47 protein-coding genes, 1 tRNA gene and 1 pseudogene (2 of these 49 cut by a window edge) are annotated in these 57,671 nt (G+C 72.2%); 31 read left to right on the top strand and 18 right to left on the bottom strand.

From position 1 onward, the window contains the following. From ACIRF8_RS04150 to ACIRF8_RS04135, 4 genes are all read left to right on the top strand, one after another. A protein-coding gene (locus tag ACIRF8_RS04150) for a beta-N-acetylglucosaminidase domain-containing protein (protein WP_404210625.1) crosses the window boundary here: on the top strand, positions 1 to 2,220 show its 3' portion. The gene continues 759 nt to the left of window position 1, outside the view; the window shows 2,220 of its 2,979 coding nt (coding positions 760-2,979); the start codon falls outside the window, past its left edge; it ends in the stop codon at positions 2,218 to 2,220. 85 nt (positions 2,221 to 2,305) lie between these two features. Then, on the top strand, positions 2,306 to 2,848 hold the full coding sequence (locus ACIRF8_RS04145) for a PadR family transcriptional regulator (RefSeq protein WP_404210623.1): 543 nt from the start codon (positions 2,306 to 2,308) through the stop codon (positions 2,846 to 2,848). Next, positions 2,845 to 3,555, top strand: a complete 711-nt coding sequence (locus ACIRF8_RS04140; protein ID WP_404210621.1) for an ABC transporter ATP-binding protein — start codon at positions 2,845 to 2,847, stop codon at positions 3,553 to 3,555. Before ACIRF8_RS04145 ends, ACIRF8_RS04140 begins: the two co-directional genes overlap by 4 nt. Next, on the top strand, positions 3,552 to 4,904 hold the full coding sequence (locus tag ACIRF8_RS04135; RefSeq protein WP_404210619.1) for an FtsX-like permease family protein: 1,353 nt from the start codon (positions 3,552 to 3,554) through the stop codon (positions 4,902 to 4,904). Before ACIRF8_RS04140 ends, ACIRF8_RS04135 begins: the two co-directional genes overlap by 4 nt. A gap of 33 nt (positions 4,905 to 4,937) precedes the next feature. Here ACIRF8_RS04135 and ACIRF8_RS04130 read toward each other — a convergent pair whose 3' ends face one another. Then, complete coding sequence (locus tag ACIRF8_RS04130) at positions 4,938 to 6,014, bottom strand: mechanosensitive ion channel family protein (RefSeq protein ID WP_404210617.1); 1,077 nt, start codon at positions 6,012 to 6,014, stop codon at positions 4,938 to 4,940. Between the two features lie 275 nt (positions 6,015 to 6,289). Here ACIRF8_RS04130 and ACIRF8_RS04125 point away from each other — a divergent pair, with 275 nt between their 5' ends. Further along, positions 6,290 to 6,826 (top strand): HNH endonuclease, encoded by a 537-nt coding sequence (locus tag ACIRF8_RS04125; protein ID WP_324769927.1) that lies wholly within the window; start codon positions 6,290 to 6,292, stop codon positions 6,824 to 6,826. Between the two features lie 60 nt (positions 6,827 to 6,886). Here the strand turns inward: ACIRF8_RS04125 and ACIRF8_RS04120 are convergent, their stop codons facing one another. Beyond that, the gene (locus tag ACIRF8_RS04120; protein WP_404210615.1) at positions 6,887 to 7,426 is read right to left on the bottom strand and encodes a putative immunity protein; all 540 of its coding nucleotides are present in this window, start codon (positions 7,424 to 7,426) and stop codon (positions 6,887 to 6,889) included. Positions 7,427 to 7,483: 57 nt separating this feature from the next. On the opposite strand from ACIRF8_RS04120, the gene ACIRF8_RS04115 reads away from it, so the two are divergent. From ACIRF8_RS04115 to ACIRF8_RS04050, 14 genes are all read left to right on the top strand, one after another. Further along, positions 7,484 to 7,912, top strand: a complete 429-nt coding sequence (locus ACIRF8_RS04115; RefSeq protein WP_404210613.1) for a VOC family protein — start codon at positions 7,484 to 7,486, stop codon at positions 7,910 to 7,912. A 143-nt stretch (positions 7,913 to 8,055) separates the two neighbouring features. Further along, positions 8,056 to 9,231, top strand: a complete 1,176-nt coding sequence (locus ACIRF8_RS04110; protein WP_404210611.1) for an ROK family protein — start codon at positions 8,056 to 8,058, stop codon at positions 9,229 to 9,231. A 60-nt stretch (positions 9,232 to 9,291) separates the two neighbouring features. Then, a complete protein-coding gene (locus tag ACIRF8_RS04105) occupies positions 9,292 to 10,629 on the top strand; it encodes an ABC transporter substrate-binding protein (RefSeq protein WP_404210609.1) in 1,338 nt (445 codons plus the stop codon). Between the two features lie 10 nt (positions 10,630 to 10,639). Further along, on the top strand, positions 10,640 to 11,575 hold the full coding sequence (locus tag ACIRF8_RS04100; RefSeq protein ID WP_404210607.1) for a carbohydrate ABC transporter permease: 936 nt from the start codon (positions 10,640 to 10,642) through the stop codon (positions 11,573 to 11,575). Positions 11,576 to 11,578: 3 nt separating this feature from the next. After that, positions 11,579 to 12,499: a carbohydrate ABC transporter permease gene (locus ACIRF8_RS04095; RefSeq protein WP_404210605.1), complete on the top strand. Its 921-nt coding sequence runs from the start codon at positions 11,579 to 11,581 to the stop codon at positions 12,497 to 12,499. Positions 12,500 to 12,515: 16 nt separating this feature from the next. Continuing rightward, complete coding sequence (locus ACIRF8_RS04090; RefSeq protein WP_404210603.1) at positions 12,516 to 13,781, top strand: 6-phospho-beta-glucosidase; 1,266 nt, start codon at positions 12,516 to 12,518, stop codon at positions 13,779 to 13,781. Next, positions 13,772 to 14,752: an N-acetylglucosamine kinase gene (locus ACIRF8_RS04085; RefSeq protein ID WP_404210601.1), complete on the top strand. Its 981-nt coding sequence runs from the start codon at positions 13,772 to 13,774 to the stop codon at positions 14,750 to 14,752. The genes ACIRF8_RS04090 and ACIRF8_RS04085 overlap by 10 nt, the downstream gene beginning before the upstream one ends. Before the next feature lie 140 nt (positions 14,753 to 14,892). Further along, a complete protein-coding gene (locus tag ACIRF8_RS04080) occupies positions 14,893 to 16,362 on the top strand; it encodes a hypothetical protein (protein ID WP_404210599.1) in 1,470 nt (489 codons plus the stop codon). Positions 16,363 to 16,376: 14 nt separating this feature from the next. Beyond that, positions 16,377 to 17,420, top strand: coding sequence for a glutamate ABC transporter substrate-binding protein (locus ACIRF8_RS04075; protein WP_404210597.1), 1,044 nt, complete (start codon positions 16,377 to 16,379; stop codon positions 17,418 to 17,420). Between the two features lie 53 nt (positions 17,421 to 17,473). After that, a complete protein-coding gene (locus ACIRF8_RS04070) occupies positions 17,474 to 18,796 on the top strand; it encodes a hypothetical protein (protein WP_404210595.1) in 1,323 nt (440 codons plus the stop codon). Positions 18,797 to 18,798: 2 nt separating this feature from the next. Continuing rightward, complete coding sequence (locus ACIRF8_RS04065) at positions 18,799 to 21,453, top strand: tetratricopeptide repeat protein (RefSeq protein ID WP_404210593.1); 2,655 nt, start codon at positions 18,799 to 18,801, stop codon at positions 21,451 to 21,453. A 4-nt stretch (positions 21,454 to 21,457) separates the two neighbouring features. After that, positions 21,458 to 22,780, top strand: coding sequence for a protein phosphatase 2C domain-containing protein (locus tag ACIRF8_RS04060; protein ID WP_404210591.1), 1,323 nt, complete (start codon positions 21,458 to 21,460; stop codon positions 22,778 to 22,780). A 68-nt stretch (positions 22,781 to 22,848) separates the two neighbouring features. Beyond that, positions 22,849 to 24,192: a VWA domain-containing protein gene (locus ACIRF8_RS04055; protein ID WP_404210589.1), complete on the top strand. Its 1,344-nt coding sequence runs from the start codon at positions 22,849 to 22,851 to the stop codon at positions 24,190 to 24,192. An 83-nt stretch (positions 24,193 to 24,275) separates the two neighbouring features. Further along, on the top strand, positions 24,276 to 25,478 hold the full coding sequence (locus ACIRF8_RS04050; protein ID WP_404210587.1) for an FHA domain-containing protein: 1,203 nt from the start codon (positions 24,276 to 24,278) through the stop codon (positions 25,476 to 25,478). A gap of 55 nt (positions 25,479 to 25,533) precedes the next feature. Here the strand turns inward: ACIRF8_RS04050 and ACIRF8_RS04045 are convergent, their stop codons facing one another. Continuing rightward, positions 25,534 to 26,544, bottom strand: coding sequence for a methyltransferase domain-containing protein (locus tag ACIRF8_RS04045; RefSeq protein WP_404210585.1), 1,011 nt, complete (start codon positions 26,542 to 26,544; stop codon positions 25,534 to 25,536). A 105-nt stretch (positions 26,545 to 26,649) separates the two neighbouring features. Between ACIRF8_RS04045 and ACIRF8_RS04040 the strand changes: the two genes are divergently transcribed. From ACIRF8_RS04040 to ACIRF8_RS04025, 4 genes are all read left to right on the top strand, one after another. Then, complete coding sequence (locus tag ACIRF8_RS04040) at positions 26,650 to 27,054, top strand: globin (RefSeq protein WP_404210583.1); 405 nt, start codon at positions 26,650 to 26,652, stop codon at positions 27,052 to 27,054. An 81-nt stretch (positions 27,055 to 27,135) separates the two neighbouring features. Continuing rightward, complete coding sequence (locus ACIRF8_RS04035) at positions 27,136 to 30,495, top strand: FtsX-like permease family protein (protein WP_404210581.1); 3,360 nt, start codon at positions 27,136 to 27,138, stop codon at positions 30,493 to 30,495. Between the two features lies 1 nt (position 30,496). Then, a complete protein-coding gene (locus ACIRF8_RS04030) occupies positions 30,497 to 33,214 on the top strand; it encodes an FtsX-like permease family protein (RefSeq protein ID WP_404210579.1) in 2,718 nt (905 codons plus the stop codon). Between the two features lie 91 nt (positions 33,215 to 33,305). Then, a complete protein-coding gene (locus ACIRF8_RS04025; RefSeq protein WP_404210577.1) occupies positions 33,306 to 34,271 on the top strand; it encodes an ABC transporter ATP-binding protein in 966 nt (321 codons plus the stop codon). Positions 34,272 to 34,294: 23 nt separating this feature from the next. On the opposite strand, the gene ACIRF8_RS04020 is transcribed toward ACIRF8_RS04025, so the two are convergent. From ACIRF8_RS04020 to ACIRF8_RS03985, 8 genes are all read right to left on the bottom strand, one after another. Beyond that, complete coding sequence (locus ACIRF8_RS04020) at positions 34,295 to 34,975, bottom strand: hypothetical protein (RefSeq protein ID WP_404210575.1); 681 nt, start codon at positions 34,973 to 34,975, stop codon at positions 34,295 to 34,297. Further along, complete coding sequence (locus ACIRF8_RS04015; RefSeq protein WP_404210573.1) at positions 34,972 to 35,391, bottom strand: acyl-CoA thioesterase; 420 nt, start codon at positions 35,389 to 35,391, stop codon at positions 34,972 to 34,974. The genes ACIRF8_RS04020 and ACIRF8_RS04015 overlap by 4 nt, the downstream gene beginning before the upstream one ends. Then, positions 35,391 to 37,055: an energy-dependent translational throttle protein EttA gene (gene ettA / locus ACIRF8_RS04010; RefSeq protein WP_404210571.1), complete on the bottom strand. Its 1,665-nt coding sequence runs from the start codon at positions 37,053 to 37,055 to the stop codon at positions 35,391 to 35,393. Before ettA ends, ACIRF8_RS04015 begins: the two co-directional genes overlap by 1 nt. Before the next feature lie 227 nt (positions 37,056 to 37,282). Next, complete coding sequence (gene argG, locus ACIRF8_RS04005) at positions 37,283 to 38,728, bottom strand: argininosuccinate synthase (protein ID WP_404210569.1); 1,446 nt, start codon at positions 38,726 to 38,728, stop codon at positions 37,283 to 37,285. A 114-nt stretch (positions 38,729 to 38,842) separates the two neighbouring features. Further along, entirely contained in the window at positions 38,843 to 40,270 is a 1,428-nt protein-coding gene (locus ACIRF8_RS04000) for a Cys-Gln thioester bond-forming surface protein (protein WP_404210566.1), read from the bottom strand. Between the two features lie 358 nt (positions 40,271 to 40,628). Next, positions 40,629 to 41,237 carry a single-stranded DNA-binding protein gene (locus ACIRF8_RS03995; RefSeq protein ID WP_404210564.1) on the bottom strand — a complete coding sequence of 203 codons (609 nt, stop codon included), beginning with the start codon at positions 41,235 to 41,237 and terminating at the stop codon, positions 40,629 to 40,631. A 98-nt stretch (positions 41,238 to 41,335) separates the two neighbouring features. Next, complete coding sequence (locus tag ACIRF8_RS03990) at positions 41,336 to 43,186, bottom strand: GTPase (protein ID WP_404210562.1); 1,851 nt, start codon at positions 43,184 to 43,186, stop codon at positions 41,336 to 41,338. Positions 43,187 to 43,191: 5 nt separating this feature from the next. Beyond that, positions 43,192 to 44,838, bottom strand: a complete 1,647-nt coding sequence (locus tag ACIRF8_RS03985) for a dynamin family protein (protein ID WP_404210560.1) — start codon at positions 44,836 to 44,838, stop codon at positions 43,192 to 43,194. Positions 44,839 to 45,201: 363 nt separating this feature from the next. Between ACIRF8_RS03985 and ACIRF8_RS03980 the strand changes: the two genes are divergently transcribed. From ACIRF8_RS03980 to ACIRF8_RS03970, 3 genes are all read left to right on the top strand, one after another. Beyond that, positions 45,202 to 45,274 (top strand) — tRNA-Arg (locus ACIRF8_RS03980). 214 nt (positions 45,275 to 45,488) lie between these two features. Then, positions 45,489 to 45,758 carry a type II toxin-antitoxin system Phd/YefM family antitoxin gene (locus ACIRF8_RS03975; RefSeq protein WP_404210558.1) on the top strand — a complete coding sequence of 90 codons (270 nt, stop codon included), beginning with the start codon at positions 45,489 to 45,491 and terminating at the stop codon, positions 45,756 to 45,758. Further along, a complete protein-coding gene (locus ACIRF8_RS03970; protein ID WP_404210556.1) occupies positions 45,748 to 46,206 on the top strand; it encodes a type II toxin-antitoxin system VapC family toxin in 459 nt (152 codons plus the stop codon). Before ACIRF8_RS03975 ends, ACIRF8_RS03970 begins: the two co-directional genes overlap by 11 nt. 720 nt (positions 46,207 to 46,926) lie before the next feature. Here the strand turns inward: ACIRF8_RS03970 and ACIRF8_RS03965 are convergent. The 6 genes and pseudogenes from ACIRF8_RS03965 to ACIRF8_RS03940 form a co-directional block, all read right to left on the bottom strand. Then, positions 46,927 to 47,451, bottom strand: a complete 525-nt coding sequence (locus ACIRF8_RS03965; protein ID WP_404210554.1) for a hypothetical protein — start codon at positions 47,449 to 47,451, stop codon at positions 46,927 to 46,929. A 107-nt stretch (positions 47,452 to 47,558) separates the two neighbouring features. Then, positions 47,559 to 49,346 (bottom strand): alpha/beta hydrolase, encoded by a 1,788-nt coding sequence (locus ACIRF8_RS03960; protein ID WP_404210552.1) that lies wholly within the window; start codon positions 49,344 to 49,346, stop codon positions 47,559 to 47,561. A gap of 6 nt (positions 49,347 to 49,352) precedes the next feature. Then, on the bottom strand, positions 49,353 to 49,799 hold the full coding sequence (locus ACIRF8_RS03955) for an amino acid ABC transporter permease (protein WP_404210550.1): 447 nt from the start codon (positions 49,797 to 49,799) through the stop codon (positions 49,353 to 49,355). Between the two features lie 151 nt (positions 49,800 to 49,950). Beyond that, positions 49,951 to 50,565 (bottom strand): S8 family serine peptidase, encoded by a 615-nt coding sequence (locus ACIRF8_RS03950; protein ID WP_404210548.1) that lies wholly within the window; start codon positions 50,563 to 50,565, stop codon positions 49,951 to 49,953. Positions 50,566 to 50,626: 61 nt separating this feature from the next. Continuing rightward, a pseudogene (locus ACIRF8_RS03945) lies at positions 50,627 to 50,782 on the bottom strand (type VII secretion-associated serine protease mycosin); the annotation flags it as partial. A gap of 345 nt (positions 50,783 to 51,127) precedes the next feature. Next, positions 51,128 to 51,349 carry a hypothetical protein gene (locus tag ACIRF8_RS03940; protein ID WP_324776050.1) on the bottom strand — a complete coding sequence of 74 codons (222 nt, stop codon included), beginning with the start codon at positions 51,347 to 51,349 and terminating at the stop codon, positions 51,128 to 51,130. A gap of 358 nt (positions 51,350 to 51,707) precedes the next feature. Between ACIRF8_RS03940 and ACIRF8_RS03935 the strand changes: the two genes are divergently transcribed. The 5 genes from ACIRF8_RS03935 to ACIRF8_RS03915 all read left to right on the top strand — a co-directional run bounded on the left by ACIRF8_RS03935 (position 51,708) and on the right by ACIRF8_RS03915 (position 56,260). Beyond that, positions 51,708 to 52,154 (top strand): cytidine deaminase, encoded by a 447-nt coding sequence (locus tag ACIRF8_RS03935; RefSeq protein WP_404210546.1) that lies wholly within the window; start codon positions 51,708 to 51,710, stop codon positions 52,152 to 52,154. 90 nt (positions 52,155 to 52,244) lie between these two features. After that, a complete protein-coding gene (locus tag ACIRF8_RS03930; protein WP_404210544.1) occupies positions 52,245 to 53,174 on the top strand; it encodes a carotenoid oxygenase family protein in 930 nt (309 codons plus the stop codon). A gap of 259 nt (positions 53,175 to 53,433) precedes the next feature. Beyond that, positions 53,434 to 54,297 (top strand): DUF4097 family beta strand repeat-containing protein, encoded by an 864-nt coding sequence (locus tag ACIRF8_RS03925; RefSeq protein ID WP_404210542.1) that lies wholly within the window; start codon positions 53,434 to 53,436, stop codon positions 54,295 to 54,297. An 80-nt stretch (positions 54,298 to 54,377) separates the two neighbouring features. Beyond that, a complete protein-coding gene (locus ACIRF8_RS03920) occupies positions 54,378 to 55,427 on the top strand; it encodes an ATP-binding cassette domain-containing protein (protein WP_404212269.1) in 1,050 nt (349 codons plus the stop codon). Further along, entirely contained in the window at positions 55,424 to 56,260 is an 837-nt protein-coding gene (locus ACIRF8_RS03915; RefSeq protein ID WP_404210540.1) for an ABC transporter permease, read from the top strand. The genes ACIRF8_RS03920 and ACIRF8_RS03915 overlap by 4 nt, the downstream gene beginning before the upstream one ends. 48 nt (positions 56,261 to 56,308) lie before the next feature. Here ACIRF8_RS03915 and ACIRF8_RS03910 read toward each other — a convergent pair whose 3' ends face one another. Then, a protein-coding gene (locus ACIRF8_RS03910) for an AMP-dependent synthetase/ligase (protein WP_404210538.1) crosses the window boundary here: on the bottom strand, positions 56,309 to 57,671 show its 3' portion. It continues 578 nt past the right edge of the window; only the last 1,363 of its 1,941 coding nucleotides appear in the window; its start codon lies beyond the right edge, outside the window; the stop codon is at positions 56,309 to 56,311.

Here is a 57,671-nt window from a genome sequence, read left to right as displayed (position 1 = left end):
GACCCGTACCGGCAGGCGCGCTGGCGCGAGCCGTACCCGGCGCGGCAGCGCGCGGACTTCCGCGCGCTCACCGAACGGGCCCGCGCCAACCACGTCACGCTCGCCTGGGCCGTCGCGCCCGGGCAGGCGATGTGCATGTCCTCCGCAGACGACGTGCGGGCGCTCACCCGCAAGCTGGACGCCATGTGGGCGCTCGGGGTGCGGGCCTTCCAGCTCCAGTTCCAGGACGTGTCGTACAGCGAGTGGCACTGCGCGGCCGACGCGCGGGAGTTCGGGTCGGGGCCGAAGGCGGCGGCGCGGGCGCAGGCGCGGGTCGCGAACGCGGTGGCGCGCCATCTCGCCGCGCGGCACCCGGACGCCGAGCCGCTGTCGCTGATGCCGACCGAGTACTACCAGGACGGGAGGACCGCGTACCGTACGGCGCTCGCGCGCGGCCTGGACGACGCGGTGCAGGTGGCGTGGACCGGTGTCGGCGTGGTGCCGCGCACCATCACCGGTGGTGAACTGGCGGGCGCCCGCGCCGCGTTCGGCTCCTCGGGCAGTGCGCACAAGCTGCTCACGATGGACAACTACCCGGTCAACGACTATGCCCAGGACCGGATCTTTCTCGGCCCGTACACCGGCCGCGAGCCCGCGGTGGCCTCCGGTTCGGCCGCGGTCCTCGCCACGGCGATGGAGCAGCCCGCGGCCTCCCGCATCCCCTTGTTCACCGCTGCGGACTACGCGTGGAACCCGCGGGACTACCGCCCGGGCGAGTCCTGGAAGGCGGCGATCGCCGATCTGGCGGGCGGTGACGAGGCCGCGGGGGCCGCGCTCGGCGCCCTCGCGGGCAACGACGCCTCCTCCGTCCTCGGCGGCGAGGAGTCGGCCTACCTCAGGCCGTTGATCTCCGCGTTCTGGCAGGCGCGCACCGGGACCGACGCGACCCGGAACAAGGCGGCGGCGACCGCGCTGCGGGACGCGTTCACCGTGCTGCGGCGCACGCCCGACGGGCTCGGCAGGTCGACCGTCGCGACGCTCGGGTCCGAGGTGCGGCCCTGGAGCGAGAAGCTGGGCCTGTACGGCGAGGCGGGCGAGGCGGCCGTCGACATGCTGGACTCGGCGACGCGCGGCGACCGCACGGCGGCGTGGGCGGCGGCGCGCAGGCTCACGGCGCTGCGCGGGGAGTTGCGGAAGCGCGAGGTCACCGTCGGCAAGGGCGTCCTCGACCCGTTCCTGTCGCGGGCCGAGAAGGCGTTCGCGGCCTGGGCGGGCACCGACGGCGCGGACGCGGCGAGCGGCGCGAGGGCCGAACTGCCGCGCGCGCGGGCCCTGTCGGCGGTCTCCGTCCTGTCCGAGCCGGGCACGGCGGGCGCGGTCGAGGCGCATGTGCCGGGCGAGGGCTGGCGGCGGCTCGGCCCGCTCGCGCAGGGCGGGTTCACGGAGCTGACCGCGAGGAACGTACGGGCGGACGCGGTACGGGTCACCGGCACGGCCGAGGACGCCGTCAGCCGTCTCGTCCCCTGGTACGCGGACTCCCCCGCCGCCGCCCTGTCGCTGACCCGCACGGAGGCCGACGCGGAGATCGGCGGCGAGCCGCGGCAGGTGACCGCGCGCCTGACCGCGCTGCGCCCGGCCGAGGTCCGCGGCAGGCTCACGGCGAAGGCGCCGCACGGCATCCGGGTCGAGGTGCCGAAGGAGTCCGCGCTGCCGCGCGGCACCACGGTGGACGTGCCGGTGCGGATCACGGTCCCCGCGACGACACCGGCCGGTACCTACGAGGTCCCGCTGACCTTCGGCGCCGAGACCCGCACGGTGTCGGTCCGCGCCTATCCGCGCACGGCGGGCCCCGATCTGGCCCGCTCCGGCACGCCGTCCTCCTCGGCGGACGAGACGCCGGACTTCCCGGCGACGGGCGCCAACGACGGGGACCCGGGGACCCGCTGGTCGTCCCCGGCGAAGGACGGCGAGTGGTGGCAGGTCGCCTTCGCGGAGCCGGTCAGGCTCGGCCAGGTGGTGCTGCGCTGGCAGGACGCGTACCCGAGCGGCTACCGCGTCCAGACCTCCGCCGACGGCCGCCGCTGGCGCACGGCGGCGACCGTCAGGGACGGGCACGGGGGCCGCGAGGCGGTGCGGATGGACGCGAAGGACGTACGGTTCCTGCGCATCGTCGGCGACCGGCGGGCGACGGAGTTCGGGATCTCCCTGTGGTCGGTGGAGGCGTACGCGGTCGCACAGTGAGCCGACCGGAATCCTCTCTCTCACTTCCGAACTCCGGCCGCCCAGCTATGTACTCAGTACATATACGCAGTACATACTGAGCGCCATGAGCACCCGCCATGTCCTGCTGGGGTTGCTCGCTTCCGGTCCGCGCCACGGCTACGACCTCAAGCGACGCCACGACGAACGGTTCCCACAGGCCCGCCCCCTCGCCTACGCGCAGGTCTACACGACGCTCCAACGCCTGGTCCGCGACGGCCTCGTGGAGGTCGAGGGCACCGACTCCGACGGCGGCCCCGAGCGCACCCTCTACCGCGCCACGGACCGCGGCAGGGACGAACTCCTCGGCTGGACGGGGGAGATCGTCCCGCCCGCGCCGCACGTCGCCAACGAGATCTTCGCCAAGGTCGTCGTCGCCATCCTGCTGGCCGGCGAAGGCGCGGACCCCGCCGCCCTCCTGCTGAGCCAGCGCGCCGCGCACATGGCCCGGATGCGGGAGCTGACCGCGGTGAAGACCGACCCGGAGGCCGACCTGACCACGGTCCTGTCCGCCGACTACGCACTCGCCCACCTCGATGCCGACCTGCGCTGGATGACCACCACCGCGGCCCGGCTCGCCACCCTGACCGCGGAGGTCACCGCAGCATGAGCACACTCCTGGCCGCCGAAGGACTCACGAAGTCGTACGGCAGCACCCCCGCACTCCGGGGCGCGAGCGTCGCGGTCCGCGCCGGCGAGATCCTCGCCGTCACCGGCGCGAGCGGCAGCGGCAAGTCGACGCTGCTGCACTGCCTGGCCGGCATCGTCCGCCCCGACGCGGGCACGGTGACGTACGCGGGCACCCCGCTCGACGGCTACGACGAGGAGCGGCTGAGCGCGCTGCGCCGCACCGACTTCGGCATCGTCTTCCAGTTCGGGCAGCTCATCCCGGAGCTGACGGCCCTGGACAACGTCGCCCTGCCGCTGCTGCTCGCGGGCCGCCCGCGTGCGGTGGCGCACAACGAGGCCGACGCGTGGCTGGAGCGGTTCGGGATGCGCGGCAGGCGCGAGCTGCGGCCGGGCGAGCTGAGCGGCGGGCAGGCCCAACGGGTCGCGCTGGCACGGGCGTTGGTGACGGCGCCGAAGGTCGTCTTCGCCGACGAACCGACCGGCGCGCTCGACACCCTGGCGACCGAACAGGTCCTGACGTCCCTGGTCCACACGGTGCGCGAGACGCACACAGCCGTGGTCCTGGTGACGCACGAGGCGCAGGTGGCGGCGTACGCGGACCGGGAGGTGAGCCTGCGGGACGGGGTGGCGCAGGAGACCTCCGGGGCCTTCGCGTCCGGGCTGCCCTCGTCGGAGGTGACGCGATGAGTGTCGTCTCCGACCTGCGCCTCGCGTGGCTGCTGACCGGTGGCGCGGACCGGCTGGAGCGGCGCCGGGCGGCGCTCACCGCCCTCGGCGCCGCCGTGGCGACCGGGTTCGCCGCGGCGGCCGTGGCGCTGGCCTCCGTGCGGGGCCGGCACCACTTCTCGTCCGGCCACGGGCTCCTCGACCAGCCCGGCACCCGGCACGGTGTCGTCGCCGGGCTGCTGCTCCTGCTGGTCCCGGTGCTCGGCTTCCTCGCCCAGTGCGCCCGGATCGGCGCGGTCCACCGCGACCGCCGCCTCGCGGGCCTGCGCCTCGCGGGTGCCGGACCGCGGCAGGTGCGGCGGATCGCGGCCCTGGAGGCGGGGCTCGCGTGCCTGGCGGGAACGCTCGCCGGGTGCGCCGTGTTCGCCGCGTCCCTGCCCGTCCTCGGCTGGACCCCGCCGGGCCTCGCCTGGCCCGGCCTCGCCCTCGTCGTCCTGGCGATCCCCGTGCTCGCCTCGCTGGTGAGCGCCGTCGCCCTGCGCCGGGTCATCGCCTCGCCGCTCGGGCACGTCCGCCGGGCGGGCCCGCGGCGCGGCCCCCGGATGCTGACCGGGCTGCTGTTGCCCGCACTCGTCGTCGCCCTCGGCGTCGCGCTGCTCCTGGTCCGCGGCGCCCGCACCGAGGCGGCGGGGCTGCCACTGACCGTGCTCGGCGCGGTCGTGCTGAGCGGCGCGGGCGCCGTCGCGGTCGCCGGTACGTCGGCCGGGGCGATCGGCCGACGCCTCGCTGCCCGCACCGACGACCCCGCGGTGCTCCTCGCCGCCGCCCGGCTCCAGGACGACCCGTGGGCGGGCGCCCGCAGCCATGCCGCGGTCGTCCTCGTCACGATCGTCGGGGTCGGCCTGGTCGGCGTCCGCCAGGTCTTCCTCGACGACCTGCGCGCCATCGAGCACACGGGCCGCACGGCCGCGCCGAGGGACTACTACACCTTCGGCCTCGACCTCACCTCGGCCGCCGTCCTGATCGCCCTCCTGATCAGCCTGGCCGCGCTCGCCGTGGGCACCGCCGAGTCCCTGTCCACCCGGCGCCGGGCGCTCGCCGCGCAGGTCGCCGCCGGGGTGCCGCGCCGGGTCCTGACGCGGGCGCTGCTCCTGGAGACCGCGCTGCCGCTGGCGCCCGCGCTCGTCCTCGCCACGCTCGGCGGCACCGCGATCCACACCGCGTACGCCGTCGCCTCGGGGCAGGCGCTGCCCTGGGCGCTGCCGCTGCTCGTGCCGGTCGCCGTCTACGCGGCCTGCCTGCTGGCGGCCGCCACCGCGCTGCCGCTGCTGCGCAGGTCGGTGGGGCCCGCGACCCTGCGGACCGCTTAAGGGCGGGCCCCGCGGCGTCCGGTGGCCCCTCGCCTACTTGGACAGGTTCGCCGGCGGTATGGGTGAGGCGGCCAGGGACTGCGGTGACGTCGTCGAGGCGTACGCGGACGGTGCCGCCATGCCCGCCGTCGGGTCCGGGGCGCTCTCGCCGTCCACCTGCACGGGCGCGCCGCCGACGATCCGGATGCCCGACTCGTCGAAGGCCCGCTTGATGCGCCAGCGCAGTTCGCGCTCGACGGTCAGGGACTTGCCGGGCATGGTCTTGGCGGTGACGCGGACCACCATCGAGTCGAGCAGCACGCTGTCGAGGCCGAGCACCTCGACGGGGCCCCACAGCATCTCGTTCCACGGCTCGCCCTTGCTCATGGCCTCACCGGCCTCACTGAGCACCGCCTTGACCCGGTCCAGGTCCTCGTCGGCGCGGACGGTGACGTCGACGCCCGCGGTGGCCCAGCCCTGGGAGAGGTTGCCTATGCGCTTGACCTCGCCGTTGCGCACGTACCAGATCTCGCCGTTGTCGCCGCGCAGCTTGGTGACGCGCAGGCCCACCTCGATGACCTCGCCGGAGGCGACGCCCGCGTCGATGGTGTCGCCGACCCCGTACTGGTCCTCCAGGATCATGAAGACGCCGGAGAGGAAGTCGGTGACGAGGTTGCGGGCGCCGAAACCGATCGCGACACCGGCGACCCCGGCGGAGGCGAGCAGCGGCGCCAGGTTGATCTCGAACGTGCCGAGGATCATCAGCGCGGCGGTGCCCATGATCAGGAAGGACGCGACGGAGCGCAGGACCGAACCGATGGCCTGGGAACGCTGGCGCCGCCGCTCCACATTGACGAGGAGCCCGCCGAGCGCGGTGCCGTCGACGGCCTGGGCCGTGCGGTTCATGCGGTCGATGAGCTTGGTGATGGTCCGGCGGATCGCGACGCGCAGCACACACGCGATGACGACGATCAGCAGGACGCGCAGCCCTATGCCCAGCCAGGTGGACCAGTTCTGCTCGACCCAGCTCGCGGCCTGTCCGGCCTGTTCCTGGGCGTCCTCGAGCGTGGGTTGCGGGGAGCCGGGCGATGAGCCGCTCGCTCCCGTGGCCGACAGGACGGACAAGATCACGGCAGGTACCTCCAGGCGTAGCCATCCGCCCGCCGCTCGGGACACGGCTCGGGAACATCAGCGGGCAGACCCACCACACTAACGGGGCATTGTGTGTGGATCGTTGTCATCTTCGCGGGAGAGACCGTCCTCACCTGGGGAGGAAGGACGTGTGGTCGAAAACACTCCAAGGCCGTTACGTGGAGATGGTGGCGCCACGACCAGCCCGGAGGGGAGACTGGCAACGAGATCGTCCCGGCGCGAGCCACGCGCCGCCGGCGTACAAGGAGGCATCCGTGCCGCATGTCCTGGTCCTCAACGCGTCGTACGAGCCACTCGGCGTCGTACCGCTCCGCCGCGCGCTCGTACTCGTCCTCGAGAACAAGGCCACGTGCCTCGAGGAGTCCGGCGCCTTCATGCACAGCGCGACACGTACCGTCCCCGCACCCAGCGTGGTCCGGCTCAAGCGGTTCGTCAGGGTCCCCTACCGGGGCCCCGTTCCTCTGACCCGGCGTGCGCTGTTCGCCCGTGACGGCGGCCGGTGCATGTACTGCGGTGGCGTCGCAACCAGCGTCGACCACGTGATCCCGCGCAGCCGCGGGGGTCTGCACGCCTGGGACAACGTGGTGGCGTCGTGCCGCCGCTGCAACCACACGAAGGCCGACCGCCACCTGGTGGAGATCGGCTGGCGCCTGCGTCACAAACCGGCTCCGCCGTCGGGTCTGGCCTGGCGCATCATCGGGACCGGGCATCGGGATCCGCGCTGGCTGCCGTATTTGCAGCCGTTCGGCGCGGACGAGGCACTGGCCCGGATCGAGGGCGTCTCCGCCTGACACTCGATCCGGGTCTCCGTGTTTCTGGACACCGCTCGGCGCGCCTGTCGCGGACCACGGTCAGGCGCGTGCGCGAAGGGCGGTGTCCAGGGCGCGGATCAGCTCGGCGACGCGCCCACCGCCGCCGGGCGCCGCCGGGAACCGCCTGAGCACGTCCACGACGGCGGGCGTCGCCCGGCGCGCCGCCCGGTCGAGGTGGTCGGCGCCGACGCCGCGATCGTCGCCCGCGGCCAGTTCCGCCGCTCTGGCCGCGTGGGCCCCGGCGCCGAGGATGTGCTTGACCTGGGTGGCCTTGGCCAGGGGGTGCAGATACGCGGCGCCGGCCGCGGACATCGCCGCCCACGCCGCCGCACGCGCCGCCTCGCTCTCGGCGCCCTTGGCCGCTTTGAGGGCCGCCGAGGCGGTGTCACGCAGCGCCTTGCCGCGTTCACCGCCCCGGGCGAACGCCTGTGCGGCGCCGATCGCCTCCCGGGGTCGCACGTCGTCCGGCCGGTCCGCCTCGAACACGGCGAGCACCGTCTCGGCGCAGGCCACGGCGAACCCGGTGACCTCCCGGAGGTCCTGCTTGCTCAGCACGATCTGGCTCGTCTCCGCTGCCATGGCCCCATTTTTCCCGGTCGGGTCTCACCGGCCGGGACCCGCCCCTATGGTGATCCGATGACGTCGATCAAGAAGTTCCAGGTCACCTTCGACTGCGCGGAGCCCGAACGTCTCGCCCGCTTCTGGTGCGAGGTGCTGGGGTACGTCGTGCCCCCGCCTCCGCAGGGATTCGCCACCTGGGAGGCGTACAAGGAGGCGCAGCCGCCGCAGGAGCGGGACTCATGGTTCGCCTGTGTCGATCCGACCGGTGAGGGACCGCGGCTGTTTTTCCAGCGTGTCCCGGAGGGCAAGGCCGTGAAGAACCGGGTCCACCTCGATGTGCGGGTCGGCACCGGGCTCACGGGGGAGGAGCGGCTCGCCGCCCTCGAGGCCGAGCGGGCGCGACTGGAGCCGCTCGGCGCGGTGCACGTGCAGACGCTGTACGACGGCACGGACTCCTGCATCCCGATGCTGGACATCGAGGGCAACGAGTTCTGCATCGATTGAGGCAAGGGGGTGAGCGGGGGCGCGGACGTAACGAGTTGGTTGCCCGCGCCTCTTCCCCTATTGACGCCCCCTTCACCGCCGCCTTACGTTCCTCGCATCCGATAGGAAACTTTCCTAACAGTGCGGCGCAAGGAGCAGCCCCCATGGCCGGAACGTCTGGCACCCCCGGCACCCCCAGCGTGCTGCGCGCCATGAACGACCGCGCCGCGCTCGACCTCCTCGTCGCCCACGGGCCGCTGACCCGCACCCGGATCGGCGAGCTCACCGGCCTCTCCAAGCCGACCACCTCGCAGATCCTCGGGCGGCTCGAAGCCGCCGGGCTCGTACGGACCACCGGCAGCCAGAGCGGCCGGCCGGGACCGAACGCCGTGCTCTACGAGATCCGCCCCGCCGCGGCCCATGTCGCCGCCCTGTCCGCCGACCCGACCGGCATCACCGCCGTCGTCGCCGACATCACCGGCACCGAGCGCGGCCGGTGCCGCATCGAGGCCGAGGCCGTCGCACAGGACGTGCGGAACCGGACGGCGCAGCTCGTCACCGAGGCCGTCGACGGCGCCCTGCGCGAAGCCGCCCTCGGCCACGACGACCTGACCGCCACCGTCATCGGCACCCCCGGCGCCATCGACCCGGGCACCGGCCGGCTCCGCTATGCCCCGCACCTGCCCGGCTGGCATTCCCGCACCCTGCGGGGCGAGCTGACCGAGGTGCTCGGCACCCCCGTCTCCATCGAGAACGACGTGAACCTCGCCGCCGTCGCCGAGCAGTACGAGGGCGCCGCCCAGGACCACGACGACTTCGTGCTCGCCTACGTCGACGAGGGCGTCGGCGCCGCCATCGTCCTCGGCGGCGTACTGCTGCGCGGCGCGACCGGCGGCGCGGGCGAGATCGGCTACATGCCGCTGCCCGGCGCCCCGCTGGCCCGCGGCGGTGACGCCGTCGCCGCCCGCACGGACGCGGGCGGCGGGTTCCAGAGCCTCGTCGCCGCGCCCGCGGTGCGCGCGCTCGCCGAAGGCGCACGCGACGTGACGGAGGCGCTCGCCCGGGACGACGTCCTCGACGAGGTCGCCCGGCGGCTCGCCACCGGGCTCGCCGCGGTCGTCGCCGTCGTCGACCCCCAACTCGTCGTCCTGTCCGGTCAGGTGGCCAAGGCAGGTGGCGACGCCCTGCGCGCGCGGGTGGAGGCCGAACTCACCGGACTCGCCCTGCCACGCCCCGAGTTGCGCGTCAGCGAACTCACCGGCGACCCCATCCTCACCGGTGCCCTGCGCACCGCCCTCACCCAGGCCCGCGACACCGTCTTCGACACCAGCGGCGCCTGACCCCACCCGCCTCCCCCGTCCCCTCTCCTCCCTCCCCCGTACACGTAAAGGACGTTCGCCATGCCCCGATGGCGTATACCCCTGCGCGCCCCCGTCGCGCTCGCCGCGGCCGGGCTGCTGCTCTCCGGTTGTGCCAACCCGAGCACCGGCAGCGCCGACGACGATCCGACGAAGCCGGTGACCATCACGTTCTGGCACGGCTGGTCGGCCGAGGGCGAGGTCAAGGCGATCGACGACTCGATCGACCGGTTCGAGAAACTGCACCCGAACATCAAGGTGAAGTCCGTCGGGAACGTGTCCGACGCGACCGTCAACCAGGCCCTGCGCGCCGGTGGCGACGAGGCCCCCGACGTCGTCTCGTCCTTCACCACGAACAATGTCGGCCAGTACTGCGACTCCGGCATGTGGGTCGACCTCGACCCGTTCATGCGGAAGACCGGGCTCGACAAGAAGAAGGTGTTCCCGCAGTCCCTCCTCGACTACACGAGCTACGACGGCAACCAGTGCGCCCTGCCGCTGCTCGCCGACGCCTTCGGCATGTACTACAACAAGGACGCCTTCGAGGAAGCGGGCATCACGCACCCGCCGAAGACCATGTCCGAGTTCGTGGCCGACGCCAAGAAGCTCACCGTCAGGGACGGGAACTCGTACAAGCGCGTCGGGTTCATGCCGAACTTCCGGCTCTACCAGAACAGCCCCGACCGGCTGTTCGCCCAATGGGCCCCGACCTACTTCGACCAGGACGGGACGTCGCGGCTCGCGAAGGACCCGGCGACGTACGACTTCTTCGAGACGGCCGGGAAACTGATGGACGCGCAGGGCGGATACAACGCCCTGGAGCGGTTCCGCACCTCCTTCGGCGACGAGATGTCCAACCAGAACGCCTTCCTCAGGGGCAAGCTGGCGATGCACCTCGACGGTGAGTGGCGCGGTCTGATGCTGAACGACGCGAAGGCCGACTTCGACTGGGGCGTGGCTCCGCTGCCGGTCCCCGACGACCAGGCGGAGACGTACGGGCGCGGCTATCTGACCGGCACCGTCGCCGGGATCGCGCACAGCAGCAAGCACCAGAACGCCGCCTGGGAGCTGGTCAGATTCCTGACCGCCGACACCGACCAGGTCGTGAAGTTCGCCAACGCCATCCACAACGTGCCGTCCACCAAGGCGGCCCTCGCGTCACCAGACCTGGACGCCGATCCGACGTTCCGCACGTTCCTCGACATCGCGAAGAACAAGTACAGCCAGGTGATGCCGTCTTCGACCAACGGCGGCATGTACGTCGTCCAGTTGATGGACTTCTCGTACACCGAGGAGGCGGGCAAGGTCCCGAACCTCAAGAAGGGGCTCCAGCGCCTCGACAAGCTCATCGACGCCGACACCCTCCAGTCGCAGAACTGAGGACCCGCGCATGGCACTCACACTCTCCCGCCCCGCGCGGCGCAGACTGCGCACGCTGGGCTTCCTCTCCCCGTGGCTGATCGGGTTCAGCGTCTTCTTCGCGTACCCGCTGCTCGCCACCGTCTACTTCTCGTTCATGCACTACAACCAGATCAAGGCGCCCACCTTCGTGGGGCTCCAGAACTGGAAGTACGTGTTCCAGGACATGCCGCTGTTCGGTCCCGCCCTGTGGAACACCCTGTGGCTCGTCGTGATCATGGTGGCGCTCCGCGTCGTCTTCGGTCTCTCCCTCGGGCTGCTCGTCACGAAGATCAAGAGCGGTGTCGGGTTCTTCAGAACCGCCTTCTACCTGCCCTATCTCGCCCCGCCGGTCGCCGCGACCGTGGCCTTCGTCTTCCTCCTCAACCCGGGGACCGGGCCGGTCAACGAGGTGCTGAGCGCCATCGGCATCGACGGCCCCAACTGGTTCAACGACGCCGCCTGGGCCAAGCCCTCCCTCGTCCTGCTGTCGCTGTGGGGCATCGGCGACCTCATGGTCATCTTCATGGCCGCGCTGCTCGACGTGCCGAAGGAGCAGTACGAGGCCGCGGAGCTCGACGGCGCGGGCGCCTGGAGCCGGTTCCGGTACGTGACCTGGCCGTCGATCACCCCGATCGTGATGTTCGCCGTGGTCACCGGCGTCGTACAGACCATGCAGTACTACACGCAGGCCCTGGTCGCGGGGAAGATCGCGTCCGGAGTCTCCATCGGCCCCGGCTCGGTGATCCAGCCCGGCTACCCCGACCACTCGACCCTCACGGTCCCCCAGCTCGTCTACTCGATGGGCTTCCAGAACTTCAACACCGGCGCGGCGTGCGTGCTCTCGCTCGTTCTCTTCGTCATCGCGATGGCCGTGACCATGCTGCTCATGCGCAAGCGCTCGGGCCTGCTCGCGGCGGAGGACTGACCCATGACCACAGCGTCTTCTACGTACCTGGAGCCGACGCCCACCGCGTCCGCGACCCCGCCCTCGACCACCTCAGCGCCCGCCCGCAGACGCGCCCGGCGCAAGGAGATCCTGCACTGGATCGCCGTGCACAGCATCGCGATAGCCGTCGCCCTGCTGTTCGTCCTGCCCTTCGTCTTCGTCTTCCTGACGTCCGTGATGAGCGACGACCAGGCGATGAGCGGCGATCTGTGGCCGGACTCCTGGCACTGGGAGAACTACACGGCCGTCTTCCGGACCGACGGCTTCCTCGACTGGTGGAAGAACTCGATCCTCTACGCCGCCCTCGGGACGCTGCTGACGGTCTGCTCGGCGATCCCGGTGGCGTACGCGCTGGCCAAGTTCCGCTTCCGCGGCCGGCGCACGGCGATGCTGCTCGTCATCTCGACGATGATGCTGCCGCCGCAGGTCATCGTGATCCCGATGTACCTGGTCTGGGCCCAGCAGTTCCACCTCGCGGGGACGCTGTGGCCGCTGATCATCCCGATGGCGTTCGGCGACGCGTACTCGATCTTCCTGCTGCGTCAGTTCCTGCTGACGATCCCGAAGGAGTACATCGAGTCGGCGAAGGTCGACGGCTGCGGCGAGCTGCGCACACTGCTGAGGATCGTGGTGCCGATGGCCAAGCCGGGCATCGCCGCGATCGCCCTGTTCCAGTTCTTCTACTGCTGGAACGACTACTTCGGGCCGCAGATCTACGCCGCCCAGAACCCGGCGTCCTGGACGCTCAGCTACGGGCTCGAATCCTTCAAGTCGGCGCACAGCGTCAACTGGAACCTGACGATGGCCGCGACGCTCCTCGTGATGGCGCCGGTCTGCATCGTCTTCTTCTTCGCACAGAAGGCCTTCGTCGAAGGCGTCACCCTCACCGGGGTCAAAGGTTAAGGACGGTTATTCGGTAATGAAGCTCGCCGTGGTCGGCGGAGGCTCGACCTACACACCCGAACTCATCGACGGCTTCGCCCGGTTGCGGGACACCCTGCCGATCGAGGAACTGGTCCTCGTCGACCCGGCCGCGGACCGGCTCGAACTGGTCGGCGGCCTCGCCCGCCGGATCTTCGCCAAGCAGGGCCACCCCGGCACCATCCGCACCACCTCCGACGTGGACGCGGGGGTCGCCGACGCCGACGCGGTGCTGCTGCAACTGCGCGTCGGCGGGCAGGCCGCCCGCGAGCAGGACGAGACCTGGCCCCTCGACTGCGGCTGCGTGGGCCAGGAGACGACCGGCGCCGGCGGTCTCGCCAAGGCGCTGCGCACGGTCCCGGTGGTGCTCGACATCGCCGAGCGCGTACGCCGCACCAACCCGAACGCCTGGATCATCGACTTCACCAACCCGGTGGGCATCGTCACCCGCGCACTGCTCCAGGCCGGTCACAAGGCCGTCGGGCTGTGCAACGTCGCCATCGGCTTCCAGCGCAAGTTCGCCGCGCTCCTCGACGTGCGGCCTGACCAGATCCACCTGGACCACGTCGGCCTCAACCACCTCACCTGGGAGCGGGGCGTCCGCCTCGGCGGCCCGGACGGGGAGAACCTGCTGCCGCGCCTGATCGCCGAGCACGGCGACGCGATCGCCGAGGACCTGCACATGCCGCGGGAGATCGTCGACCGCCTCGGCGTCGTGCCCTCGTACTACCTGCGCTACTACTACCAGCACGACGCCGTCGTACGGGAGCTGCGCACCAAGCCGTCCCGCGCGGCCGAAGTGGCGCAGATGGAGAAGGAGTTGCTGGCCATGTACGGCGACCCCGCGCTCGACGAGAAGCCGGCGCTGCTGGCCAAGCGCGGCGGCGCCTTCTACAGCGAGGCGGCCGTGGACCTCGCGGCGTCGCTGCTCGGCGGCGGCGGATCGCCCCACCAGGTCGTCAACACGTACAACAACGGCACGCTGCCCTTCCTCCCCGACGACGCGGTCATCGAGGTGCAGGCGACGGTGGACGGCAAGGGCGCCCGCCCGCTGCCGGTGCCGTCGCTCGACCCGCTGTACGCGGGCCTCGTCGCCCACGTGAGCGCCTACGAGGACCTGGCCCTCGACGCGGCGCTGCGCGGTGGCCGCGACCGCGTCTTCAAGGCGCTCCTGTCCCACCCCCTGATCGGCCAGTACGAGTACGCCGAGCAGCTCACCGACCGACTGATCGCGCACAACCGGGAGCACCTCGCGTGGGCATGACCGTCCTTGCCGTCGACGCGGGGAACAGCAAGACCGATGTCGCGGTGGTCGCGGCCGACGGCTCCGTCGTCGGCACGGCCCGCGGCGGCGGGTTCCAGCCTCCCGTGGTGGGGGTGGAGGCGGCCGTGGACGTCCTGGCGGACGCGGTCGGCCAGGCGTTCGCGCAGGCGGGCGTCGACTCGGTCGGGCACGTCTCGGCGTGCCTGGCCAACGCCGATTTCCCGGTGGAGGAGGCGGAGTTGGCGCGGGCCGTACGCGCCCGCGGCTGGTCGACGCGGGCGAGCGTGGACGTACGCAACGACACGTTCGCCGTGCTGCGGGCGGGCCTGTTCGAGGACGCGGAGCCGCGCGGTGTCGCCGTGGTGTGCGGCGCGGGCATCAACTGTGCGGGCATGCTCCCCGACGGCCGCACCGCCCGCTTCCCCGCGATCGGCCGGATCTCCGGTGACTGGGGCGGCGGCGGGGGCCTGGCGGAGGAGGCGCTGTGGCACGCGGCGCGGGCGGAGGACGGCCGCGGCGCGGACACGGCGCTGATGCGGACGCTCCCCGGCCACTTCGGGCTCTCCTCCATGTACGCGCTGATCGAGGCGCTGCACCTGGGCCGGATCCCCGCGGCCCGGCGCCACGAGTGCGCGCCCGTCCTCTTCGCGACGGCGGCGGACGGCGACCCGGTGGCCCGTGCGCTGGTCGACCGGATGGCGGACGAGGTCGTGGCCATGTCCACGGTCGCCCTGCGCCGGCTCGATCTGCTGGACGAGGAGGTGCCGGTGCTGCTCGGCGGCAGCGTGCTCGCCGCCCAGCACCCGCAACTGGACACCAGGATCCGGGAGTCGCTGGCCGAGCGGGCCCCGAAGGCCGTGGTCCGGGTGGTGTCCGAGCGGCCGGTGCTCGGGGCCGCGCTCCTCGGCCTGGACGCGACCGGCGCTCCCCCCGAGGTCCATGCGAGAGTGCGGGGGCACTACGCGGGCTGACACCGTCGTCAGGGAACCGAACGCACCCCCGGTACGTGTTCAGGGACAGGGCTCGCAAACAAGATCGAGTCAATGGCTGTGCGGATGTCCGTCGTGGCAGCGATACTTGCGGCCGACGTACGACCATGGGGGAGGGGCGAGTGACACACCCGCCAAGCGGGAGCGCGGCGCCGCCGGGGCGGCCCGTCGCGCCGCCGACGAGGCCGAGCGTGCCGCCGCAGCAGGCGCGGGGCGCGGCACCCGCCGCGCCCCCGCACACCCCCGTGCCCCCGCCCGTGCCCGCGCCCGCCCGCCGCACCGCGTGGGCCGAGGGCGTGGACCGGCTGCGTTCGGCGGCCACCACCGAGCCGGGCCGGCTGCGCATCATCGGCGCCGTGCTGGCCCTGCTGGTCGTCGCGTTCGGCGCGACGACGGCCTGGCAGATGACGGACCGTTCCGCCGCGGCCGACGACGTGCTGCACTCCAGCCAGCCGCTGAGCGCCGACGCCGCCGACATCTACCGCTCGCTCGCCGACGCCAACACCACGGCGTCCAGCGGCTTCCTGGCGGGGGGCCAGGAGCCCGCCGCGGTCCGCGACCGGTACGAGAAGGACATCCGTACCGCAGCCGACAAGCTGGTGACCGCCGCCGCCAGCACCGACCCGGGCACCGACTCGGCCAGGACGATCGCCAAGCTCAACACGTTGCTGCCGCAGTACAAGGGCCTGATCGAGCGGGCCCGCGCCAACAACCGGCAGGGTTTCCCGCTGGGCGGCGCCTACCTGCGGTACGCGAACGAGAAGATGCAGACCGAGATGCTCCCCGAGGCGGAGAATCTCTACACGAACGAGAACGAGCGGCTGCGCGACGACTACGACGCGGCGACGCCCTACCCGTGGATCGCCCTCGCCTGCGGCGTGCTCGCCATCGCCGCCCTGGTCTGGGCCCAGCGCCGCAACTACCGCCTGACGAACCGGGTGTTCAACCACGGGATGCTCGCCGCCACCGCCGCCTCCGTCGTCGTCCTGCTCTGGCTCGTCGTGGGGCACACGGTCGCGCGCAGCGGCCTCGACGCCTCGTACGACGGCGGTGTCCGCTCGCTGAACGTGCTGCACGACGCGAGCATCGCCTCCCTGAAGGCGCGGGGGAACGAGAACCTGACGCTGGTCAGCCGCGGCGCCGAGACGACGACCGTCAAGGGCGTGCCCAAGGACAAGTACGACGTCGACTTCCAGAGGCAGATGGACCTGCTGGCGAAGAAGCTGACGGCGGCGGACGCGCTGGCCGACGACGGCGCGGGGCGCACCCCGGTGGACGGGGCGAACTCCGGCATGAAGGAATGGCTCAAGCGCCACACGGCCGCTCGCGCGGAGGACGAGGGGGGCAACTACCAGCGTGCCCTCGACAAGATCATCGGTTCGAAGCAGGACAAGCCGACGGGTGAGTGCTTCGATCTGGTGGACCAGAATCTCGACAAGGCGCTCGCGCACGAGCAGCGTCAGTTCAGCGCCGACGCGGGCGACGGGCGCGACGCGATGACCGGGCTGCCCGTCGGCGCGGCGCTGCTGGCGGTCCTCGCGGCGGCCGGCGCGGTGCTCGGCATCGGGCGCAGGCTGTCGGAGTACCGGTGAGAGGGGGTGCGGCGATGGAAGAGCGAGGTGCCCGCGCGGTGAGTCTGCGCGGCTGGGGCGGCGTCGCGGCGATGGCGGTCGCCTGCGCCCTGACGGTCGTGTTCGCGCTGCTGCTCCCCCTGTCGCAGCGCGGCGGCGGCGGTGGCGACGCGCGCGCGGGCGGCGTCGGGGGCGGCGCACTGACGGCCGGGGTGCAGGCCAGCGCGGACGACTGCGCTCCCGGCGTGGAGGGCAAGGAGCCCGAGCGCAGCGTGAGCCGGTCCGGCAGTGCCGCCGGCGGCGCGGTGCAGGCCATCAAGGACCGCGGCTACGTGTCGGTCGGTGTCGACCAGAACAGTTACCGGTGGGGCTACCGCGACCCCAACAACACGGACAGGTCAGCCGAGTTGGAGGGCTTCGACATCGATCTCGCGCACGAGATCGCGAAGGAGATCCTGGGCAGCCCGGACAAGATCCGCTTCAAGGCCATCCCCACCAACCAGCGCATCCCCGCGATCCAGCGCGGCCAGGTCGACATGGTGGTCCGCACCATGACCATCAGTTGTGAACGCCTCGACGACGTCGATTTCTCGACCGCGTACTTCCAGACCGGCCAGCAGGTCCTCGCCCCGAAGGCGTCGAAGATCGACGGGTTCGACGACTCGCTCGGCGGCAAGCGCGTCTGCTCGGCGGCCGGTTCGACGGCCGAGGCGGCGCTGAAGCAGGGCAGGATCGACCGCGAGATCCCGGCCGACACGGACATCTCCACGACCGTCCCCAACCAGCTCGACTGCCTGGTGCGCCTCCAGCTCGGCGAGGTCGACGCGGTGGTCACCGACGGCGCGCTCGCGGCGAGCCAGGCCGCGCAGGACCCGACGGTGGAGCTCAAGGGCGAGCCGTTCACCAAGGAGTTCTACGGCGTCGCCATGAAGAAGGGCTCGGACGAGCTGGTGCGCCGGGTCAACCAGGTCCTGGAGGACTACCGCAGGCCGGACGGCGGCTGGCAGAAGTCCTACGACCACTGGCTGAAGCCGGCCCTCGGCCCGTCGGAGGGCCCGCCGGCCCCCAAGTACAAGTGACACCCCTGGCCGTCCGGCCGGTCGTGGGATCCGAACGAAGCGAGAGGTGATCGATGGGCACCGCGGGACCCCCTGGTCCGGTGATGGACCGGGACGAGGTGGACCGTGCCCTGGCCCGGCTCGGCGCGGAGCACGAGGCGATCGAGACGTCGCTGCTCGCGCTCCAGGACCACGCCGGACGACGCCTGCTGGAGGGCGCGCAGCTCACCGGGGCGACCCGGGACCGCTGGGCCTCCGCCGAGCAGTCGATCACGCTGTTGTGGACGTACTTCGACGCGTACGCGGACGCGCTGCGCCAGGCCCGCGAGGTGCGGGCCCGCCGCAAGTGGCCGAACCGGGACGACCTCGCGCAGTTGACGGAGCTGCTGCGCGGTGAGTCCGTCACGGTCGCCTCGGCGGCGGGGCAGGGTCCGGCGTCGCCGACGCTCACCGGCCCGGCGAAGCTGTCCGAGCGCTTCACGCTGGCCGCGCTGGTGGAGCGGATGAACGACCTGTACGCGTCGTCGCTCGACATGGTCGTGGCCGCGGACGCGGTGTGGTCGGCGCTGCCCGCCCGGATAGATCTGCTCGCCGCCGAGCTGGGCCGCACCCGCAAGCTCGCGCACTCCGTGGGCGTACGGCCCGGGGAACACCCGGCCGGGGACGACCTGGAGCGGATCACCGCCGCGCTGGCCCGGCTGCGGGAACAGGTGGTGTCGGACCCGCTCACGTACTGGCAGAAGGCGCCGGGCAGTTCGGCCCCGGGCGGCGGGCGCCCCGACACGACGGCGTACGACCGGCAGGCGCGCGCCCTGGAGGAGGTGCGGCGCGAGATCGAGGCCGTGCTCACCGTGCGGCAGGACGCGGAGGCGCGGCTCGGCCGGCTGCGGGACGTGCTGTCGCGCGCGGACCGTACGCTCGCCGAGGCCAGATCGGCGCGCGGCGAGGTCCTGGCGAAGATCGCCGCGTCGGAGGTGCCGGCGGTGTCCGGTCCCTCGATCGCCCTCCAGGAGCAGTTGGCGAAGGCCGCCGAGTACCGCAGGCACGGCCAGTGGCACCGGCTGTCGCCGCTCCTCGAATCGCTGGAGGAGAAGGCCGAGGACGAACTGCTGCGCGCCCGCGAGTCGTTGACGGCCGTGACGGCGCCGCTGGCCGTCCGCGCGGAGCTGCGCGGGCGGCTCGACGCGTACAAGGCGAAGGTCGCGCGGCTCGGTTTCGCGGAGGATCCTTTCCTCGTGGAGCGGTACGACGCGGCGCGCCGCATGCTGTGGAGCGCGCCCTGCGACCTGCGGGTGGCGGAGGAGGCGGTGCTGCGCTATCAGCGGGCCGCCGCCGAGGTGTTGTCGGCGGGCGGGCCGGAGCGGGCCGCGCCCACCGACCGGAGGGGGGAGTCGTAGCCATGGCCGAGACGCAGAAGTGCACGCGGCCCGGTTGTCCGGGCGCGTACGAGGACGTCGCGGGCGAGCTGTACTGCGACACGTGCGGGCTGAAGCCGGACGGCGCCGCGGTGAGCGCCCCCGCGCCGTCCGGGGCCGCGTCCCCGGCATGCCAGCGGCCCGGCTGCGGGGGCTCCTACGAGGATGTCGGGGACGGCGAGCTGTACTGCGACACCTGCGGTCTCGCCCCGGTGGTGTCGCCGACCGGCATGGTGTCGTCGCCGCCCACGGGGATCGCGGCGGGCGGTTCGCGCGGTTCGCAGAGCGCGGCGTCGGGTTCGCGGGGCTCGGCGCGGTCGGCGCGTACGTCGTCGCGGTCCTCGCAGTCGCGCCGGTCGGTGTCGGGGCGGCTGTCGCGTTCGCTGTCGGGCGGTGCGACGTCCCGGTCGGTGTCGGTGCGCAGCTCGGGGTCGTCGGCGACCGGTTCGGGGCGGGCGCGGCTCGGCGCGGGCCTGGTGCGCGTCCCTGACGTGCCGCGTCCCGATCCGCGCGTGATGGTGCAGGACAACCCGGAGGTCCCCGAGCGGAAGCGATTCTGCTCGCGCTCGGACTGCGGGGCGCCGGTGGGCCGGGCCCGCGGCGGGCGGCCGGGCCGCACGGAGGGGTTCTGCACGAAGTGCGGCCACCCGTACTCGTTCGTGCCGAAGCTGGGCCCCGGTGACGTCGTGCACGGCCAGTACGAGGTGGTGGGCTGCCTCGCGCACGGCGGGCTCGGCTGGGTCTATCTCGCCGTCGACCGGGCCGTCTCCGACCGCTGGGTGGTCCTCAAGGGGCTGCTCGACACCGGCGACCAGGACGCGATGGCGGCGGCGATCTCGGAGCGGCGCTTCCTCGCGGAGATCGAGCACTCCAACATCGTCCGCATCTACAACTTCGTCGAGCACCTCGACCAGCGCACCGGCTCCATGGACGGCTACATCGTCATGGAGTACGTCGGCGGCAAGTCGCTGAAGGAGATCGCCAACGAGCGGCGCACGGCCGACGGCAGGCGGGACCCGCTGCCGGTGGAACAGGCGTGCGCGTACGGCATCGAGGCGCTTGAGGCCCTCGGCCATCTGCACAGCCGCAACCTGTTGTACTGCGACTTCAAGGTCGACAACGCGATCCAGACCGAGGACCAGCTCAAGCTCATCGACATGGGCGCGGTCCGGCGGATGGACGACGACGAGTCGGCGATCTACGGCACGGTGGGCTACCAGGCGCCCGAGGTCGCCGAGATCGGCCCGTCCATCGCCTCCGACCTGTACACGGTCGCCCGCACCCTCGCGGTCCTCACCTTCGACTTCCAGGGCTACACGAACGTCTTCGTGGACTCGCTGCCGGACCCCGACCACATCGAGGTGTTCCGGCGCTACGAGTCGTTCTACCGGCTGCTCGTCCGCGCCACCGACCCGGACCCGGCCCGCCGGTTCGCCTCCGCGCAGGAGATGACCGAGCAGTTGACCGGGGTGCTGCGCGAGGTGGTGGCGCTCCAGACGAACCGGCCGCGCCCCGCCCTGTCGACGCTGTTCGGGCCCGAGGTCAAGGTCACCGACACGGAGTTGTTCGCCCGGCAGCGGGGCGAGGTCTCGCACCTGGGGGCGCGGGTGATCCCCGTGCGCGTGCGCCAGAAGGCGTCGGCGCTCGCCGCGCCGCCGCTGCCGGCCCTGCCGCCGTCCCCTTCGGCCCTGGTCAAGCAGCTCCAGGCGCCGGCCACCGCGTTGGCGCTGCCGGTCCCCCGGGTGGACCCGGCCGACCCGAACGCCGGGTTCCTCGCGGCCCTGATCGCGTCCGCGCCCGCCGAGCTGATCTCCGCGCTGCACGCCGCGCCCGCCGCCTCCCTGGAGTTGCGCCTGCGCGAACTGCGGGCCCGTCTGGAGATGGGCGAACTGGACGATGCCGTACGGGGCTTGGCGGCTCTGGAGGCCGACCACCCGGACGACTGGCGGGTGGTCTGGTACCGGGGGGTGGCGGCGCTCGCGACGGGCGATCACGAGAACGCGGCGCTGTCGTTCGACGCGATCTACGACGCGTTCCCGGGCGAGCCCGCGCCGAAGCTCGCGCTCGGCGTGTGCGCGGAGGTCCTCGGGCAGGTGGACAACGCGGCGGAGTACTACCGCCTGGTGTGGTCCACCGACCCGAGTTATGTGAGTGCCGCCTTCGGTCTGGCGCGGGTGCAGCTCGTGGCCGGGGACCGGGGCGGCGCGGTGCGCACCCTGGAGTCGGTCCCCGAGTCGTCGATCCACTACACGGCGGCCCGGGTCGCCGCGGTGCGGGCGCGCCTGCGGGGACGTATGACCGAAGGTGTCAACGGCGACCCGCTGCTGCACGATCTGACCGCCGCGGCCGTCCAGGTCGAGGCGCTGGACTCGTTCGGCCTCGACGCGGTGCGCCGCGAGCAGTTGTCGACCGAGGTCCTCGGTACGGCGCTGGACTGGGTACTCTCCGGTAGGCAGGGTTCCGGACAGCCGCAGGGCCCCGGGCGCGTGGTGGTGCTCGGCAACGAACTGGACGAGCGCGGACTGCGTCTCGGCCTGGAGCGCTCGTACCGGACACTTGCCAGGCTCGCTCAGCGCGGCGAGGAGAGGATCGAACTGGTGGAGCGGGCCAACCGCTACCGCCCCCGGACGTGGGTGTGAGTTGATGTCGCAGACGCACAAGCCGACCGCTATGTCAGTGTGTCCGAGCTGCGAGGAACCGCTCGACGAGGGCGATCGTTTCTGCGGAGCCTGTGGCTTCGACCTGTCGTACGTGCCTCCCGTGGCCACCGACCGGCCGGCGCCCGCCCCTGCCTCCCCGGAGGCGTCGGAGGCGGCGGGGGCGGCCGAGGCCGCCGCGGTGGACTGGCCGGACGCCCCCGAGCCCGGCAGTTCGGACACGCCCGCCCCGGTGCATCTGCCGACCGACCTCGTGGGCACCGAGTCCGGCGGCGGCGAACTGCCCGCCGCCGCCCGCTCCGACGATCCGGTGGAGGGCGACTTCCCGCTCGCCGCGCCCGACCCGCGGACGGTGCCGCCCGAGCGGTTGGAGGCCGCGACACCGCCCGCGGGCACCAAGGTGTGCGTGGCGTGCCGCGCCGGACAGGTCGACGCGGACGGGTACTGCGAGCACTGCGGGCATGCCCAGCCGCGCGAACGCGACCACATGGAGCAGGAGTTGGACGCGGTCGCCGCCGTCAGCGACCGGGGCCTGCGCCACCATCGCAACGAGGACGCGTTCGCCATCTCCTCGGCCGCGCTGCCCGACGGCTTCCCCGCGGTCGTCGCCGTGGTCTGCGACGGGGTCTCGTCGGCGACCCGCCCCGACGACGCGTCGCTGGCCGCGTCCCGCGCCGCCAACGAGGCGCTGCACGCGTCGCTGCCCCGCGGCACGCACCCCCAGCAGGCCATGCACGAGGCGATCGTGGCGGCGGCCGAGTCGGTCAACGCCCTGGCCCAGGAGCCCGAGACGGCCCGCGAGCACCAGCCCCACCAGAACGCGCCGGCCTGCACCTTCGTCGGCTCGATCATCACGCGTGAGCTGCTGGTCGTCGGCTGGATCGGCGACTCCCGCGCCTACTGGGTGCCCGACGACCGGGCGGCGCCCGCGGCGCGGCTCACCGAGGACGACTCGTGGGCCGCGCAGATGGTCGCGGCCGGACTCATGAACGAGGCGGAGGCGTACGCCGACGAGCGGGCCCACGCGATCACGGGCTGGCTCGGCGCGGACGCCTACGAACTGGAGCCGCACACCGCCTCCTTCAAGCCGGACCGGCCCGGTGTGGTGGTGGTGTGCACCGACGGGCTGTGGAACTACGCGGAGGCCGCGGAGGAGATGGCGCGGATCGTGCCGGCCGACGCCGCGCACCGTCCGCTGCACTGCGCCCAGGTGCTCGTGGGCCACGCTCTGGACGGCGGCGGGCACGACAACGTAACAGTGGCGGTGCTGCCGTTCCCGGTCCCGCGGCAAGGGGCAGGATCGGCCTAGGCCGAAGCCGCTCCGTGCGGTGTGCGCCGAATGTCAGCAATGGTCTTGTTCAGGGGGGACTTGTCACCATGGCCAATTTCTCGAAGTCGAACGTCCCGCAGTTCTCGGTCGAGGTCTATCAGAACGAGTTCCTGCCGGAGGGCGGCCGCGAGGTCAACGCGATCGTCACGGTGACGTCCACCGGCGGCGGCACCATCGGCACCGCCGTGGGCGCCCCGCACCTCTACGGCGCGGGCGGTGCCCCCGACGCGGCGGTGGCGCTCATGGTGGACTGTTCCGGCTCGATGGACTACCCGCCGGCGAAGATGCGCGGGGCCCGCGACGCCTCCGCCGCGGCGATCGACACCCTGCGCGACGGCGTGCACTTCGCGGTGATCGCGGGCACGCACGTCGCCAAGGAGGTCTACCCGGGCTCCGGCCGGCTCGCCGTCGCCGACCCGGCCACCCGCGCCCAGGCCAAGCAGGCGCTGCGCAAGCTCTCCGCGGGCGGCGGCACCGCGATCGGCACCTGGCTGCGCCTGGCCGACCGCCTCCTGTCCTCCGCGGAGGTGGGCATCCGGCACGGCATCCTGCTCACCGACGGGCGCAACGAGCACGAGGCCCCGGAGGACCTGCGGGCGACGCTCGACGCGTGTGCCGGCCGCTTCACCTGTGACGCCCGCGGCGTCGGCACGGACTGGGAAGTGAAGGAGGTCACGGGGATCGCCTCGGCGCTGCTCGGCACCGCCGACATCGTCGCGGACCCGGCGCACCTGGCCTCCGACTTCACGCAGATGATGGAGACGGCGATGGGCAAGGAGGTCGCCGACGTCGCCCTGCGCCTGTGGACCCCGCTCGGCTCCGAGATCAAGTTCGTCAAGCAGGTGGCGCCCACGGTCGGCGACCTGACGGACCGCCGCACCGAGGCCGGACCGCGCGCGGGCGACTACCCGACCGGCTCCTGGGGCGACGAGTCCCGCGACTACCACGTGTGTGTCCAGGTCCCCACGGCCGATCTCGGCCAGGAGATGCTCGCGGCCCGCGTCTCCCTGGTGATCCCCCAGCCGGACGGCTCGGCACAGACCCTCTCCCAGGGGCTCGTCCGCGCGGTGTGGACGGACGACATGGCGGCCTCTACGTCGATCAACCCGCAGGTCGCGCACTACACGGGCCAGGCCGAACTGGCCCAGGTGATCCAGCAGGGACTGGACGCCCGCAAGGCGGGTGACGTGGACGGGGCGACCGCGAAACTGGGGCGTGCGGTGCAGCTCGCGGCGCTCTCCGGGAACGCCGATACGGCGAAACTGCTTTCGAAGGTGGTGGACGTGGTCGACGCCGCGGAAGGTACTGTTCGATTGAAGGCGAAGGTCGCGGAGGCCGACGAGATGACTCTCGAGACCCGGTCCACCAAGACGGTTCGCGTCAAGAAGTAGCAGCGATCACCGTTGCGACCACAACTCAGCCACAGCTCAGACTGACGTACGAGTACGTACGAAGGAGAGGGGGAAGCGCCGACATGCCGACCTGCCCGAACGGACACCAGTCGGGTTCCGACGACTGGTGCGAGGTCTGCGGTCACCGCATGACCGGTGCCGTGCCCCCGCCTCCTCCGCCGCCCCCGGCCGCCGGTTACGGATATCCCGGGCCGGCCGCGCCGCAGGCGCCGGGGGGCGCGGGTGGAGCGCCCGAGCTGTGCCCGCAGTGCCGGACACCGCGTGAGGGCGGCGCCCCGTTCTGCGAGGAGTGCCGCTGGAACTTCCTCACGAACACGGCGACGTCGTACACCCCGGCGGCCCCGAACCCGCCGCTGCCCAACCAGGGCGGGCCCGGTGGCCCCGGTGGTCCCGGTGGTCCTCAGGGGCCGAACCCCGCGCTGCGGTTCCAGCAGCCGCCGCGGAGCCCCGACCCGTACGAGTACCAGGGCTCGCGCCCCTCGCAGATGAACCGGCCCGCGGAACCGATCCCGCCGAGCCCGTTCGGCGGCGAGCCGTCGGGCCCCTCCCCCTTCCCGCCGCAGGGTCCGAACGGCCCGAACGGCACGGGTGGCGGGGTCCCGCAGGCGTTCCAGCAGCGTCCGCCGGCCCCCGCCCCGACGCAGCCGGGTCCGTCCGCGCCGCCGCCCTACCCGTCGCACGGCGGCGGCGGTGGCGGCGGCGGCGGCGGTACGAACGGCGACGACTGGGTGATCTCGCCACCGTCGTCCGCCTCGACGACCGCGCCGCCCTACCAGCAGCAGCCGCCCCAGCAGCATCAGCAGGCCCCGCAGCAGCAGTACACGCAGCAGCCTCCGCAGCCGCAGCAACCGCAGGCTCCGGTGGGCTGGTCGGCGACGATCGGCCCCGACCGCGAGTACTTCATGGCGATGATGCACCGCAGCGGGCCCGAGGCGTCGGGCCTGAACCTGCCCGCGTACTCGCCCGAGCAGCAGCGTCAGCTCGTCGGCAACCAGATCACGATCGGCCGCCGCCGCCACTCCACCGGCGACACCCCGGACATCGACCTGTCGGTGCCGCCGGAGGACCCGGGCGTCTCGCACTCGCACGCGGTGCTTGTGCAGCAGCCGGACGGCACGTGGGCGGTCGTCGACCAGAACTCGACGAACGGCACGACCGTCAACGGCGGTGAGGAACCGATCCAGCCGTTCGTCCCGGTACCGCTCCAGGACGGCGACCGGGTCCACGTCGGCGCCTGGACGACCATCACGATCCACCGGGGCTAGGACACGGGCGCTCCGGTACGGTCCTGCGGAAGCCGGGCCGTACCGGCCGCCGTTCTCACGGTGGGCCGCCGCCCCGCAGCGCCCACGCGTACGGCCCCTCCGGGTCGTCCAGCCACGCCCATTGCCGGTCCCCGGCGACCGTCACCCCGAACCGCTCCCGCGCCGGGCGCCCCTCCCGTTCCCACAGCGCCAGCGCCTCGTGCGCGTCCATGGCCCCGGCCGTGAGCGTCAGCAGGAAGCGGAACGTCTCCTCCCGCAGCACCCGCCGCGGCAATCCCCCGACCTGCGGCTCGGGCGCCCGCCCCGCCGTGTCGCCCCGCAGCGCGACGAAGTACGCCGGGGTGTGCAGGAACCGTCCCTCGGCGCGGTGCGCGTCCCGCACGGTCAGCGTCAGCAGCCCCGTGGACAGCGGCATCAGGATCCGCCCTCCCGGTCGGCACTGCCCCAGCCACGCCGTCGGCACGGAACGCAGCGCGCACGTCGCCATGATCCGGTCGTAGGGGGCCCGTTCAACACACCCGCGCGTACCGTCCCCGGTGACGACGGCGGGCCGGTACCCGGCGGCGGCGAGGTGGTTCCGCGCCGACTCGGTGATCTCGGGGTCGAGGTCCACGGTGGTCACCCGGTCGTCGCCGAGGCGGTGGGCGAGGAGCGCCGCGTTGTAGCCGGTGCCCGCGCCGATCTCCAGGACCCGGTCCCCGTCGGACACGTCCAGGTCGGCCAGCATGCGCGCCATCAGCGACGGCTGGCTGCTGGAGGAGACCAGCTCCCCGTCGCGCAGCCTGGTCGCCAGCGGCTGGTCCGCGTAGGCGCCGCGCAGCCAGCGACGGCGCCGTTCGGGGTCGGGATGCTCGCCCCAGAGCCGTTCGTAGCCGCCGGGGACGCCGATGAAGTAGGAGGGCACGAAGAGATGGCGCGGCACGTGCTCGAACGCCGCCCGCCACCGTGGGTCCGCGTCCCAGAGGTCCCGGACACCGCTCTCGGCGATCTCCTGCGCGAGCGCGGCCCGCGCCCGCGCGGCGAGCGGCCCGAGTCCACCGGCTCCTTCGACGTGCTCTGCGCCCATATGTCCACTGTGCTGCGCGGACGCCGGTTCGGCGAGCCCCCCGCCCGCACCGGAGGGGGTCCTGAGCCCCGGGTCCTAGGCCCCCTGGTCTGAGAGCATGGAGGGGTGACTGAGATCCCGCGCGACACGCTTCAGGAGCAGACGTTCTACGAGCAGGTGGGCGGCGAGGAGACGTTCCGTCGTCTCGTGCGCCGCTTCTACGAGGGCGTCGCACAGGACCCGCTGCTGCGGCCCATGTACCCGGAGGAGGACCTGGGGCCCGCCGAGGAGCGTCTCGCCCTGTTCCTGATGCAGTACTGGGGCGGCCCGCGCATCTACAGCGACAACCGGGGCCACCCGCGGCTGCGGATGCGGCACGCCCCGTTCCAGGTGGACCGGGCGGCGCACGACGCGTGGCTGCGCCACATGCGCGACGCGGTGGACGAGCTGGGCCTGTCCGAGGAGCACGAGCGGACGCTGTGGAACTACCTGACGTACGCGGCGGCGTCGATGGTGAACACCGCGGGCTGAGCCCGTCCGGACCCGCCGGCCGGTCCAGACCTCTTCCCCCACCCCCACCGCGTCTGACAACATCCGGACAGACTTTCGGGGATGCACGGCGGGGAACGGGAATGCGGGGCGGCGGGGGTGTGGGGTTTTGTCCTTCTACGGGCACGGGCGCATCGCCTGCTGCTGACCGCGGCGGTGCTCGCCGTGCTGCTGACGACCTCGGTGCTGGCCATGCTCAGCGCGTTCTCCGCCGCGATCGGTGACGCCTCGCTGCGGCATGCCCTGCGTACCAGGGACGAGGCGACGACCGCGCTCGTGGTCCGCGCCGACGTCCCCGCCGAGGGCCGCGCGGCGGCCGTCGCGGCGTTCGACCAGGGGGCGCGGCGCACCTTCGACGGGCTGCCCGTGCACCGCGCGTCGCTGATCACGTCCGGTCCCTACGGCCTGCCGCACGCCCCGCGCGGGCGGCAGCCCGATCTGACGAGGTTCGCGGCGATCGAGCGCTCCGAGGTGCGGATCACCGCGGGACGGCTGCCCCGCGCGTCCCGCGGCCCGGTGATCGAGGCGGCGCTCCCGGTCGTCGCCGCCCGGCAGTTGCGGCTTGCGCCGGGTGACCGGCTCACCCTCGCCGACCGGTTCGGCGGCCCCGCGGTCACCGTCGAGCTGACCGGCGTCTACCGTCCGGCCCGCCCGAGCTCCCCGTACTGGACGCTCGACGAGTTGGGCGGGCGCGGTGTCCGGAAGCTGAGCTTCACGACGTACGGGCCGCTGCTCACCGACCCGTCGGTGCTCAGCGGCGGCAAGGTCAGCGACGGGCCCTCGGCGTGGCTGGCCACGGCGGACTTCCGGACGATGACGACCGGCCGGATCGGCGCGCTGCGGGACGCCGCGCGCACGGGCCCCCGTGACCTTCTGCGCAGCAAGGCCCTCGCGGGCACGACCGCGGCCGGCACCTCGCTGCCCGACGTGCTCGACCGGGCGGAGCGGGCGCTGCTCGTGGCGCGTTCGACGCTGCTGGTCGTGGCGCTGCAACTGGTGCTGCTCGCCGGGTACGCGCTGCTGCTCGTGGCGCGGCTGCTGAGCGCCGAACGGGCCGGTGAGACCTGGACGCTGCGGGCCCGCGGCGGTTCCCGTGCCCGCGTCGCCGGGCTCGCGGCGGCCGAGGCGCTGCTCCTCGCGCTGCCCGCCGCGCTCTGCGCGCCGCTGCTCGCGGGACCGCTGACCCGGCTCGTCGCCTCGCAGGGCGCCCTGTCGCGGATCGGGCTGCGGCTCTCCGGCGACGGGGTGGTCGCGGGCGGCCGGGTGTGGCTGGTGGGCGCGGCCGTCGCGGCGGGTTGCGCGCTCGCGGTGGCCGTGCCCGCGCTGACCTCCCAGGCACCGGAGCGGGGCCGGGCCCGCGCGCTGCCCGCGCCGCTGCGGGCCGGTGCGGACGTGGGGCTGCTCGTCGTGGCCGGTGTCGCGTACTGGCAGTTGGACCGCCGCGCCGAGGGTGCGGGCGCGCTCGGCGCGGACCGTGGCGGTGGCCTCGGCATCGACCCGGTCCTGGTGGTGGCCCCGGCCCTCGCGCTGCTGGCGGGCACCGTGCTGACGCTGCGGCTGCTGCCGCCGGCGGCCCGGCTCGCGGAGCGGTGGGCGGCGGGCGGGCGCGGGCTGTCCGCGGCGCTGGCGGGCTGGCAGTTCAGCCGCCGTCCGGCGCGCGGCGCCGGGCCGGTGCTGCTGCTCGTGCTTGCGATCGCCATGGGCATGCTGGCGGTCGGGCAGGGTGCCTCCTGGGACCGTTCGCAGGAGGACCAGGCGGACTTCCGTTCCGGCGCGCCGGTCCGTGTCCTCGCGACGGAGCCCGGCATGGACCAGGCCGCGCGGTACGCGCGGGTGCCGGGGGTGCGGGAGGCCGCGCCCGGCTACCGGCAGCCGATACCGCTCGGCGACGGCCGGACGGCCACCCTCCTCGCCCTGGACACGGGGCACCTTCCGGACGACCTGCTGCTGCGCGACGACCTCACGGACTCCTCGCCGCGCCGCCTCGTCGCGGCGATCACGCCGAGGAGGGCGACGGACCCCGGTATCCGGCTCCCCGCGACCACCGCGCGCGCCCGGTTCGCGCTGCGGGCGACGAACCTGGACGGCACGGGCTCGCTCGGCCCCGGCGAGAGCACCACGGTCTCCGTGACGCTCCAGGACCGGTACGGGCTCACGTACCGGCTGGGCATCGGTGACCTTCCGCTGGACGGCCGGGTCCACCGGCTCGGCCCGGACCTGGACCGGGGGGCCGGACCGTTCACCGTGACGGGCCTCGCCTTCGACACGGACGAACGCGTCGGCGCGGGAGCACGGCACCGCATCGTCCTGGAGGGCGTCAGCGGCGTCGACCGGGGCGGACGCGTACGGGAGGCCGACCGGGCGGGCGCCCGGTGGAGCACGTCGATGGTGGGGCGCGGCGCCCCGTCGGCGCACGCCGAGGGCGCCCCGACCGCACCGAAGCTCGCCCCGTCCCGGGCGGACGGCACCCTGGCCGTGGAGTACGGCACCGGGTTCGTGCCGCCCGAGCTGTCCACCGGCGGTGCCGCGCCCGGTGTGACCGTCCGCCTCGACATCGAACGCCCCGAGGTGACGGAGATCGCCGCGGTGGCCACCGACCGCTATCTGGCGTCGACGGGTACGCGCACCGGGCAGAGCGTCGACGTGGAGCTGAACGGCGCGAACGTGCGGGTGCGGATCGTGGACAGCGTCCGGGCGCTGCCGACGACGGGCCCCGAGGCCGCGGCGGCCACCGGTCGAGGCGGCGCGCAGGACGGCGGCGCGCTCCTGCTCGACCTGCGCGACCTCAACCGCGTCCTCGCCGCCGCCGACACCGGTGACGAGCTCCGGGGCGGTATCGCGGATCCGGTCGCCCCGAACGAGTGGTGGCTGTCCACGGCTCCCGGCGGCGACACCGAGGCGGCGGCGGCCCTGCGGGCCCTGCCCGACCTGGACCCTTCGCAGGTCGTGGTGCGCGCGGAGACCGGCGATCGGCTGCGCGACGATCCGCTCGGCGCGGGCCCGCAGTCGGCACTGACCGCCGCCGCCCTCGCCGCCGCGCTCCTCGCGGCGGTCGGCTTCGCGGTGAACACGGCCGGGTCGCTGCGCGAACGCGGCGCCGAGTTCGCGATCCTCGGCGCGCTCGGTGCGTCGCGCCGCGGCCTGGCCCGGATGGTCGCCGCCGAGCAGGGCATCCTCGTCGGTCTCGCGCTCCTGGTGGGGGCGGGGCTCGGCACGTTCCTGACCCGGGCGGTGGTCCCGCTGATCGTGCTGACCGGCGACGCGACCCGGCCCGTACCGGACGTGCTGGTGCACCTCCCGGCACGGCAGGTGGCCCTGCTCCTCGCGGGGGTCGCCCTCACGCCCGCCGTGATCACTCTGGGGCTCGCGCTGCGCCGCCCGCCGCGCGCCGCGATCACCCTGCGCGACCAGGGAGGCGAGTGAGATGACCGCCGCACCGAAGGCCGTGGCGCCCTGGGTCCGCACCCGGCTGCGGACCGCGCCGGGAGCGGCGACCGCGCTGTTCCTGCTCGTGCTCCTCACGTCGTTCCTGGCCGCGGCGTTCCCGCCGGCCGTCGACCGCTACGAGGACGAAGGGCTGCGGCAGGCCGTCGCCGACGAGGCGCCGAGCCGGATGATCCTGGACGTCACCCTCTCCGAACCCGGCCTGGAACTCGATCCGCAGGCACGGCGGACGGGCCTGTCCGACACCACGACGCGGGCCGCGTACCGGAAGATCGACGCGGCCGTCAAGGAGCCGTTCGTCACGGACCCGCGCGAGTCGTCGTACGGGCTGCGCACCCTGGCGGAGGGGCTGCCGGGCATGGAGGACTGGCTGCCCCGGCCCAACGGGCTGCCCCCGCAGTTCACGCTGTACGCGCAGAACGGCGTCGCCGAGCACGCGCGGGTGACGGCGGGCCGGTTGCCCGGCGCCGCCTACACGGCCCGGCGGGTGGAGGCCGCCGTGACCCGGGAGACCGCGCGGCGCCTGCACATCGCACCCGGCGCGGTCATCCACGTGCCGGGGGCCGACGCCCGGCCCTACGCCGTGCACATCACGGGGATCGTCGCCCCGCGGAACCCCTCGGGGGCGTACTGGTCGGCGACCCCGCTGCTGCGCTCGCCGCTCCTGCGCAGCACGTCGGAGATTCCGCCGTCGAGATTCTGGGCCGGTGCCCTGCTGCTGCACCCGGCCGCCGCGCCCGCGCTCACGTACACCGGGCCGGTCGAGCAGTACTGGCAGCTCGCCCCGGACACCTCGCGGCTCACCGCCCGTCGGCTGCCCGACCTCAAGGCCGCGCTGGCGTCCATGACGGACGGCCCCGGGCTGCCGGAGATCCGTCGGGCGACGGCGGACCCGACCACGGACGTCTCCAGCGGGCTCGACGACGTCATCGCCCGCTTCGAGGGGCTGCGCTCCGGCATCGCCCCGGTGGTGTCGGTCGCCGCGTACGGCACCGGCACCGTCGCCTGCGTCGTGCTGCTGATGGCGGCCGGCCTCGCCGCCGACCGGCGCCGCGCCGAACTCGCCCTGCTGCGGGCGCGCGGCGGTTCGCTGCCCGGCATCGGGGGGCGGCTGCTCGCCGAGACGGCGGTCGTGGCGGTCCCGGCCGGGATACTCGGCCTGCTGGCCGCCCTCGCCGCCGTGCCGGGCGGGCGCCGGTTCCTGGCGGCGGGCGCCGCCTGCGCCGTGGTGCTCGTGGCGTGCGCGGCGCTGCCGGTCCGCGCGATGACCGTCCACCGCGGGACGCGGCTGCCCGGCGCCCGCGACGACGTGGCGACGGCCCGCCCGTCGGCGCGCCGCACCGTCGCCGAACTCACCGTGCTGGTCCTGGCCGTCGGTGCCGTCGTGGCGCTGCGCCGCCGGGGTGCCACGGACGGCGGGGACAGCCTCGTCGCGCTCGCCCCGGTGCTGGTGGGTGTGGTCGCCGCGGTCGTCCTCGTACGCCTGTACCCGCTGCCGCTGCGCCGCCTCGTGGGCCCCACCGGGCGGCTGCGCGGCGCCGTCGGCCATCTGTCGCTGGCCCGCGCGGCGCGGGCCGACGCGGGGGCGGGCACGGCCGTCCTGCCGCTGCTCGCGCTGCTCACGGCGCTGACGACGGCGGCGTTCGGCGGCAGCGTGCTCGCCGGGATCGACGCCACCCGCGACCGGGCGGCGCTCCTCGCGGTCGGCGCCGACGCCCGCGTCGAGGGAAGCGGCCCGCTGCCCGCCGCGCTCGTCCCCCGGGTCCGCGAGGCGCCCGGCGTCCGCGCCGTCACCCCGGCCACCCTCCGCTACGACGTCCAGGTCAGGGACGGCAACCGGCGGCTGCCCCTCGCCGCGGTCGACCCGGCCGCGTACGCGCGCCTCGCCCGCGACACCGGCCTCGGCGCCTACCCGGCCGACGCGTTGCGGGCGACGGGCGGCACGATCCCGGCCCTGGTCTCGCCGTCGATGGCCGCGCTGTTCACCGGTGGCCGCCTCCACCTGTGGATCAACGGCGAGGACGTGACGCTGCGCGTGGCCGCCGTCCGCACCACGACGCCCGCGCTCTCCGACGACTTCCTCGTCGTCGACGCCGCGGCGCTGACCCGCGCCACCGGCGCCCCGAACCGCCCCACGACGCTGCTGCTCAGCGGAGCCGCCATCGACGCCGACGCCCTGCGCGCGGCGGTGGGCCCCGACCCGGCCGTCCGGCTCCGGGCCGTCGAACGGGCCCGAGCCGTCGACTCCCCCCTCCAGACCGGCGCCACCGACGTCTACGTCGCCGCGGTCGCCGCGGGCGCGGGCTTCGCGGCCCTCGCCCTGCTCCTCGCCCTGGCCGGGGCCGCCCCGCAACGCCTCGCGCTGCTGGCCCGGCTGCGCACCATGGGCCTCACCCGCCGCCAGGGCCGCCGCCTGCTGATCCTGGAGGCGCTTCCGCAGGCCCTGCTCGCCGCGGTGGGCGGCGCCCTGACCGGCTGGGCGGCGGTCCGCCTCCTCTCCCCCGGCCTCGACCTCGCCGGACTGGCCCTCGCGGACCCGGCGGGCGGCGCGGCGAACCGGCTGAGCACGGACCCGCTGTCGCTGATGCTGCCCGCGCTGGCCGTGGTGCTCCTCACGGTGGGCGTGGCGTCGGCGCAGGCGTGGTGGGCCGGACGCCGCGGCTCCGTAAAGGAGTTGAGGGCGGGCGAGACGACATGACCACCGCAGCCGCGAACCGTGCGGCCGTGCCGCGCGTGGCCGTCGCCCAGGCGGCCGACGACGAAACCACCACCTGGAAGGCGGCCACCTCATGACGGCCGAACACACCGGCGCCCCGACCCTCGCGGAGCTGGAGGCACGGGCCTCCGCCCACCGGGACCGCCCCGCCTACGGCCACTCCGCGCTGATCAGTTGCGACCGCCTGGTCCGCGTCTTCACCACGGACGGCGTCGAGGTGCAGGCCCTCCAGGGCCTCGATCTCCTCGTCCGCGAAGGCGAGTTGATGGCGCTGGTCGGCGCGTCGGGCAGCGGCAAGTCAACGCTCATGAACATCCTGGCCGGACTGGACGAGCCCACCGCGGGCGCGGCCAAGGTCGCCGGTCACGACCTGCTCACCATGGGCGCCAAGGAACGTCTGCGGTACCGGCGCGAGGCCGTCGGCTTCGTCTGGCAGCAGACGGCCCGCAACCTGCTCCCCTACCTGACGGCCGCTCAGAACGTGGCGCTGCCCATGCAGTTGCGCGGCAGGTCCCGCCGCGCGAAGAAGGCCGAACGCGCCACCGAGCTCCTGGACCTGCTCGGTGTCGGCGACTGCCGCGACCGCCGCCCGCGCCAGATGTCCGGCGGTCAGCAGCAGCGCGTCGCCATCGCCGTGGCCCTCGCCAACGAGCCGAAGGTGCTCCTCGCCGACGAGCCCACCGGCGAACTCGACTCCCACACCGGTGAGCAGATCTTCGCCGCGTTCCACACGGCGAACGAGGAGTTGGGCACGACCGTCGTCATCGTCACCCACGACCAGACGGTCGCCTCCGAGGTGCGCCGCACCGTCGCCATCCGCGACGGCCGCACCTCGACGGAGGTGCTTCGCCGTACCCATGTCGACGCGACGACGGGCCAGGAGTCCCTGGTCTCCCGCGAGTACGCGATGCTGGACCGTGCGGGACGCCTCCAACTCCCCACGGAGTACACGGAGTCGCTGGGCATGCGGGACCGCGTCGTGCTGGAACTGGAGGAGGACCACATCCAGATCCGGCCCGACGACCAGGAGCAGCGGTGAGGGCGGCCACCCGGCCGCGATGATCAGGCGGGGGTGACCTGGAGGCCGCCGAGCCCGGTACCGCGCCGCAGGGCCACGGACCCGTACGGCGTGCGCAACCGCACCCAGGACCCGGACGCCAGCAGGTCGACGAGGTCGCCGCGCAGGAAGCCGAGCGAGGCGGCGGCGTGCGCGATACGCACCGGCACCCCGCTGCCCGCGATCTCCCGGGACCAGATCTCCCGCCCGATCCGGTCGAACCCGGCACGGGTCCGCTCCTCGGGCGCCAACTCCTCGACCCGCGACCGGAACTCCCTCACGGCGACCTTCACGAGGCCGCGCAGGGCCTCCGCCGCGGGAAAGCCGGGGACCTGTTCCCAGCCGCCGCGCGGCGGGAGCAGCCCGGCCCACGGGGGGCCGGTGACGGCTCCGGGGACCGCGGCGGTGGCGGCGGCCTCGTCCACCGAGTCGAGCAGCTCCCCCGCCGACACGGTCACGTCGAGCGCGTCGTCGATCCCGCTCTCGTACGGTTTCAGGAGGCGTGCCGCGCGGATCGCCAGCACCTCGAACGACGGCGGCCGTCCGAACACGGCGAGCGCCTGCCCGCCGGCCTGCGCCTGGAGACGTACCGCGGCGGCCTTGTCGTAGTGCAGCAGCCGGCCGAGGAAGGCGGCGAGGTCCGCCGCCTCCCCGGCGTCGGCGAAGGTCAGCACGGGCGTGCTCATGCGGCGAGCGCCCCCGCGTCCTTCTGGTCGTCCTGGTACTCCTCCAGGAAGGACCGCTCGTCCGCGGTGAGCCGGCGCGGACGCTGCGCCTCGAAGTCGAACGGCACTATCACCGTGGAGGCCCGGACATACACCTGGTCCGGGTCCTTGACCTCGTAGGCGAGCGTGAACGAGGCCGCCCTGATCTGGGTGACCCACAGCTCGATGGCGACCGGCGCGTGCCGGTGCACCAACTGCCGCTTGTAGTCGATCTCATGGCGCGCCACGACGGACCCCTGCTGGAAGTCCTTGTCCGGGCGGAACAGGAAGTCGATCCGCGCTTCTTCGAGGTACCGAAGAAAGACCACGTTGTTGACGTGGCCGTACGCGTCCATGTCCGCCCAGCGCAGGGGGCAGGCGTATACGTGGCGAGCCATCAGCCGCGGGTCAGCTTCTTGTACGTGGCGCGGTGCGGCCGGGCGGCGTCGGCACCGAGGCGCTCGACCTTGTTCTTCTCGTACGACTCGAAGTTGCCCTCGAACCAGAACCACTTGGAGTCACCCTCGTAGGCGAGGATGTGCGTGGCCACTCGGTCCAGGAACCACCGGTCGTGGGAGACGACCACTGCCGCGCCCGGGAACTCGAGCAGCGCGTTCTCCAGGCTGCTCAGGGTCTCGACGTCGAGGTCGTTCGTCGGTTCGTCGAGGAGCAGCAGGTTGCCGCCCTGCTTGAGGGTGAGCGCCAGGTTGAGGCGGTTGCGCTCACCACCGGAGAGGACACCGGCCGGCTTCTGCTGGTCGGGACCCTTGAAGCCGAAGGCGCTCACGTACGCGCGCGACGGCATCTCGACCTGCCCGACGTTGATGTAGTCGAGCTCGTCGGAGACCACGGCCCAGAGCGTCTTCTTCGGGTCGATGTTGGCGCGGTTCTGGTCGACGTAGCTGATCTTGACCGTGTCGCCGACCTTGATGGAGCCGGAGTCCGCCGTCTCCAGGCCCTGGATCATCTTGAACAGCGTGGTCTTACCGGCACCGTTCGGGCCGATGACACCGACGATGCCGTTGCGCGGCAGCGAGAAGCTGAGGTCGTCGATGAGGACCTTGTCGCCGAACGCCTTGCTGAGGTGCTCGACCTCGACGACGATGCTGCCCAGACGCGGGCCCGGCGGAATCTGGATCTCCTCGAAGTCCAGCTTGCGCATCTTGTCGGCCTCGGCGGCCATCTCCTCGTACCGGGCGAGGCGCGCCTTGGACTTGGCCTGACGCCCCTTGGCGTTGGACCGCACCCACTCCAGCTCTTCCTTGAGCCGCTTCTGCCGCTTCTCGTCCTTCTTGCCCTCGACCTTGAGCCGCTCGGACTTCTTGGTGAGGTAGGTCGAGTAGTTGCCCTCGTAGGGGATGGCGCGACCGCGGTCGAGCTCCAGGATCCACTCGGCGACGTTGTCGAGGAAGTACCGGTCGTGGGTGACGGCCACGACGGCGCCCTTGTACTGGGCCAAGTGCTGCTCCAGCCAGTTCACGGACTCGGCGTCGAGGTGGTTGGTGGGCTCGTCGAGGAGGAGCAGGTCGGGCGCCTCGATGAGGAGCTTGCAGAGCGCGACGCGGCGCTTCTCACCACCGGAGAGGTTGGTGACGGGCCAGTCGCCGGGCGGGCAGCCCAGGGCGTCCATGGCCTGCTCGAGCTGACCGTCGAGGTCCCACGCGTCGGCGTGGTCGAGGTCCTCCTGGAGCTTGCCCATCTCCTCCATCAGCGCGTCGCTGTAGTCGGTGGCCATGAGCTCGGCGACCTCGTTGAAGCGCTTCAGCTTGCCCATGATCTCGGCGGCGCCGTCCTGCACGTTCTCCAGGACGGTCTTCGACTCGTCGAGCTTCGGCTCCTGCATGAGGATGCCGACGCTGAAGCCGGGCGACAGGAACGCGTCACCGTTCGACGGCTGCTCGAGACCTGCCATGATCTTCAGCACGGTCGACTTACCGGCACCGTTCGGACCGACGACGCCGATCTTCGCCCCCGGCAGGAAGTTCAAGGTGACGTCGTCAAGGATCACCTTGTCGCCGTGCGCCTTGCGCGTCTTGCGCATGGTGTAGATGTACTCAGCCAAGAGAAACCGTCCGGCAGTCGAAGTATGGCAGCGAGGAGCCCGCACGATGCGGCTCACCCGCGTGAGGGCAGATACACCCCATCTTGCCTGACGTCCACCTCCCGGGGGAAACCCGTATCAGGGGGTGGGCCTGAGCTGGGGTTCTGGGTGGGTGGCCGGGGCGGGGACGCGCGCAGGCCGGTCCCGCGCCGAGGGGCGCCGGGCCGGCCTGTGGGGGCGGGGTCGGGTCAGTCCGTGCCGAACTCCATCGCCGCGCGGTCCAGCAGCTCCGCGTCGTCGGAGACGTCGCCGCGGGAGGCGATGGCTTCGGCGCCGCCCTCGGGCATGGCGCCGATGAGGCCGGTCGCGGCGGCCTGGGCGGCGCCGATCGCGGGGTTGGCGGTGCCGATGAGGCCGAGTCCCGCGTACTGCTCCAGCTTGGCGCGCGAGTCGGCGATGTCGAGGTTGCGCATGGTGAGCTGGCCGATCCGGTCGACCGGGCCGAACGCCGAGTCCTCGGTCCGCTCCATCGACAGCTTGTCCGGGTGGTAGCTGAACGCCGGTCCTGTCGTGTCGAGGATCGAGTAGTCCTCGCCGCGCCGCAGCCGCAGGGTGACCTCGCCGGTGACGGCGGCGCCGACCCAGCGCTGGAGCGACTCGCGGACCATCAGGGCCTGCGGGTCCAGCCAGCGGCCCTCGTACATCAGACGGCCGAGGCGGCGGCCCTCGTTGTGGTACTGGGCGAGGGTGTCCTCGTTGTGGATCGCGTTGACCAGGCGCTCGTAGGCGGCGTGCAGGAGGGCCATGCCGGGCGCCTCGTAGATGCCGCGGCTCTTGGCCTCGATGATCCGGTTCTCGATCTGGTCGGACATGCCGAGGCCGTGGCGACCGCCGATGGCGTTGGCCTCCATCACCAGGTCGACGGCGGAGGCGAACTCCTTACCGTTGATCGTCACCGGTCGGCCCTGGTCGAAGCCGATCGTGACGTCCTCGGTGGGGATCTCGACCGAGGGGTCCCAGAAGCGGACGCCCATGATCGGATCGACCGTCTCGACGCCCGTGTCCAGGTGCTCCAGGGTCTTCGCCTCGTGGGTGGCGCCCCAGATGTTGGCGTCGGTGGAGTACGCCTTCTCCGTGCTGTCGCGGTAGGGAAGGTCGTGGGCGAGAAGCCACTCCGACATCTCCTTGCGACCGCCCAGCTCGGTCACGAAGTCCGCGTCGAGCCAGGGCTTGTAGATCCGCAGGTTCGGGTTGGCGAGGAGGCCGTAGCGGTAGAACCGCTCGATGTCGTTGCCCTTGAACGTCGAGCCGTCGCCCCAGATCTGGACGTCGTCCTCCAGCATCGCCCGGACCAGCAGCGTGCCGGTGACGGCGCGGCCCAGCGGCGTGGTGTTGAAGTACGCCCGCCCGCCCGAGCGGATGTGGAACGCCCCGCAGGTCAGCGCGGCGAGCCCTTCCTCGACGAGCGCCGCACGGCAGTCGACGAGGCGGGCGACCTCGGCACCGTAGGCCTGCGCGCGATCGGGGACCGAGTCGATGTCGGGCTCGTCGTACTGGCCGATGTTCGCCGTGTAGGTGCAGGGGACGGCGCCCTTGTCACGCATCCACGCGACCGCGACGGAGGTGTCGAGACCACCCGAGAAGGCGATGCCGACGCGCTCGCCGACGGGAAGAGAGGTGAGGACCTTGGACATAGGAAGAGTATGCATCATCACGCATGATCATGCAACGGGGGTGTCGGCGGCCCGCGCCCGTCACCCATGACCCTCAGTTCTCTCCGCTCGCCTCGGCCCCCACCCGCCGTCGGCTCACTCGCCCTCGGTCGGCGCCTTCTTCTTCCGGACCAGGACGAGGGCGACCCCGCCGAGCACGACCAAGCCGATGGCGATGCCCGCGATCACCGGTGTCGCGTTGGAACTGCCCGTCTCGGCCAGGTCCGTTCCGGCGCCGGTGCCGCCGACGGACGCCGGGCTCGGTTGTGTCGTCGTCTGGGTGGTCAGCCCCTGGTCGGCGGAGGTCATCGCCTCGGCCACCGTGCGGCAGTCGAGCACCCCGCGCAGCCGCGTCTCGAAACCGTGCGGCCCCGTGATCGTGAAGTCGTACGCCTGATCCTCCTGCAACGGGATCGTCACCGTCCGCGACGCCTCCGCCGGGATCGTGTATCGCTCCCCCATCAACGCGAAGGTGAACGGCTCGTCCCCCTTGTTCACCGCCGTGATGTCCACGCCGCTCTTCGCACAGTTCTTCCGCGCGGACAGCGCCGGTACCGCGCCGCTCTCCGCCCAGTTCGCCGTCGCGGTCGCCGCGACCGTGGACTCGCTGGAGCCCGCGAGGATCTGCGTCTGGCTGCGGGTCTCGGAGGCGAAGGCCCGGCCGACCGGCACGGTCGTCGACGCCTGCACGGTCAGCTCGGCCGAGCCCGCGTCCGCGCTCTCGGGCACGTCGAGGAAGAGCCGACTGCCGTCGGCCGCGGAGATGACCGGCTTGCCGTCCTTGTCGACGACCCGCACCCCGGCCGCGGTGGCCCCGGCGGGCGGCGCCACGGAGACGGCGTCCGCGTTCGTGTGCACGGTGACCGGGCCGAGGCGTTCGCCCGGGCGCCCGGAGACGGCCGCCGGGGAGAGGGAGAGCGAGGCTTCCGGTTCGCCCAGGGCGCGGGCGCTCTTCTGGAGGTAGTCGGCGAGCTTCTCGGCGGCGGGGCTCACCGCCTCGACGTCGGCCTTGTCGGAGTAGCGCCAGATGGCGACCTGGGTACCGGCCGCGGCGTCCTGCTCGGTGAGACTGCCCGCACCGGCCTTGCGGGCGAGCGCGGCGAGATCGTTGACCTGCGGGTAGGAGTTCTGGAGGATCCAGCGGATCCGGCCCGCGTCCGCGTTGCCGCCGAGGGACGTGCCGCTCCAGGACGTCTCCTGGTACTTGGCGTCCGTCTGGGTCGGGTTGTGGATGTCGATGCAGTACGTCTGGAGCATCCCGCCACCGTCGACGGTCATCCGGAACAGCCCCGCGGAGACCCGCTCGTCACCTTCGCCGTCGTGGATCACGGCGGCCCCGTAGGTCTCCAGGCCTCCTATGGTGGCGCTCGCGCCGCCCGGCTCCTTGGTGCCGTCGCTCGCGAAAGCGGGGCCGGTGCCGGATATGACCCCGGTCGCCGCGAGTGCCGACACCAGGGCCGCCGCGGCGAGGCGGGCGGCGCTCCGCCGTCCGCGGCGCCCGGCCCGTGAGAACACAGAAAACACGTAATTCCCTTCAGGCGGAACGTGGTGACACGTGGGGGTGGCGTCCCGCCGTCGAAATCAATGAGTCCTTCGGAGCCCCTGGTCAGGCCCCTCGGATCGAGCCCTTGCGACTCCCGGAGCCCATCGGGCCCAACCGGCCCAACCGGCCCACAGGGCCCCGAAGCCCGGAGAGCCACGCCCGGCATCCTAGGGAAACGGCTTGTGACGATCCCCGCAGCGGTTGCCCGGCAACCGATCCGACTCGTAATCGTTATCGCCAACACCCCCGCCGAACTGGGCTTATCGACAAATCACCGGTACGCAGGCGTCGATAAGCCGCACTTCGGTCACCTGGTCGGAACCGGTCGTCAGCCCCCGCTCACCCCACCGGCTCCGGTGCCGGTTCCGCCTTCGATGCCGGTGTGGACGCCGACTTGGACGCGGACTTGGATGTGGACTTGGACGTGGACTGAGACGCGGACTTGGACGCGGGCGTGGACGTCGAGTCCGGGTCGATCTCGAACGACGGCTCGTCCCGTGCCTGTTGTCCCCCGCCGCCACCCCAGCCACCGCTCCCGCTTCCGCCCCCGCTCCCGCTGCCGTCCGGGTCCGCCTCCCTTCCCGTCCTCCGGTTGGCGACCCGGCGGAACGCCGACGTTCCGCGCGACAGATCGTGCCCGACCGCCGTCGCCTGGATGTCCGCCGACGTCCAGTGCTGCCCGCCCCTCTCCTCGTCGCGGACCTTCAACCTGCCCTGCACGATGACCGGTTCACCGATCGACACCGACCCCTGCACATTGGAGCCGAGCGTTCCCTTGGCCCACACCGTGAAGAAGTTGGTGTGTCCGTCCACCCACGTGTTCTGCACCGCGTCGAATCGGCGCGGGGTCACCGCGAGCCGGAACCGTGCCACCGGCCCCGTCGGCAGCTCCCGGTACACCGGTGTCGTCGCGACGTTCCCCACCACGGTCAGCAGCGTCTCGTTCATGTCGTACGTCCCTCCCCGTCCGCATCGCGGCCCGAGCCCTCCCCGAGCCGCGACCCCCACACTGCCCCGGCTCCGCGGATCGCGCCGAAGCCTGTGTCCTACCGGCCGGTTGTGGACAACCCGGCCACCCGCACGTACTGCTCCCGCACCTCCCGGTACCGCAACAGCTCCGCCGCGACCGGGTCCAGGACCCGCGCCCTGCCACAGGCGGCGGCCGCGTCCCGCAGGCGCCGTTCCGCCTCCTGTCCGTACCGTCGCGCGGGTCCCCTCGCCGCGATCCGGCAGGACCATTCCACGCAGGGGCCGCCCACGATCCCGGCGAGTGTCATCAGCAGGGGCACGACCAGGTTCGGCGGGACGACACCGAAGCACTGGCCCACCAGCCACAACACGCCCAGCACCTGGAGCACCGTCATCGACACCTGGGCGAGCACGGCGACCGGCCACCAGCCGGGCCGCGGTGGCCGTCCCTTGCCGCCGTACGGCACGACGGCGTCCCGGCCCGTGCCCACCACCGGGGAGTCGATGCCCACGGCCAGCTCGTCCAGCGCCTCCGGCAGCCCTTCGGCACCGCGCGCGGCGGCCTCCCGGACCGCCTGCCCCCATGCGGCGGGCAGCCCGGTCGCGGCGGCGTCCCCGACCGCCCGCACCGCGTGTTCGACGCGCTGCCGAGCCGTGGCCTCCTCGTCGGCGGGTTCCTCGGGGGCCGCGACCGGCACGGGGAGGGTGCGCCGGGTCTCGTACCAGCGCCAGAGCCTGAGCCAGGGCGTGCCGCACGCCCGGTTGGCGCCGCGGGACCAGGCGCGTTCGGCGGCCTGACCTGCGGCGGCGGCGCCCACCGCGTCGGCGAGCCGGTCGGCGAACTCCTCGCGGGCGTCCTCGCTCAGCCCGGCCTGCCGCCCGGCGCCGTAGACGGGTCGCAGGCGGTCGGCGGCGGCGTCGATGTCGGCGGCGATCCGGCGGGCGGCGGCCCGCCGCTCGGCCGTGAACTGGCCCAGCGCCTCGCGCAGTTCACCGACCCCTTCACCGGTCAGGGCGGACAGGGGCAGCACGGTGGCGCCGGGTTCGCCGTGCTCGCCGAGCGCGACGCCGTCCTCGTCGAGCAGGCGCCGCAGGTCGTCGAGTACCTGGTCGGCGGCGTCGCCGGGCAGCCGGTCGACCTGGTTGAGGACGACGAACATGACCTCGGCGTGCCCGGCCATGGGGCGCAGATACCGCTCGTGCAGCATGGCGTCGGCGTACTTCTCGGGGTCGACGACCCAGATGACGGCGTCGACCAGACCCAGGAGCCGGTCGACCTGCTCGCGGTGGGCGGGCGCGGCGGAGTCGTGGTCGGGGAGGTCGACGAGGACGAGGCCATCGAGGGTCGTCTCCCCGTACTGCCGGTGCAACGGCCGCCGTCGCGAGCGCCCCGGGACGCCGAGCCGGTCGAGCAGGCCCGCCGCGCCGTCCGACCAACTGCACGCGATCGGCGCGGAGGTGGTGGGCCTGCGCAGTCCGGTCTCCGAGAGGGCCACCCCGGCGAGTGCGTTGAACAGGGTCGACTTGCCGCTTCCGGTGGCTCCGGCCACGGCGACGACCGTGTGCCGCGTGGAGAGCCGCCGTCGTGCGGCGGCCTCGTCGAGCACGCGCCCGGCCTCGGCGAGCGTCCCCGCGTCGAGCCGCGTACGGGAAAGGCCGACGAGTTCGTCCAGGGCGTCGAGCCGCTGCCCGAGTTCCCTGTCGTCTTGTCCGTCGTACGTCCCCACGCGCGCGGGGGCCCTCTCCAGGACCTCGCCCGGTGGGCCTCCGGCGCGGCGCGCGATGAGTCCGTCGTCCCAGGGCGCGGCGCGTTCGGTGTGGCCGCCCTGTTCGGCGTGGTCGGCAGCGGGAACGTGCTCGCCGCGCTCGCCGTGCTCGGTGTGCTGGGCGTGATCGAGGCGTTCCGAGTGGTCCGTGACCGTGGTCACCGCGTTCACCTCTCCTTCTGAAGCAGCGACAGGGCCGCGATCAGTTCGGCCTGTGGTTCGGGTCCGACGCCGAGCGCGTCCACCGGTGCGAGCCGGCGCTCCCGCTCCGCGTCGAGGACGGTGTCCAGGTACTCGTTCAGCAGCTCTCCGCCGCGTTCACGCAGCCGCAGGGCGCCTTGTGCCCCGATGCGTTCGGCGAGGTTCTCGCCCGCGTTCCTGGCGCGCCGCCCGCCGAGCAGCATGGTGGCCACGAGCGCGGCGACGAGTTCGGAGTCGGGCGGCGACGCGCCCTGCGCGGGCCCGTAGGCCCGCACTTCGTCCTCGGCGTACTCCTCAAGGACCCGCCGCCACCGCCGTACGGCCAGCCCGATGCGGTGCTCGGCGCTTTCCGGCTCGGGGTCGTGCCGGGCCAGTTCGGGGGCGGCGCCCGCGGGCTCTCGGCGCCATGCCTCGTCGATCCGCTCGTCGGCGGCGGTCACCGCGCACAGCAGGAGGGCGCCCAGGCTCTCGACGAGCGCGTCGAGCAGTTCGCTCGCCGAGCAGTCCAGCGGGTAGCTGCGCCACCGTTTCAGGGCGTCACCGGTGAGGACCGCGCCGCCTCGCAACCTCCTGCGTACGCGCGCGTGCTCGCTGTCGTACGCCTCGTCGACGGCGGCGGTGAGCCGGACCGCGGCGGAGTACTGGGCGGCGACGGCCGCGGCCAGTTCCGGCATGCGCACCCGCAGCGAGTCGAGGGCGCCGCGCGCGGTGCGGGTCACGGCATGGGCGCGGGCGTGCGGGTCCTGGGCACGATGGGTCAGCCAGGCCCGCAACGGGGCGACGGCCGTGGCCGGCAACAGCCCTCCGTCACCGGTCGATTCGGGCAGCTCGGGCACGGTGAACCGGGGTACGTCGCCGAGCCCCGCCTTGGTGAGCAGTGCGCCGTACTGGCGTGACACCTCGGCGAGGACCTGGTGCGGCACCCGGTCGAGCACGGTCACGAGCGAGGCGTCGTACTCCTTTGCGGTACGGAGCAGATGCCAGGGCACGGCGTCGGCGTACCGGGAGGCGGTGGTCACCATGACCCATACGTCGGCGGCGCTGATCAGCCGGGCGGCGAGCACCCGGTTCTCGGCGACGAGCGAGTCGACGTCCGGCGCGTCGAGCAGCGCGAGGCCGCGCGGCAGCGTGCCCGCGGTCTCCACCCGCAGCGCCCGCTCCCCGTCCTCCAGGAGGGGCGTGAGCGTGTCGTCCTCGTCCTCCGGTTCGCTGTCGGCCTCGCCGTCCGCCTGGCGGGGCACCCACACGCGCGTGAGGTCGGGCAGCACCCGCATCCCGGAGAACCAGTGATGGTCGTCGGGGTGGCAGACGAGCACGGGTGTACGTGTCGTCGGCCGCAGGACGCCCGCTTCGCTCACCACGCGCCCCACGAGCGAGTTCACCAGGGTCGACTTGCCCGCCCCGGTGGAGCCGCCGATGACCGCGAGCAGCGGCGCTTCGGGGGCGCGCAGGCGGGGCACCAGATAGTCGTCGAGCTGGGCGAGCAACTCACCGCGGTCTGCGCGCGCCCGAGGAGCCCCCGCGAGGGGGAGCGGGAAGCGCGCGGCGGCGACACGGTCGCGCAGCGCGGTAAGTCCGTCGAGCAGCTGAGGCCGTACGTCCAAGGTCACCACATGCGAAGAATGCCCAATTTTGGCGGCTTTCTGAAGCATATGACCGCCGAAGCGCGCAGATGGACTCCAGTCGGCAGGCAAGAGACCCCGAACAAGGCACCCGATACCACACAGGAAGCACACAGCGGGACGGAAGGGGAGGCAGGGGGCGCAGGCATAACGAGTGCACAACACCCGGGGCGTGAGACGTCAAAAGCGGTGCACGATTCGTACCTACCTGCGATTATCAGTTCCGCTTCACTGAACCTCCACATCGAGCCACGGAGGTGAAGCAGCAAGGACGGGGACCCGGGAGCCCTATCCTTGTCCCCGGCAAGGTCACGGATCACCCCCACGTCCGTCCGAGCCACCGGCCACACACCGGCCCCCGTAGCTCAGTGGATAGAGCAGGCGCCTTCTAAGCGCTTGGCCGCAGGTTCGAGTCCTGCCGGGGGCGCAAACAGCCTCTCACCTGCGAAAACGCGTGAGGGGCTCTTTCGTGTCCGGATGCACATCGCTCCGACGGCAAGCGCCTTAGCCTGCCCGTGATCGTGAGCACAACACCCCTACGTCGCGGCGACAACGGCTCCCGACAGTGGACCACCCGCGAAGTGCGATGCGATGTGCCACCAGATGGCACTGGGTGGCACATCCTGGCTATTGTGGACAGCATGACAGCGCAGCCCGAGATCACACAGCGTGATCTACGCACCCGCTCCAAAGAGATCATGGACGCCGTCCAGGGAGGGCAGGCGTTCACCGTCACCCGCGACGGACACCGCGTCGGCGAGCTGATCCCGCTCCGCCGCCGTCGCCGCTTCGTTCCCCGTGCCGAGTTCGCGGCCATGTCACGCACCGCACCTGACATCTCGGTGGACGCCTTCCGTGCCGACCAGGACGCCGTCATCGAGCAGGAGTTGGACGACCCGTATGCCCGTTGAGTACGAGCAGGGACTTCTCGACACCGACATCATGATCCTGCGCAAGTGGATCGACGCCGACGAGTTGCCCGCCGAGATGGCCATCAGCACCATCACCCTCGCGGAACTCTCCGCAGGCCCTCATCAGGTACGCGGCGGCGCCGAGCGGAGCGACTACGACGAACACGCCGAGCGGGCCCGCCGCATGGACGTCCTACAGCGCGCCGAGAACGAATTCGACCCCATCCCTTTCGACGTGGAAGCGGCTCGCATCTACGGCAGAATCTGCGCCGCGGTCGTTTCCGCGGGCCGCAAGCCCCGTCGCCGCGTGGCCGACCTGATGATTGCCGCCACCGCGGCCGCCGAGGAACTCCCCCTCTTCACCACCAACCCCGACGACTTCAAGGGCCTCGGCAAGCTGATCACCATCGTGCCCGTAACCCGGCCCGAGATCCTGCACGACCGGTAGTACCGCGCTCGCGCGACCGCCGCAGTGGGACCGCCTCGGTCACGCAAACCCGCGACCTACTCGGTGATGTCACGCCGGGGTTTTCGGTGAGCAGTACACGCCGATACGGTGACCGGATGATGCCGATCAACAAGTTCCAAGTCACCTTCGGCTGAGCGACCGCGAACGTGTCCCCCGCTCCGCCCTCTCGGGTCAGGTCGAAGCGGCGAGGGACGGTAACCGGCCAATGGAACCCCGGAGATGACAGCAAGCGCTTTGCCGACTTTCGTTCGCGGGCGATCTGCGTTTACACAGGTGAATACATCGCTCAACCCCTGACACCTTCTAAGTAAGTGAATACCGCAGGCGCGTGACCGCGCCCGTACCTCTCGTCGGCGATGCCGGCGGAACGATTCACCCACCGCTCGTGAAGGACGCGTACCTCGCGCCTTTCCGGGACCGGGCGCATGCTGACCTTCTCCCGCAGGCCCACCCCCGGGATGTGGCACTTCGCCACCAAGTCCGCCTTCTCCCCCTGCTGTCCTTCCCGCACGCTGAACGGTAGGTCCGGGCTGTTCGCGAGAGCAGGGCCGTCGCGGACGTCGGTCACCGGCTTCGGGGCACGGCCGTCCGGGAACCTCGTACCGGTCCGCCTAACTCAAGAACCCCACTGCTCTGCCTGCCTGCACCTCTGCGTCGGAGTGAATCGCGCGGATGAAGTCCTGAAGCTCCCCAGCGCGGCTAGTACTCCGTGTTGAGGTCCGTGCCCTTCGGTGCCCGGAAGCAGCCGGAGACGACCGTGACGGCCAGGACCGGGTCCTTCTCCTTGCCCGCCGTGGGACTGGAAACGAGCAGTTCCACGTTGATCGAGAAACGCTTGGTCGTGGAGTCCGCGGTCAAGCCAAGGGTCTTGGCTTTGCTGGTGTCGTGGCCGTATCGGACGACCTTCCAGCCGTTCTGGGGAAGCTTCTTGTGGAGACGCTCGAAGCCCTGCTTCAGGACCTCTTCGGACGACACCTGGTAGATCGACCACGGGTGACGGGTCTTGTACAGGTGTTTGGGGTCCTCGTCGCACGTAGAGACGCCTGGCCCAGGCTCGGTGACCTTGCCTTCCTTGATGCCGATCAGGTCGAGAATCTGGCTGGAGACGGCGTTGGTCTGCTCGCGGGCCTTGTCGACGGAGAGAGTGGGGGGCTTGGAACCGGAGCCGGCCGAGAGAGTGGGGGACTTGGAGCCGGAGTCGGGGTCGTGGTCGTGGTCGTTCACGCTCTTGGCACATCCTGCGGTGAGAAGGGACACGACAAGGCCGACGGACGCCGCACCGGCCCAGGGTCGGAAGCCACGTCCTGGACGTCGTGCACGTGCGGAGTTCATCAGTCCTCTTTCACCCGGTTGTATCGGCCGACCACCACGTTCGCCTGGTTCTGGAGTGAAGTCGAGCCTTCGTCCCAGTAGCCGCTGTGGCCACTGGTGTCGACGGCCATACGGTGCGCGCCGAACGCCTCGTCGGTAGGGATGTTTTGGATGTATCCCGCGTTGTACGGGATGTGGTGCCAGGTCGAGACGCCCATCTCGCTCCCGGCGAGGAACCTCTTGCCCAGCGCGGGGACAGGGTCATCCCGGGCCCCTTCCGCCCACACGTGGTCGCTGCCGACGTCGAGCTTGTCGGCGCCGCCGACGAGCATGCCGGGGCTGCCTGCGACCAGGATGTCGTCGGCTGCGATGTGGCCGTCCGCCTTGGCCGCGGCGCCGACGGTGGTGGAGCCGTAGCTGTGGCCGATGAGTGTGGTGTGGCTGGTGTCCGGGCCGCCCTGGGCGGTCTGGACTCCGTCCATGAACTGGTTGAGAGGCCCCGCAGCATCCTCGGCATAGTGCTTGACGGTGGCGTTGGGAATCTCGTCCGGGGCGTCGTAGCCGATCCAGGTGATCGTGGACGTGCTCTGGGAAGGTGACTGCTGATTCGCGCTGCGCCACAGGGCGGACATGCGCCCGATGTCGCCGTGGGCGTTGGCGAGACCAGCTCCGGTTCCCGGCACGTAGACCGCCGTGTTGTCGGCGGTGTCGGGGTTGCCGGTGGCGACGATCGCGCGTCCATCGCCCTCGGTGCTGAAGCCCAGGAGGTAGGCCTGCGGCAATCCCGTGTGGGTGTTGCCCTGCTTGTCCTTCTCGGACAGGCCGCTCGCATCGAGGCGGGCCTGGATGGCCTGCATGCCCGTCATTCTGTCGTGGAGTGGCTGCCACTTCTGCCATGCCGGGTTCACCACGGATGAGGGCGGTTCGCCGACCTGGATGTACTGGGGCGGATTCGAGGGCAGGTCGACGAGGGCGACCTGCGTCTGCCCCATCGTCTGCGCGAGCACCATCCGGTTCGACGTGTCGCGGGCGATGCTCGGGATGCCGTCGAGCGCGCCGATCTGCGCCGGGTACAGGGTCATGTACTCGTCACGCTGCTCTTGGGTGAGGTGGTCCCACCAGCCCTTGTTCTCCGCCGGGCTCTTGCCGTGCGGAATCTCGCCCTTGTCGACGACTCTGCCCGCGGTTTTCTGGACGGCCTGCATGTCCTTGCCGGAGTCGGCGAGCATCTCGGGGGTGACTTCCAGCCCGGCTGGAGCTTTTAGTTTGCGCAGCGTCCCGGCGTAGCGGTTGTCGATCTCGGTGGCGTCGTTGACGGCGGTGGAGATGCGTTCGGCGATGTCTTCGGCTTTGCCCTTGTTCTCCATGCCCTGCGCCTCGCCCTTGCCGGGGAGAAAGGGGAGCTGTGAGCCGGGGGTGGCCGTGCTGTTGCCGGGGGCGAGGGGGACAGGGTTGGGGTAGGTGACCGAGCCGTCTGAGTTGACCGTGAAGCCGAGCGACTCCGCGTCCTCCAGGGCCTGCTTCAGCTTGCGCTGCGGGGCGGCCAGCTCGGTGGCGAGCGCGTTCAGGGTGGTGCGGATCAGACCGCACTCGCTGTGCAGGTACTGGTAGTTGTCACGCAGCCGGTTGAGCCGGCCGACCGCCGCATCCGGCGTCTCGCCCTTCTGCGTGCTGCGGACGGGGATCGACATCTCCTGGTCCACACGGACCCGGGAGGCGTCCGAGCGGTTGCTGACGTTGTTCCAGCCGTCAGCGGCATCCTCGTACTCGGTGATCTTCAGGTCGCGCAGTTGCTGCCAGGTGGGCATGTCAGATCACCTGGCCCAGCCCGGCTTGTTGGCAGTGTGCACGCCGTCGACGTCGCCCTTGACCTTGTGGTCGGTCTCGCCGAACCTCTTGCCTGTCTTGCCGAGGGTGCCCTCCATGTGGTCGCACTCGTCGCGGACCGCTGCCAGGCGCGCTTCCCAGGTCGGCTGGATCTCCTTCAGCGCGGCCGTGCAGTCGAACCCCTCGGTGCCGCCGCCTACGCCGTCATCCGACTTCTTCAGCTCGGTCAGGCCGGTGTCGGTGGAGGTCCGCAGTTCCTTGGCGACGCGGGCGGCACCCGTCCACGGGGTGTCGGTGATCAGCAGATCCGGGCCGCCGCTGCCGGTGGCCGGTGTGGAGTAGCCGCCGTCGACCGAGGCGCTGTTGAGCCGCATGTGGGTGGTATGCCGCTCGGCCGCATCGCTCTTGAGCTGCTCCCACTCGTCCCACGCCATGCGCGTTCCCCTCCCCGTTACCCGGTCTCCTGCCGGGAAGCGCCTCGGCCCAGCCCTCGATCCCGACCATCGTTGCTACTGCAGACGTTAGGAGTGCTGGCTTTCTGATGCCTCCGCGCGATCACTCAAAGTCGGGCCTGAGTATCTGTACCTAGACCCTCATCACGGGCACCGAACACGCAGGCTGAATCTGGGTGTGGCTCAATACGATCGGCGCTCGTCTCGCGGATTCGTGCTGGACGGTCCATACGTAGGTGGAGGTCCGTACGGTGACTGAGGGTGGGCAACCTGTCCGGATCCGGCCGTACGTTCGCGGCGCCGCATGGCCGTGAAGCCGACCACAGCACCGGCGACGACCACGGACGGCACCGACTCCCGCCGCTACCCATGGCGTAGTGCTGGACGAGTTGTCCTCGCTCTTCGCTGCCGCCTGGTGGTCCTTGCCGCCGCCCGCTCCGATGGCGGCAGACGAGGACGGCTTCGAGGATGCCTTCACCGGGAAGTCGGGCAGCGGGTACTGGCTGGCCGGGCCCGGGTTGCCGGGGTGGTTGGTCAGGGCGATGCGCGGGCGGACGACGCCGTAGCCGATCGCGTCCGTACGCTTCGGCCCGTCGACCGGGGCACCGATCGTGTTCGGCATCACGCGCAGCACCTGGTTGTTCGTCCGGGTCGGGTGGGCGGGCCAGATCAGGGCGGCCGACGCCGAGGCGATCGCGGTGGCATCGCTCGTGCCATGGCCCCGGCACAGGGTGCGTCGAGCCGGCACACGCGGCCACCATGTCGTCGCCTGGGGCGGCCATATCGACCTGGGGCCCGAACTTGGATTCCGCCGTCCGCTTGAAATCCCGGCCCAGGGCACTGATCCCGACGACGCCGGGCGTCGCCGCGGGGTACTCGACCGCGTTCTCCGTGCTGCCACTGTTGCCCGCCGCCGCGAACACCAGCGAACCCTTCCCCAGTGCGTACGCGACCGCATCCGTCAGGTCCTTGGAACCTTCAGTGGCGCCCTCGGAGATATTGATGACCTTGGCGCCCGCATCCGCGGCTTAGCGGATGCCCTTGGCGGCGGCATCGATGAGCTCCTCGTTGCCGCTGGCCTGATGCAGGCCAGTCAGTGACCGCATCGCCAGACTTGCCCTTCGCGAGGTCTTTCCCCTGCAGGACGCGGCCTTTACCTCATGGCGAGCCGATCACGTGTCATCGCTGTCGAACGCCGTGGCACCTTCGGTCCGGTCGTAGGGCCGAGCCCCGCCCCCCGACACAACGAAGCCCCGGCTGCTCCCCCGTCGGGTGCGGGAGGAGGCCGGGGCTTTCGTGGTGCGTGAGCGTCAGAGTTTGTCCATGTGCGTGTACGGGCTGCTGATGCGGGCCTGGCGGGAGCCGAAGTCGACGAGCATCGCGACGCCGTTCTCGACGCCGATGATCCTTCCCAGGCCGTACCGGTCGTGCGTGACCCGGTCGCCCAGGGCGAAGTGCTTGGGGGGAGCGGCGGACGGAGCGTTGAAGGGGCTTGTCGGCAGGTGGCGTCGGGGCGCGGAGGGCTTCGTCATCGTGTTTCCAGTATGCGCCCACGGGGCCGCCAAATGTCAGGTCGTAAGGAACCAGTAAGGCAACGAAGCTGGATCCGGGCCCGCCGCGTGCCCCCGCCTTTCGGGGAGTTCGACCTGATGGTGACGTGTCATGACGGAAGGTGACGGGGTCGACGGGCGGCGGGCGGCGGGCGGGGACGGTCCAGGCACAGGTACAGGTACAGGCACAGGCACAGGCACAGGCACAGGCACAGGCACAGGTACAGGTGCAGGTACAGGTACAGGTACAGGTACAGGTACAGGTGCAGATGGCGGCATGGTGGAGCATTCGGGCTGTCGGTGATCTCCGGCGCCCCCTGACCATGTGGAGACCGTGATCATGAACGAGCGCATTCGTGTCCAGGCCCGGGAAACGGCGTCCCCCGTCGATCAGGAGCTCGTCGAGGCCGCCGCACAGGTCGCCCGCACCCGGTGCCGTGGTGACCATCACACCGTGGCCGCCGCGGCCCGCGCCCGGGACGGCCGGATCATCACCGCGGTGAACGCCTATCACTTCACCGGCGGGCCCTGCGCGGAGCTCGTCGTCATCGGTGCCGCCGCCGCCCAGGGCGCGTACGAGCTGGACACCATGGTGGCCGTGGGCGACCGGGACCGGGGGGTCATCCCGCCGTGCGGGCGGTGTCGGCAGGCGATGCTCGATTACTTTCCCCACATAGAGGTCATTTTGAGCGAGGGAGGGCGGTTGAGGGCCGTGCCGATCCGTGAGCTGCTTCCCCTGACCTACGTCTGGGCCGAGCACCAACTCGACGGCGAGCCGGGCGAGTAAGGGGGCTCGACCCCCTGCGCGTTCCGCTGGATGGTGGGAGGGGAGACCTGAGCACGCCCCGGAGCACGCGGATCCGCCTAGGAGGCCGTCATGGCCGGTCAGGGACGACGTACGGAGACACCGGGCAACCCGTATCTGCGGGGGTTGTTCGCACCCGTGCGCGAAGAGGTCGACGCCCGTGATCTGGAGGTGACCGGGCGGATACCCGCGGGGCTCGACGGGCGATTCCTGCGCAACGGGCCCAATCCGCTGAACATCGAGGAGCCGGCCGCGTACCACTGGTTCCAGGGGCCCGGCATGGTGCACGGCGTGCGGCTGCGCGACGGGCGGGCCGAGGACATCCGGTGGCTGGAGGTCGAGCCGTGCTTCGTCTTCCATCCCATGAACGCCTACGAGGACGGGCCGGGGCTGCTCACCGTGCATCTGGTGCGCTACGACAGGTTGTTCGCGGCGCGCGACAGCCACGGCCCGGACGAGGTGCCGCCGCGCCTCGTGCGCTGGACCGTCGATCTCGTCGCCGCAACCGTGCGCGAGGACGGGCTCGACGAGCGGGCCGTCGAGTTCCCGCGCATCGACCCGCGACGGGAGACCGGCGCCCACCGGTACGGGTACGGGGTGCTCGAACCGGAGGGCGGCTACGCCGGTGACCGGGCCCGGCGGCATCTGCTGTCGCCGACGGAGCCCGCGCCCGGGTTGTCCCAGGTCGGCGTCGGCATCGTCAAGTTCGACCTGGAGCGCGGTCGCAGCGAGACGCATCCCTTCCACCCCGACGGGGATGTGGGCGAGGCCGTGTTCGTGCCGCGGGCGGGCGGAAGCGGCGAGGACGACGGCTGGCTCCTGACGTACGTCTTCGACCCCGACCGGGGCGCCACCGACCTCGTCGTACTCGCCGCGCAGGACGTGGGCGGTGAGCCGGTGGCCCGTGTCCATCTGCCGGTGCGGGTCCCCGTCGGGTTCCACGGGAACTGGGTGCCGGACGCGTCAGCGGTGGATGGCATGGCGTCACCTAGCGCCATTTAGGCGGCTGGGAATGGCGCCAGGTGATGCCGGATGATGCCAGGCTATGTCGTGCCGCCCTCCCGAGGCGTACCGCCTGACCTGCGGGTGGCCAGCTATCCCCCATGAATTCACAGCGGACATGGGGCTGTGCGCTGCCACGCGGAACCCGCCACGCCCTTACCGCGACGGTTGCGCGTGGTGCCATTATGGTGCCACTATGACGTCACCGCAGCGCGGCGTTCACGCCCGCAGCCCCCACACGAGGACGGGACGGCCTGCCATGCCTACTTTCGACTTCCCGAAGGACTACCCGGAGGCCCTTAAGGTCGCGGCGCACGTGGAGGCCGGATCGATCCGGTTCGTCGCGGGCAAGCGCGCCGACACCGTTGTCGACGTGGCCCCGCGCGACCCGAAGAAGGACGCCGACGTTCGGATCTCCGAGCAGACCCAGGTGTCGCGAGCGGGCGGCACCCTGCACATCAGGACCCCCAAGCAGCGCCACCTTTTCGGCCGCACCGGCATCGTCGACATCGTCGTCCACCTGCCCACCGGATCCGAGGTGGAGGCGACCGGCGCCTGGACCGAGGTGCGTGGCGAAGGCCGGCTCGGTGAGGTGCGGGTGAAGACCTCGTCCGGCGATGTGCGCCTGGAGTCGACGGGGCCGCTGCGGCTGACCGCCTCGCACGGCAGCATCAGCGTCGACCGCGTCCAGGGGCCCGCCGAGATCACCACCAGCTCCGGCAGTCTGCGCCTCGGCTCGGTCGAGGGCACCGCGGTGCTGAAGAACTCGCACGGCACCACGTTCGTCGGCGACATCAGCGGCGACCTGCGCGTCAGCGGCGCCAACGGGGACATCATGGTCGAGCACGCCGAGGGGTCCGTCGCCGCGACCACCGCGCACGGAACGGTGCGGATCGCCCGCGTCGCGCGCGGCACCGCCCAGTTGGAGACCGGGTACGGCGCCATCGAGATCGGCGTCCGCGAAGGTACGGCCGCCTGGCTCGACGTCAGTTCGGGCGCGGGCCGCGTGCACAACGCGCTCGCCGAGTCCATGAGTCCGGCCACGGCGGAGGAGACCGTCGAGGTCCGCGCCCGTACCCGCTACGGCAACATCGACATCCGCCGCGCCCGCGCCCGCGTCTGAGACCCCGCTCGAACGCCCGCACTTCGGGCCCCCGAAGACCTCACCTCGCCTCCTCAAGGAACTCCATGCCTTCATCTGTCATGCCCACGTCCAGACGAGCCTCCGGTGGGCCGCGTCTCGCCGTCTCCGCCGTCGGGCTGCGCAAGTCGTACGGGGACAAGACCGTCCTCGACGGCATCGACCTGCGCATCCCCGCCGGATCCGTCTTCGCCCTGCTCGGGCCGAACGGTGCCGGGAAGACCACCACCGTGCAGATCCTGTCGACGCTCGTCCCGGCTGACGGCGGGCGCGCCCAGGTCGCCGGGCACGATGTCGACGACTCGCCCGACGGGGTACGCGCAGCGATCGGTGTCACCGGGCAGTTCGCCGCGCTGGACGACCTGCTGACCGCCGAGGAGAACCTCCTCCTCATGGCCGACCTGCTGCGACTCGGCAAGCGCGAGGGGCGTCGGCGGGCCCGGGATCTGCTGGAGCGGTTCGACATCGCGGAGGTCGCCCACCACCGCGCCGCCACCTTCTCCGGTGGCATGCGGCGCCGGCTCGACCTCGCCATGACGCTGGTCGGCGACCCGCGCGTGATCTTCCTCGACGAGCCGACGACCGGGCTCGACCCGCGCAGCCGCCGCACCATGTGGGCCATCGTGCGCTCCCTGGTGGCCGACGGCGTCACCGTCTTCCTCACCACCCAGTACCTGGAGGAGGCCGACCAGTTGGCCGACCGGATCGCCGTCCTCGACGGCGGGCGGATCGTCGCCGAGGGCAGCTCCGACGAGCTCAAGGCGCAGATCCCGGGCAGCCACGTACGGCTGCGGTTCACGGATCAGGACGCCTTCGAGCGGGCGTCGGGCGCGTTCCCCGGAGCCGCCCGCGACGAGGAGGAACTCGCCCTGCGCGTGGCGGGCGACGGTGGCCTCGACGCGCTGCGCACCGTGCTCGACCGGCTCGACGCCTCCGGTGTCCGCGCCGCCGACCTCTCCGTACACACCCCCGACCTCGACGACGTGTTCCTCGCCCTGACCGGCGGCGGAACCACCGGGACCGAGGACGAGGCCGAGACCGGCACCGGCACCGGCACCGGCACCGGCACCGGCGAACGTCCCGCCCTCCACATCGAGGAGACCCTGCGATGAGCACCCTGACCTACGCCGTCCACGACTCGGCGACGATGCTGCGGCGGAACCTGAAGCACGCGATCCGCTACCCGGCCGTGGGGTTCGGCAGCGCCATGATGCCGATTCTGATGCTGCTGCTGTTCGTGTACGCCTTCGGTGACACGATCGGCGCCGGTATCGGAGGGAGCGGCGCCAGTGGCGGTGACGGTCGGGACCCCTATGTGCACGACGCCTATGTGAACTATCTGACGCCCGGCATCATCGTCATGGGGGTGGCCGCCGGTTCGATGTCGACGTCCATCGCGGTCTGCTCCGACATGACCGAGGGCATCATCAATCGCTTCCGCACCATGAACATCACGCGTTCGTCGTTCATGACCGGGCACGTCGTCGGCAGCGTCGTACAGACGATGCTCTGCATGGTCCTGGTCGTGGGCGTCGCGCTCGCCGTCGGCTTCCGGTCCGGGGCGACCCCGCTGGAGTGGCTGGCCGCGGCCGGGCTGCTCGCGGCCATCGCGTTCGCGGTGGCCTGGCTGTCGGCGGCGCTCGGGCTGATCTCCAAGACGGTCGAGTCCGCGAGCAACAAGCCGCTGCTGGTGCAGTTCCTGCCCTTCCTGGGGTCGGCGTTCGTACCGGCCGAGTCGATGTCGCCGGGGCTGCGCCGGTTCGCCGAGTACCAGCCGTTCACCCCGATGACGGAGACGCTGCGCGGGCTGCTGACCGGTACGGCGATCGGCAGCAGCGGCGTCGTCTCGCTCGCCTGGTGTGCGGGGATCGCCCTGGTCGGCTACGTCTGGTCGCGCTCCCGGTTCGACAACAGGAGCAAGAGCAGCGGTAAGAACAAGCGCTGAGGCCGGCTCTCGCTCCGCGCCCTCCGTGCCCTCCGTGCCCTCCGTGCCTCAGGAGCCGTACAGCTCCTCGATCTCCCTCTCGTACGCCGCCATGACCTCCTTGCGTTTGATCTTCAGGGAGGGGGTGAGCAGCCCGTTGTCCTCCGTGAACTCGCCCTCCACCAGCGAGAACTTCCGGATGGACTCGGCGCGCGAGACGGCCTCGTTGGCGTAGTCGACGGCCTTCTGGACGGCCTCGATCATGCGCGGGTCGCGGATCACCTCGGACATCGGGGTGTCCGCGGGCAGCTTGCGCACGCTCAGCCAGTGCGCGACGGACTCCGGTTCGAGGGTGATGAGGGCGGCGACGTAGGACCGGTTGTCGCCGACGACGATGCACTGGCCGACCGGCGAACGGCTGCGGAGCCGGTCCTCCAGGACGGCGGGCGAGACGTTCTTGCCGCCGCTGGTGACGAGGATGTCCTTCTTGCGGCCGGTGATCGTGAGGTAGCCGTCGTCATCGAGGGCGCCGAGGTCTCCGGTGGCGAACCAGCCGTCCGCGTCGAGGACTTCATCGGTCGCCGCCGGGTTGCGCCAGTACGCGCCGAAGACGATCGGGCCCTTGACGAGCACTTCGCCGTCGTCGGCGATCCGTACCGTGGTGCCGGGGACCGGCAGGCCGACGGTGCCCGGCCGGGGGCGCAGCGGCGGGGTGATGGTGGCGGCGGCCGACGTCTCGGTCAGGCCGTAGCCCTCGTAGATGACGATTCCGGCGGTGTAGAAGAACAGGCTGAGGGCGCGGTCGAGGGGGGAGCCGCCGCTGATCGCGTAGCGGAGGCGGCCCCCCAGCTCTTTGCGGACGCGGCGGTAGACGAGCAGGTCGTAGAGGCGGGTGGCGAGGGTGAGTGCGGGGCCGGGGCCCTTCTTGCCTTCGAGGAGTCTCGCCAGGTCGCGTTCGCCGTACGTGACCGCGATCCGGTCGGCGCGGTCGAACGACGCGCCGCGTCCGATCTTCTCCGCGGTGGCCCGGCCGGTGTCGTGGATCTTCTCGAAGAGGTAGGGCACACCGACCACGAACGTGGGCCGGAACGAGCGCAGTTCGGGGCGCAGTTCGGCCGGTTTGATGCTCGGGCAGTGGCCGAGTTCGATGCGGGCGAGCAGGCACGCCACCTGAATCGTGCGGCCGAGGATGTGCGCGAGCGGCAGGAAGAGCAGGGTGGAGGCGGCCTGTCCGCTGACGGCCTTGAAGAGGGGGTGCAGCAGTTCGACGGTGTTCGCGGCTTCCGCGTACAGGTTGCCGTGGGTGAGGACGCAGCCCTTGGGGCGGCCGGTGGTGCCGGAGGTGTAGCAGATCGTCGCGACGGTGTCGGGGGTGAGGGCGGCGCGGCGCTTGGTGACCTCGTCGTCCTCGATGTCCCGCCCCAGGGCGGCG

The organism is Streptomyces sp. NPDC102406 (assembly GCF_044765725.1).
GTDB lineage: Bacteria > Actinomycetota > Actinomycetes > Streptomycetales > Streptomycetaceae > Streptomyces.
The sequence above is the reverse complement of the archived record's forward strand: the minus strand, read 5'-3'. Positions and strand labels throughout refer to the sequence as shown.

Coding starts and splice junctions, on each gene's coding strand:
- ACIRF8_RS04045 (WP_404210585.1), bottom strand. CDS start 26,544: ATGGGCGCAGAGCACGTCGAAGGAGCCGGTGGACTCGGGCCGCTCGCC.
- ACIRF8_RS04090 (WP_404210603.1), top strand. CDS start 12,516: ATGAAGCTCGCCGTGGTCGGCGGAGGCTCGACCTACACACCCGAACTC.
- ACIRF8_RS03960 (WP_404210552.1), bottom strand. CDS start 49,346: ATGCCCACCTGGCAGCAACTGCGCGACCTGAAGATCACCGAGTACGAG.
- ACIRF8_RS04020 (WP_404210575.1), bottom strand. CDS start 34,975: ATGAGCACGCCCGTGCTGACCTTCGCCGACGCCGGGGAGGCGGCGGAC.
- ACIRF8_RS04035 (WP_404210581.1), top strand. CDS start 27,136: ATGCACGGCGGGGAACGGGAATGCGGGGCGGCGGGGGTGTGGGGTTTT.
- ACIRF8_RS04065 (WP_404210593.1), top strand. CDS start 18,799: ATGGCCGAGACGCAGAAGTGCACGCGGCCCGGTTGTCCGGGCGCGTAC.
- ACIRF8_RS03955 (WP_404210550.1), bottom strand. CDS start 49,799: ATGGCGTGGGACGAGTGGGAGCAGCTCAAGAGCGATGCGGCCGAGCGG.
- ACIRF8_RS04060 (WP_404210591.1), top strand. CDS start 21,458: ATGTCGCAGACGCACAAGCCGACCGCTATGTCAGTGTGTCCGAGCTGC.
- ACIRF8_RS03975 (WP_404210558.1), top strand. CDS start 45,489: ATGACAGCGCAGCCCGAGATCACACAGCGTGATCTACGCACCCGCTCC.
- ACIRF8_RS04095 (WP_404210605.1), top strand. CDS start 11,579: ATGACCACAGCGTCTTCTACGTACCTGGAGCCGACGCCCACCGCGTCC.
- ACIRF8_RS04070 (WP_404210595.1), top strand. CDS start 17,474: ATGGGCACCGCGGGACCCCCTGGTCCGGTGATGGACCGGGACGAGGTG.
- ACIRF8_RS04115 (WP_404210613.1), top strand. CDS start 7,484: ATGACGTCGATCAAGAAGTTCCAGGTCACCTTCGACTGCGCGGAGCCC.
- ACIRF8_RS04100 (WP_404210607.1), top strand. CDS start 10,640: ATGGCACTCACACTCTCCCGCCCCGCGCGGCGCAGACTGCGCACGCTG.
- ACIRF8_RS04140 (WP_404210621.1), top strand. CDS start 2,845: ATGAGCACACTCCTGGCCGCCGAAGGACTCACGAAGTCGTACGGCAGC.
- ACIRF8_RS04025 (WP_404210577.1), top strand. CDS start 33,306: ATGACGGCCGAACACACCGGCGCCCCGACCCTCGCGGAGCTGGAGGCA.
- ACIRF8_RS03920 (WP_404212269.1), top strand. CDS start 54,378: ATGCCCACGTCCAGACGAGCCTCCGGTGGGCCGCGTCTCGCCGTCTCC.
- ACIRF8_RS04055 (WP_404210589.1), top strand. CDS start 22,849: ATGGCCAATTTCTCGAAGTCGAACGTCCCGCAGTTCTCGGTCGAGGTC.
- ACIRF8_RS04135 (WP_404210619.1), top strand. CDS start 3,552: ATGAGTGTCGTCTCCGACCTGCGCCTCGCGTGGCTGCTGACCGGTGGC.
- ACIRF8_RS04110 (WP_404210611.1), top strand. CDS start 8,056: ATGGCCGGAACGTCTGGCACCCCCGGCACCCCCAGCGTGCTGCGCGCC.
- ACIRF8_RS04075 (WP_404210597.1), top strand. CDS start 16,377: ATGGAAGAGCGAGGTGCCCGCGCGGTGAGTCTGCGCGGCTGGGGCGGC.
- ACIRF8_RS03925 (WP_404210542.1), top strand. CDS start 53,434: ATGCCTACTTTCGACTTCCCGAAGGACTACCCGGAGGCCCTTAAGGTC.
- ACIRF8_RS03940 (WP_324776050.1), bottom strand. CDS start 51,349: ATGACGAAGCCCTCCGCGCCCCGACGCCACCTGCCGACAAGCCCCTTC.
- ACIRF8_RS04030 (WP_404210579.1), top strand. CDS start 30,497: ATGACCGCCGCACCGAAGGCCGTGGCGCCCTGGGTCCGCACCCGGCTG.
- ACIRF8_RS03995 (WP_404210564.1), bottom strand. CDS start 41,237: ATGAACGAGACGCTGCTGACCGTGGTGGGGAACGTCGCGACGACACCG.
- ACIRF8_RS04015 (WP_404210573.1), bottom strand. CDS start 35,391: ATGGCTCGCCACGTATACGCCTGCCCCCTGCGCTGGGCGGACATGGAC.
- ACIRF8_RS04050 (WP_404210587.1), top strand. CDS start 24,276: ATGCCGACCTGCCCGAACGGACACCAGTCGGGTTCCGACGACTGGTGC.
- ACIRF8_RS03935 (WP_404210546.1), top strand. CDS start 51,708: ATGAACGAGCGCATTCGTGTCCAGGCCCGGGAAACGGCGTCCCCCGTC.
- ACIRF8_RS04105 (WP_404210609.1), top strand. CDS start 9,292: ATGCCCCGATGGCGTATACCCCTGCGCGCCCCCGTCGCGCTCGCCGCG.
- argG (WP_404210569.1), bottom strand. CDS start 38,728: ATGTCCAAGGTCCTCACCTCTCTTCCCGTCGGCGAGCGCGTCGGCATC.
- ACIRF8_RS03915 (WP_404210540.1), top strand. CDS start 55,424: ATGAGCACCCTGACCTACGCCGTCCACGACTCGGCGACGATGCTGCGG.
- ACIRF8_RS04120 (WP_404210615.1), bottom strand. CDS start 7,426: ATGGCAGCGGAGACGAGCCAGATCGTGCTGAGCAAGCAGGACCTCCGG.
- ACIRF8_RS03930 (WP_404210544.1), top strand. CDS start 52,245: ATGGCCGGTCAGGGACGACGTACGGAGACACCGGGCAACCCGTATCTG.
- ACIRF8_RS03970 (WP_404210556.1), top strand. CDS start 45,748: ATGCCCGTTGAGTACGAGCAGGGACTTCTCGACACCGACATCATGATC.
- ACIRF8_RS04145 (WP_404210623.1), top strand. CDS start 2,306: ATGAGCACCCGCCATGTCCTGCTGGGGTTGCTCGCTTCCGGTCCGCGC.